This window comes from Arthrobacter rhizophilus, from assembly GCF_026241105.1.
Taxonomy (GTDB): domain Bacteria; phylum Actinomycetota; class Actinomycetes; order Actinomycetales; family Micrococcaceae; genus Arthrobacter.
In genome coordinates this window covers 1-57,323 of sequence record NZ_JAPFFT010000022.1, presented here as the reverse complement: position 1 = coordinate 57,323, position 57,323 = coordinate 1, and the positions used below count along the sequence as shown (strand labels likewise).

Sequence of the window (57,323 nt, the reverse complement as noted above, 5' to 3'; positions counted from 1 at the left end):
AAGCATTTCATCAACGGTGTTGAAACCGCCGGCGCCGGCGACCGCAGCCAGGCGGTCTACAACCCGGCCACCGGTGCCGTCTCGGCAACGCTGCGCCTGGCGAACCGCGCCGACCTGGACGCCACTGTTGCCGCCGCGAAGGCCGCCAGCGTAAAGTGGGGCGATTTCTCCCTGGCCAAGCGCACCGCGGTCCTGTTCAAGTTCCGCGAACTCGTCGCCTCCCACGTGGACGAACTCGCCGCCCTGATCACGGCCGAGCACGGCAAGGTCATCTCCGACGCGAAGGGCGAGATCGGCCGCGGCCTCGAGGTCATCGAATTCGCCTGCGGCATCCCGCAGCTCCTCAAGGGCGACTACTCGGACCAGGTCTCCACCGGCATCGACGTGTTCTCCTTCCGCGAGCCCCTCGGCGTCGTCGCCGGCATCACCCCGTTCAACTTCCCCGTCATGGTCCCGCTCTGGATGGCGCCCATGGCGATCGCCACGGGCAACGCGTTCATCCTCAAGCCCTCCGAACGGGACCCCTCCGCCTCCATGCTCCTCGCGAAGCTCTGGAAACAGGCGGGCCTGCCCGACGGCGTGTTCCAGGTCCTGCACGGCGACAAGGAAACCGTCGATGGGCTCCTGACCCACCCGGACGTGGACGGCATCTCCTTCGTCGGCTCCACCCCGATCGCGAAGTACGTCCACGAAACCGCCACCAAGCACGGCAAGCGGGTCCAAGCCCTCGGCGGGGCGAAGAACCACGCGATCATCATGCCCGACGCCGACCTGGACAACGCCGCCGACCACCTGGCCGCGGCCGCGTTCGGTTCCGCGGGCGAGCGGTGCATGGCAATCTCGGTCGCGGTCGCCGTCGGCGACGCCGCCGAACTGCTGGTCAAGAAAGTCGAAGAACGCGCCCTGGCCGTGAAGGTCAAGAACGGCACCGAGCCCGACGCCGAAATGGGCCCGGTCATCACCCCGGCCTCCAAGGAACGCATCGTACGGATCGTCACCGAAGCCGAAGCCGCCGGCGCGGCGATGGTCGTGGACGGCCGCGACCTCGTGGTTCCCGGCCACGAAGAAGGCTTCTGGGTCGGCCCCACCGTCATCGACCACGTCAAGACCGAAATGACCGCCTACACCGAGGAAATCTTCGGACCCGTCCTCGTCGTCGTCCGCGTGGAGGACCTGGACGAGGGCATCAAGCTCATCAACTCCAACCCCTACGGCAACGGCACCGCCATCTTCACCTCCTCCGGAGCCAACGCCCGCAAGTTCCAGCGCTCCGTCACCGTGGGCATGGTTGGCATCAACGTGCCCCTGCCGGTGCCCGTGGCCTACCACTCCTTCGGGGGCTGGAAGGCCTCCATGTTCGGCGACAAGCACATCTACGGACCCGAAGGCGTGTCCTTCTACACCCGCGGCAAGGTAGTCACCTCCCGCTGGCCCGAACCCACCCACGCCTCCGGCGCCTCCTACAACTTCCCCTCCAACTGAGGAGCCCGCAATGACAGAGAACAAACTCATCATCGGCACCGCACCCGACTCCTGGGGCGTCTGGTTCGCGGATGACCCCAGGCAGACCCCGTGGGAGCGCTTCCTGGACGAGGTGGCCGAGTCCGGCTACAAATGGATCGAGCTAGGCCCCTACGGCTACTTGCCGAACGATCCCGCCCGCCTCGCCGAGGAACTCAAGCAGCGCGACCTCAAGGTCACGGCGGGAACGGTCTTCACGGCCTTCCACCGCGGTGCCGCACAGTACGAGGAAGCCTGGGAGCCGGCACGCAAGGTTGCCGAGCTGACCGCAGCCATGGGCGGCGAGCACATCGTGGTCATTCCGGCGATGTGGCGCGACGACGTCACGGGCGAGGCTGTAGAAAGCGGCGAATTGTCGCAGGGTCAGTGGGACGATCTGTTCGCCGGCCACAACCGCATGGGCAAGGTGCTTCTGGAGGACTTCGGCCTGAAGCAGCAATTCCACTCCCACGCTGATTCCCATGTTGGTGCACAAGCCGACATCGAGCACCTGCTCGCCGAAACCGATCCCCAGTACTTGAACCTTTGCCTGGACACCGGACACGCCGAATACTGTGGAGCGTCCAGCCTTGAACTGATCAAGAACTACCCGGACCGCATCGGCTACCTGCACCTGAAGCAGATCAACCCGGACATCCTGAGACAAGTCAATGAGGAAAATATGACCTGGGCGGCAGCCAACCTCGCCGGCGTCATGACTGAACCGCCCAACGGCCTCCCGGACCTGCGCGCCGTCATCGAGGCCGTTGAAGGACTCAATCGCCCGATCTTTGGCATTGTGGAGCAGGACATGTACCCCGTGGCCTTCGACGTTCCCATGCCCATTGCCAAGCGCACCCGCAACTACCTGCTCTCGTGCGGCTCCCGCACGGCAGTCAACTAACTTAGCCTCGCAGGCACAGACACCTAAGGACAGAAACAATGACTGACATTCTCCGCGTGGCCGTCATCGGCGCAGGCCGCATGGGCGCCGACCACATCAAGCGGCTCAGCACCCGCATCCACGGCGCCGAAGTGGCCGCCGTCGTCGACGTCGACCTCTCCCGGGCGCAGGCCGCCATCGCAGGGATCGACGGCGCCGTGGCCCTCGCCAGTGCCGAAGAAGCACTCAACAACGGCGACGTCAACGCCGTGCTGATCGCCACCCCCGGTTTCCTGCACGAGGAAATCCTGTACAAGGCGCTTGAGAAGGACTTCCCCATCCTCTGCGAAAAGCCGCTCACCCCGGATGTCGAGAGTGCTTGGAAAGTTGTCCAGGCCGAAACGGCACTCGGCCACCAGCGCATCCAGGTGGGCTTCATGCGCCGCTTCGACGCCGAATACGCCGCCCTGGGCTCCGTGATCCGCGATCGTGAACTCGGCGAGCTGCTCATGCTGCACCACCAGCACCGCAACCCGACCACGCCGCAGGGCTTCACCAACGAGATGCTCATCAACGACTCCGTGGTCCACGAATTCGATGCCATCCGTTTCTTCACCGGTGAGGAAATCACCTCCGTGCAGGTCCGGCTGGGCAAGGCGACGCGCAACGCCCCGAACGGCCAGCACGATCCCCAGCACGTGCTGATCGAGACCGAGTCCGGCGTCCTGGCCGACGTCGAAATCTACGTCAACGCCAAGTTCGGCTATGAAGTCGCGACCCAGGCGTCCTTCGAGGACGGGATCGTGAGCATCGGCGGCGACGGCGGTCCTTACGTCCGCAGCGCCGGCCGCTGGGGCGGTAAGGTCACGCCCGGGTTCGAAGAGCGCTTCGGTGCCGCGTACGACGTCGAGGTCCAGGCTTGGGTGGACGCCGCACGCCGCGGCGAAATCGGAGGCCCCACCGCCTGGGATGGGTACGCCACCGCCGCTTGCTGCGAAGCCGGCGTCGAGGCCCAGAAGTCTGGCGAAAAGGTCGCGGTGCAGCTCAACACCAAGCCTGAACTGTACAAGTAGGAGTGACCGTGAAGATTGCCCTCGATCCCACCCCGTTCCACCACAGCCACAGCCTGCTGGAATTCCCGCGGCTCGCCGCCGATCTCGGCTACAAATACCTCCAGCTGACCCCGCACGCTGACTTCATCCCGTTCTTCAACCACCCCAAGGCCGACGACGAGCTCGTGGGCCAGTTGAAGAAGGCCTGCAAGGACGCCGACGTCGAGATCGCCTCGGTGCTTCCCGTGCTGCGCTGGTCCGGACCGGACGAGGACGCCCGCGAGGCCGCAGTTCGCTACTGGAAGCGTGCCATCCAGATCACCGTTGATCTTGGCGTGCACACCATGAACACCGAATTCAGCGGGCGGCCGGAAGAGGCCGAGGAGTCTGAAAGGGCCTTCTACCGCTCCATGGAAGAGCTCCTTCCGATCATCGAGCGCGAGGGCCTGGACGTCCTCATCGACCCGCACCCGGACGACTTCGTGGAGGATGGGCTCGCCGCGCTCCGCGTCATCCGTGGCGTGAACTCGCCCAACATCGGCATGGTCTACGTTGCCTCGCACAGCTTCCACATGGGCAACAAGCCGCTCGACATCATGCGTGCCGCGGGGGATAAGCTGCGCTTGGTCCATGTGTCCGACACGATGGACCACCACGCTTCCCACGGGCTGCGGTACATCACCAACCCGCCCGGCAACGCCGTGCGCGTGCACCAGCACCTCAAGATCGGCGACGGCGACGTCAACTGGGACGAATTCTTCGGCGGACTCAAGGAAATCGGCTTCCTGGACAGGGACAACTCCGTCATGGTGTCCAGCGTCTTCGCCGAGGACAACAACGCCAACGAGGTCTCCCGGTATCAGCTGGAGACTATGGGCAAGTACATCGCCAAGGTCCAGTAGGCGCTAAAAGGAAGGATACGGCGATTTCTCTAGGGAGGTCAGGCAGGTGTTGTATCCGGCCATAACCTCCTCGAAGCTGAGCAGTCGCGGCCTGCCGTGAACGGTGCTTGTCTTGGGAAATGCGGGGGGTTCTTCCGGGGAGCACAAAAGCGGTTCGCAGGTGTGCCCGGCGGTTTCCAGGGTGGCGATGCCCCAAGGGTGAACGGCCGGGGTGACAGTAATGTCGATGGCGTTCAGCGTGTCAGTGAGCAGGTTGCGGATGACTGACCTCCAGGTGGCAAGGAAGGATTCGCGGAGCATTTCGATCTTGTCGTTGTCATTAAGATCGTAGGTCCGGAGCAACTCTTCGGAGAGTGCGTCCCATTCCTCGGTGGACCGCACGAGCAGGTGGGCGGCCCGGATTTGGGCGCTGGTTTCGTTCAAGGAAGGCATTGGTCTTCTTTCAAGGTTGGCGTCTGTGGGGTCGCTTGCGGCTGGACAGGCTACGGGTTCTTGCCGGGGTTGTGGGCGGTGCGTGCGCTGGCGGCGCGGGCGACGTGGCTTCGGGCGTGTTCCACGGCGGGGGCTAGTTCGGTGAAGAGGTGTTTGTGGTGGCGAAGGGAGTCTAGGACCCCCACCTGGGTGACGAGCCGAAGGTGGCGCTCCTGGATCCCTTTGATCAGCACGGTGATTCCCCGGCGTTCTAGTGCCTGGACGATGTCTGTGATTGTTCTGGCCCCGGTTGCGTCCAGGATCTGCAGTTGTGACATGCGGATGATCACGACGTCGACGTTCCGGATGGCGCTGACCCGCTCCAGGACGCGCTCGGCGGCGGCGAAGAACAGGGCTCCGTCGAGCCGGAACACGGCGATGTGCTCGTCCCCTTCGTGGACCGGGCCGGGGATTTCCTCCCGGTGCACCCCGCTGGACCGGACCAAGGCACGCAGGGCGAAGAAGGCGGCGGCCGCGATCCCGATTTCCACGGCTTGGATCAGGTCGAAGGACACCGTGATCAGCGCGGTGACGAAGAACACGACTGTGTCGGCGCGGGTTGATCCGATCACGCTGCGCAGCGTCTTGAGGGAAACCATGCGTGTCGCCGTGACCATCAGCACCCCGGCCAGTGCGGCAAGGGGGATGCGGGAAACCGGGCCGGTGGCCAGGTACACCACGGCCAGCAGGACCAGCGCATGGGTGATGGCGGCGAGGCGTGTCCGGCCGCCCGAGCGAATGTTCACCGCGGTGCGGGCGATGGCACCTGTGGCGGGCATGCCGCCAAAGAATCCGGACGCGACGGATGCCAGGCCCTGACCCAGGAGTTCACGGTCCGCGTCGTAGGGGCCGGTATCGGAGATCGACGCCCCGACCCGTGCCGAGAGCAGCGACTCGATCGCGGCCAGGGCCGCAATCGTGGCCGCGGACCCGGCCAGTGCGGTGATCGTCGCCAGGTCCAGGGAAGGCATCATTGGGGCCGGCAGGGAATCGGGCAGGGCTCCGATCCGGGTCACCGGCAGGTCGAGGAACTGCGCGGCCACAGTGGCGATGATGATCGCGATGAGCGAGCCCGGGATCCGGGGGTGGATCCGCGGTGAGGCGACCATGATCACCGCCACCAGAGCTACCACGGCAACGGGGGCAAGAACCGAGGCTGGGGACACAGCGCCGATGGCCTGGATGGTCGAGATCACGGCGTTGCTGCTGGGCCCGGGCTTGGTGCCGAACGCGGCTGGGACCTGCTGCAGGAAGATGATTACCGCGATTCCGACGGTGAAGCCCTCGATCACCGGCCAGGGCAGGAGGGTCACGACCCGCCCGAGTTTGAGTAGTCCGGCGGCCACCACTATCACCCCGGCGAGGACCGAGACTGCGGCCAGTGCACCGAGCCCGTGGGCGGCGATGACCGGGCCCAGAACCACTACCATGGCGCCGGTGGGTCCGGAGACCTGGATATTGGAACCACCGAAGACGGCCGCGATCACACCGGCGATCACGGCGGTGATCAGTCCGCTTGCCGCGCCCGCGCCGGAGCTGACACCGAACGCCAGAGCCAGCGGCAGCGCGACGATGCCGACTGTGACCCCCGCAAGCAAGTCTCCTTTCCAGGTGCGCGGCAACTGCGCGTAATCCTGGCGCCCGGGCAGGAAGGCCCGGGCCGCGACCAGTGCCTTCACCGGGTGCTGGCCGCTGCGACTGACTCGGGTGCAGTCGCTTCTGAGGACTCAAGCTGCGCCCGGGTGGTGTGCAGCATGTCGTTGAGCAGCAGTCTCGCCACGGAGAGGAGCTCCGCGACCTGTGGGTACGCCAAGGTGTAGAACATCTGTAGCGCCCGTCGCTCTCCCTTGACGAGGTGGTATCGGCGCAGCACCGACAGATGCTGGGACAGGTGCGAAGCCTCCAGGCCCGTTGCGGCCAGAAGCTCTGTCACTGACACCTCGGGTGCCGCCGACAGCAGCTCCAGTACCCGGATCCTGACCGGGTGGGCCAGCCCCTTGAACAGATTGGCCTTCACCTCGTACAGCGGTGCCCGGAAATCCGCGAAGTCTTCCATGACTGCCTCCTTGCCCGTCAGCACAAGCCTTTGCTTGACTATTTTATGGATTCATCATCCAGCATACAAGGGCGGGAACGGAAAGCCTTGCGGGCCAGCGCCGAGGGCCTTATCCGACTTTTCGGATGAGGCCCTCCTCTGTGGTTCGGTGAACTGGCTAGGCCGTCACGTTCAGCGAGGCCTCCAGTGCAGTGTGGGCGTCGCGCAGGACCTTGGATGCCACCTCAAGCCCTTCGATCCGGCCGAGTGAGGTGTCTTCGTGCTCGATGTTGACCAGCATGCCGGGATCCACCTCGTGAAGCGCACGCAGGAACTCGGTCCAGTAGGCGGTGTCGTGCCCGCGGCCGAGGGCCACGAAGTCCCACGCGGAGTTCTTGGGCCACTCATTGGCCCATTCGTCGCCACCAAGGTTGGTCCGGCTTTCTTCCGGCGAGAGCCGGCGGAAGCTGTTGTCGAGGACGCCGTAGAGGGCGGCATTCGAGGTGTTCACGCGGACATCTTTCGCGGCGGCCTGGAAAACCAGGGGTCCGAGTTCGCGGACCACAGCCACCGGATCCATCTGCTGCCAGAACAAGTGCGAAGCGTCCAGTTCGACGCCGACGTGCGTGGCGCCGGTGAGCTCGATGAGTTTGTGCACGTCGGCTGTGTTGAACACGATGTTCTGCGGGTGCAGCTCGAGGGCTACCTTCACGCCATGGTCAGCGGCCAGGCGGTCAGTCTCGCGCCAGAACTTCGCCGCGATGTCCCACTGGTAATCCAACACATCCAAAGCCGCCGAATTCCACGCGTTGACAATCCAGTTGGTCACGGTCGCGCCTGGCTCACCGCCGGGCAAGCCGGACATGGTCACCACCCGGTTCTGACCGAGACGTTCCGCGAGCCGGATGGAGCGGCGGATGTCCTCGGCATGCTTCTCGCCGATCTCATGCTTCGGGTGCAGGGGGTTGCCGTTGCAGTTCAGACCTGCAATGGCGACGCCGGTGCCCTCGAAGATCCCGAGGTAGTCGTCTCGCGCGGCATCCGATACCAGGATGTCGTCGAAGGTGGGGACGTGCACCGCTGGCAGGAATCCGCCGGTGTTGACCTCGATTCCCGAGAGGCCCAGGTCAGCGATAACCTTGAGGGCCTCAGGAAGCGGCCGGTCGTGCAGGATTGCGTTGTAGACGCCGAGTTTCATAGCGTGATCGTCTTTCCGTTGTTGAGCGCGGATTCCGTGACTGCGCCGAGCAGTTCCATGTTGCGCACGCCCTCGTCGAACGTGGCGCAGCGGGGGAGTGACTCGGATTCCGGCAAACCGGCAACCTCTTCAAGGAACGCGCGGGCCTGGTAGCCGAAGGCGTCGTTCTGGCCGAAGCCAACCTCGGGGGCGTCCATGGCGAGGCCGCCGGCGATGTACGGGTGGCCCGGGCCGAGGACGACCTGGCGGTAGCCGTTCTCGTTCGCGGAGCCATCGTTAAGGAACAGCTGGATTTCGGAGGGACGGCGCTGGTCGAATTTGGCCGCACCGTTCTCGCAGAACACTTCGAAGTTGAGGCTGTTGGCATGGCCGGCTGCGACGCGGGAGACTTCAAAGCTGCCGGCGCCGTTTTCGAACTCTGCATTGAAGGCCGCGTAGTCGTCGTTCTCCACGGCCTCGAACGTGTCGCTCACCGCTGCGTGGTCGTGGCCCATGACGGCTGCGAGCGGCAGTGGGCGCTTGCCGATCACGGTGCTCAGGCGCCCGCCGCTGATGGATTTGATGTCGCCGCAGAGGAACTCGGAGACGTAGGCCAAGTGGCTTCCGACGTCGGCCAGAGCACCCGAGCCGGGGCCGCCCTTGTAGCGCCAGCTCATGGGAGCGGAAGGGCTGAAGCCGTAGTCGGTCCAGTAGCGGCCGCTGAAATGCAGCACCTTGCCGAGGACGCCGGTGCGGATCAAGTCGCGGATGTAGGCGATGCCGGGCGTGCGGCGGAACGTGAAGCCAATGCGCGCGATGCTGGAAGCGTTGCGGGCTGCATCCGCCATGGCGCGGGCGTCCTCGAGGGAGTCGCTCAGCGGCTTCTCGCACAGGACATGCTTGCCTGCGGCCAGGAGTCCCTCGACGACCTCGCGGTGGAGGGAATTCGCGATGACGACGCTCACGACGTCGATGTCGTCTGCTTCTGCGATCGCCTGCCACGAGGTGTCATTGCGTTCGTAGCCAAAACGTCGGGCAGCGAGGGACCCGAACTGTGCGTTCACGTCGCCGATCGATACGAGGCGCACCGGCGGAAGCACGGGGCTGTAAAGGGCGGACGCTGTGCGGTATGCCGACGCGTGCGCCTTGCCGGCCATTCCTGCGCCGATGACGGCGACTCCTAAGCTCTCAGCCATTGATTTCTCCTTCGAAATTAAGCCTGGGTGCCGAACACCTCTGGTGGCATTTTGGAGCGCTACAATTTAGCACCGGACTCAAAGCATAATCATGTGAGTATGTCCTGTCAATGTCCCGCGAATACCCTTGACAACAGAGTGGAAAGGTTCCCGAATCGTGAGTTCGACAAGTCCCAAAACCCGCCGCCCGACCATCTATGACGTTGCCAAACACGCCGGCGTCTCGCCGTCGTTGGTGTCATTGGTCCTCCAGTCGCCGGAGAAGGTCAGCAACAAGCGCCGTGAAGCCGTCCAGACGGCAATGTCGGAGCTCGGCTACCGCCCCAGCCGGGCCGCCACCACACTTGCGAGCAATCGGACCAAGAGCATTGGCCTGCTAATTGACGACTACAGGAACCTCTGGTTCGTCGATCTCCTCAGGGGCATGGAGTCGGTTCTCTCGGACCTCGGTTACCACGTCATGCTGGCCGACTCCCAGCCCGGCGAGAACCGCATCAAGGAAGCCGCCGACGGGCTTCTTGCCATGCATGTTGACGCGCTTGTCATCGCCGCGGAACCGAGTGAGTCCATGCTGGCCCGGACATGGGTCCCTACAGTGGTGGCCGGGTGGCGCAAGGGGGTGCCGGCCGGCGCCGATCTCATAACGAACGACGACGACGGCGGAGGCGGCATGGCTGCCAGCCACTTGCTGGGGCTGGGTCATACCCGCATCGGTCATCTCTCAGGGTCCGACGGCGCGTCAGCCCACCGGCGCGCGGGTTTCCGGCAGCAGATCCAGGCGGCCGGCGTCGAACTCTTGGTTGCCGAGTCCAAAGGCACCTCGGAGGAGGACGGTTACATCGCCGCCTCTTGGCTGCTCGAACACCACCCGGACACGACGGCGATCTTTGCCGCCAATGACACCATGGCCGTGGGCGCATTCGCTGCCCTCAAGGCGCGCGGGCTCGACGTGCCCAGCGACATCTCGGTGATCGGCTACGACAACTCTCCACTGGCCAAATCGAGGTACCTGGACATCACGTCCATCGACAACCGCAGCGATCTTGTGGGAGTTGAAGTCGCGCACAGGCTGCTCGTCAGGATTCAAGATCCTGCCATCAAACCCCAGCAGACCTTGATCGATCCCGTCCTGGTTGTCCGCAGCACCACAGCGAGACTGCCCCGCGCGACACGTTAGTCCCCACCGCCACCCTCGCCTCGCAGGCTCGGCCAGGGAACCCTGGCGGCGTGGGCCCAAACCGCCACCCCCCGCCTCGCAAGTCCCCGCCGGCTCCCAGCCTTCGCAAGCTCAGGCCGGGTCCCTCGCCGGCGGGGCCCCACGGCCAGGGAACCCTGGCGGCGTGGGCCCACGTCATCAAGTAGCTCCTTCACGTAAAAACATCCTAATGTCAGGACAAAGTATTGACATCTGTGAGGCTAGTCACCATGATCTGTGTAGAGGGCTTTGAGCTCCTGCAGAGTGGCAGGGCCACAACCCCAATCAAAGGAGATAAATCGTGAAGAAGTTTTCCTGGCGGAAGGCGGCACTTGTGGCGGCCGTCGTTCCGATGATGGCTCTCAGTGCTTGTTCCACCCAAGGCGGGAAGCCGGCTGACACCGGCAATGCCGCCGCCGGCGGGCAGGCCGTGAGTACTCCCCGCATGAAAGTCGCCCTCATCACCCACGCCGCAGCGGGCGATACGTTCTGGGATATCGTCCGCAAGGGCGCTGAGGAAGCGTCCGCGAAGGACAATGTTGACCTCCTCTACACAAGCGACCCCGAAGCTGGGCGCCAGGCGCAGCTGGTCCAGCAGGCCATCGACCAGAAGGTTGACGGCATTGCAGTCACCCTCGCCACCCCGGATGCTCTCAAGGACGTCCTCAAAAAGGCCACTGATGCCGGCATCCCGATAGTGAGCCTTAACGCAGGCGAGGGCGTCTCGGCGCAGCTCGGAGCTTTCACTCACTTCGGTTCGAATGAGAAACTCGCCGGCGAGGCCGTAGGCACCAGACTCGCTTCCCAAGGCTTCAAGCACCCGGTTTGCGTGATCCAGCAGCAGGGCCACGTTGGCCTCGAGGCACGGTGTGCTGGCGTCAAGGCGAAGGTACCCGGGACTGAGATCCTGTACGTCGACGGCAAGGACATGACCTCGGTCCAGTCCACCGCCACCGCGAAGCTTCAGGCAGCCAAGGATGCAGATGTCATCATCGGCTTGGGCGCGCCGATCACGCTCACCCTCCTCAAGTCGGTCACGGATGCCAGCAGCTCTGCAAAGGTTGCGAGCTTCGACCTGAACGCGGACCTCGCCCAGAAGATCGTCGACGGTGCTGTGATCTTCACCGTTGACCAGCAGCCGTGGCTCCAGGGCTACATGTCCGTTGACTCCCTGTGGCAGGCCAAGCGCGGAGGTTTCAAGCTCGGTGGCGGCCAGCCGGTCCTGACCGGTCCCACTATCGTGGACAAGTCCAACGCTTCCGACGTCCTCAAATTCGCCCAGCAGGGCGTCCGCTAGATCCAGGATTCTGGCCGCGCGGCGGGCGACCGCCGCGCGGCCTGACCAACAAGGAGTTCTTCCTATGGCAAACACAGCAACCCTGCCGCCGGCACCGGCTTCGGCCCCCGGCGATGAGCGGATCGGACGCCGTAGCCCGATCCAGAAGTTTTTGGGGAGGCCCGAAGTCGGCGCCCTTGTGGGGGCCGTTGTCCTCTTCATTTTCTTCGCTTCGGTGTCCCCGACGTTCACTCAGCCGAACGCTTTGGCTACGATCCTGTATGGGTCTTCCACGATCGGGATCATGGCGGTGGGGGTGTCGCTGTTGATGATCGGCGGCGAGTTCGACCTTTCCACCGGTGTGGCCGTGATCTCCTCGGCCCTGACTGCCTCGCTGTTCAGCTGGAACTTCTCACTGAACGCGTGGGTCGGCGTCGTGCTGGCGCTCGTCGTTTCTTTGGGGATCGGTTTCGTCAACGGCTGGATCCTTGTCAAGACGAAACTGCCCAGCTTCATCGTCACCCTGGCGACGTTCTTGATGCTCACGGGCCTGAACCTGGCCCTGACCCGCCTCATCGGCGGCAGCGTGTCCTCCCCGTCGATCTCCAAGCTGGACGGGTTCGACTCCGCCCATGCGGTGTTCGCCTCCTCCATCAGCATCGGCGGCGTCGAGGTCAAGATCACGGTGTTCTTCTGGATCATCCTCGTGGCCATTGCTTCGTGGGTGCTGCTTCGGACCAAGGTGGGCAACTGGATCTTCGCCGTGGGCGGTGACGCGAACGCTGCCCGTGCCGTGGGTGTTCCTGTGACGAAGACCAAGATCGGCCTGTTCATGGCGGTCGGCTTCTGCGGCTGGATCCTGGGCATGCACAACCTCTTCGCCTTCGACGCCGTGCAGTCCGGTGAGGGCGTGGGCAACGAGTTCCTCTACATCATCGCCGCGGTCATCGGCGGTTGCCTCCTGACCGGTGGTTACGGTTCGGCGGTGGGCGGTGCGATCGGTGCGTTCATCTTCGGCATGGCCAACAAGGGCATCGTGTACGCGCAGTGGAACCCGGATTGGTTCAAGTTCTTCCTGGGCCTGATGCTGCTCCTGGCCACCATCGTGAACCTCATCGTCAAACGCCGCGCAGAGCTCAAGTAGAAGGGGCGGACAGAACATGAATGCCAAACAGATCGACCAGCAGACCCTGCTCAAGGATGAAAAGGATCCGCTGACCCACACCCCCGTGCACCTGCTCTCCCTGGAGGGCGTGGGCAAGCACTACGGGAACATCATCGCCCTGCGCGATGTGACCATGGCCGTGGACAACGGCCGTGTCACCTGCGTCCTGGGCGACAACGGCGCGGGCAAGTCCACGCTGATCAAGATCATCGCCGGCCTGCACCAGCACGACGAAGGCGTGCTGCACGTCATGGGAGATGCGCGGAAATTCAACTCACCCCGGGACGCCCTGGACGCCGGCATCGCCACGGTGTACCAGGACCTGGCCGTGGTCCCGCTGATGCCGATCTGGCGGAACTTCTTCCTCGGTTCGGAACTGACCACGGGCTGGGGGCCGTTCAAGAGCATGGATGTCCAGAAGATGAAGGACATCACGCTCAAGGAACTGGCCCAGATGGGCATCGACCTGCGCGATGTGGAACAGCCCATCGGCCAGCTCTCCGGCGGTGAGCGTCAGTGCGTGGCGATCGCGAGGGCCGTGTATTTCGGGGCGAAGGTGTTGATCCTGGACGAACCGACGGCCGCGCTGGGTGTCAAGCAGTCCGGCGTCGTGCTCCGCTACATCCTGCAGGCCCGCGACCGCGGGCTGGGCGTCATCTTCATCACCCACAACCCGCACCACGCCTTCCCCGTGGGTGACCGGTTCCTGCTGCTCAAGCGCGGCAAGTCGATCGGCTACTACGACAAGAAGGACATCACCCTGGACGAGTTGACCGCCCAGATGGCCGGCGGCGCGGAACTGGCCGAACTCGCCCACGAGCTCGAACAACTCGGCGGCCACACAGAGGCCCTCAAGGAAGTCCAAGCCGAAGTCGCCGGGGTAGCCGAAGCTGCCGACGTCGCCGACGTCGCCGACGCCTCAAGGGAAAACAGCCCGCGGCACGCCTAGCGCGCAGGGACACAGCGCGGACGGAGTCGGGGGTCCGCCGGAAGACCGGACGGGCCCCCGCTCGCCATGCCACCGCGGAAATCTGAACGAAGTAGTAGACGGGAAGACAGCATGCCGATCCGGGTAGGCGTTATTGGCGCCGGTGTCATGGGCGCAGACCACATCAAGAACCTCTCCACCACCGTCAGCGGGGCCGAAGTCACCTTTGTGGCAGACCTCGACGCCGGACGTGCGGCGGCCGCCGCGCCGCCATCCGCACGCATCACCACCGATCCTTCCGAGCTGATCAACTCCAGTGAGGTTGACGCCGTCGTCGTCGCTTCCCATGACTCCACCCATGCCGGACTGGTGTTGGAATGCTTCGAAGCGATGACCCCGGTGCTGTGCGAAAAGCCGCTGGCTCCCACGCTCCTTGAAAGCCGCGAAGTTGTGGAGGCCGAAGCCGATATCGTCGCCGCCACCGGTGCCAGGCTGCTGTCGATGGGTTTCATGAGGCGCTTTGATCCGGGCTATGTCGCTTTGCGCGAATCCACCCGGGCGCGCACCCAAGGCGAACCCTTGCAGGTCCATTGCACCAGCCGGACGGCGTCCTCGGGTCCGGGTGCAAGCTCGGAATCCGCCATCACCAATTCCGCCATCCACGAGCTCGACATCATCCCCTGGCTGCTGGACGCACCCATCACGGAAGTGTCCTGGCAAGCGGGGCGCAGTTCCCGGCACAGCACGGGCGATCTGAGGGACCCCGCCTTCATGCTCCTGCGCGCGGCTGACGGCACCCTCGCCACCCTCGAGCTCTTCCTCAATGCGCAGTACGGCTACACCACCCAGTGCGAGGTCGTTTCAGAGTTTGGCACCGCCGCGTTGCCGGAACCGGCCGCCCTCGATGTCCGGCAGGAGGGGAAGCGCAGTTCCGAAATCCCTGCCGACTGGCGTCCACGCTTCGCCGACGCTTACCGCTTGCAACTTCAGGCCTGGATCTCAGCCCTCGAAAAGGGAGAGCCTGCGCCGCTCGCCACTGGTGAAGATGGACTGCGCGCGTCGCAGCTCGCCCAAGCAATGATCCGTTCGCTCCACAGCGACGGAGCCTACACGAAAGTGGTCTACTGATGGTGTCATCCGGGCTGCCGGGGTCCCGCGTGCCGGATTCCCGTGACGCTCCCGCCTTGCGCTGGGGGATCATGGGCCCGGGGTGGATTGCCGAACGTTTTACGGAATCGGTGCAGGCCCATTCAACACAAGTGATCGCCGCTGTCGGCTCCCGTTCGTTGGACCGGTCCAAAGCTTTCGCGGATGCCTTCGGCGTGCCCGCCGCGTATGGGAGCTACGAAGAGCTGGCCGCGGCTCCGGACATAGACATCGTCTACGTGTGCACGCCACACAACTTCCACCACGGGGCTGCCATGCTCGCCATCGGCGCCGGCAAACACGTCCTGATCGAAAAACCGATCGGCCTGAATGCTGCGCAAGCCCGGAATATCGCCGCGCGGGCCAAGGCAGCCGGCGTTTTCGCCGCCGAAGCCATATGGAGTTTCTTCCTTCCGAAGTTCGACGTGATCCGGCAAGTGCTCGACGCCGGGACGCTGGGTACCGTGACAACGGTCCTGGCGGAATACGGCGAGCACTTTGAGCGCAGCCACCGCATCTTCGATCCGGCATTGGCCGGTGGCCCGCTGCTGGATCTGGGCACCTACCCGCTGGCCCTCATCACCGAGGTCCTTGGTGCGCCGGAGCGGTTGAGCGCAATCGGCCAGCAACACGAATCCGGCGTCAACGCCCAGCTCTCCGCCATCATGCAATTCCCGGGCGGAAGCCAGGCCGTCATGAACACCCATCTGCATAATTTCACTCCCACTGCGGCAACGATCGTCGGATCCGAAGCCACGTTGACCATTGACGGCCCCTTCAACATGCCCGGCGGTTTCGAGATCCGGTTCCCGGAAGGCACGCGGCTTCGCTATAGCGAACCAGCCGGAGGGCACTTCGAAGGCCTGCACTACGAAGCGGCAGCAGTGGCTCGTGCCATCGCGGCCGGTGAGACAGAAACCCAGCAGCGGACCCTGGCCTCCTCCATCCGGACCATGGAAGTTGCCGATGAGATCCGCCGTCAGGTGGGCATTGAATTCCCGGGCGAAGGCAACCCGCCCGCCTGAGCAATTTGTAGTACTGACTATCGAAAGGACGGGCCCATGGCCTACATCGAACAGCACTCCGCCGGACTTCCCACCCCGGTTAGGCTTGGACTCATAGGCTCCGGCTGGATGGGGGCGTTCCACGGCGAAAGCATAGCCCGCAGGGTTCCCGGTGCGGTCCTGGCCGCCGTCGCCGATCCCAACGTGGACTCGGCAGCGTCCGTGGCTGCCCAGCTTGGCGCCCCGAAGGTCACCGCCGACGCCGCGGACATCATGACCGATCCGGACATCGACGCCGTGATCATTGCTAGTCCGGCACGGTTCCACGCTTCCTTGATTGCCCAGGCCGCCGCGGCCGGTAAGCACGTGTTTTGCGAGAAGCCTGCCGCGCAGAGCCTCGAAGAGCTCGACGCCGCGCTCCTCGCCGTCGAAACGGCAGGGGTACATTTCCAGATCGGCTTCAACCGCCGCTACGCCACCGATTTCCAAGCCGCCAAGAAGGATCTGGCCGAGGGAATTGTGGGAGTGCCCCAGCTCTTGCGCTCGCTGACCAGGGATCCCGGCACCGGGAGCATCGGCCACGCGGCGAGGATTCCGGCCTGGACGATTTTCCTGGAAACCCTCATCCACGATTTCGACACCCTGAACTGGTTCAACGAAGGCGCCGAGCCGGTGGAGGTCTACGCAGTTGCGGACGCGCTGGTGGAACCGAGCCTGCGTGATCAAGGATTCCTGGACACCGCCGTGGTCACCATCCGCTACAGCAATGGAGCCCTGGCGGTGGCCGAAGCGAATTTCAGCGCTCTCTACGGCTATGACGTCAGGGGCGAAGTCTTCGGCTCCAAGGGAATGGTGCAGGCAGGACGGCCCACTGAAACTGCTGCCGTGAGGTACACCGCCGAGGGCCTTTCCGCCAAGACCCCCAGGCTCAACGTGGAGCTGTTCCGCGAGGCCTACACCGATGAACTCGTGGATTTCTCGGCGGCAGTCCGCGCGCGCCGCGATGGCACGCAACCGCCGTCGGGCGCTTTCACCCTCACCCCGGGGGCCGCTGACGCACGACGCGCCCTGGCGATGGCGTTGGCATGCATCGAATCTGTGCAGCAACGCAGACCGGTGGCGGTCACCTCCGTTTCGAGCAACAGCAAGGCCGGTGTCTGATGCGCCTGGCCGTTTGTGCGGAAATGGTCTTTACGGATTTGCCGTTTACCGAACGGGTGCGGCGCATCCACGAAGCCGGATTCGACGTCGAACTCTGGGACTCGAGCAGCAAGGACATTGCGGCGCTCAAGTCGATCGGCGCGGTCTTTTCCTCCATGACCGGGTACACCTCCGGGAGTTTGGTTGACGCGGACACAGCCGATGACGTGGTGAGGACCGCCGAAACGCTGATTCCCACCGCCCTGGAGCTCGGCGTCAGCCGCATGGTGGTGCACTCGGCCGAGTTGATCGAGGGGAAGGCAGCCCGTCCCGTCTACCGCTCCAACGGCAGCATGTGGATCACCGGGGTTCGAACCCTGGAGCGGCTCGGTGCGCTCGGGGAGAAGCACGGCCTGACCTTCTGTCTCGAGAACCTCAACACCATGCGGGACCATCCTGGCATTCCGCTGGCCCGGGCCAAGGACACTTTGGCGCTGGTGGAAGCGGCCGGACACCCCAACGTGAAAATGATGCTGGACCTTTACCACGCACAGCTGGGGGAGGGGAACCTCATCGAGCTGGTCCGCACCGCCCTGCCACACATCGGCGAGATCCAGGTGGCGGACGTTCCAGGGCGCTGCGAACCCGGCACCGGCGAAATCAACTACTCGGCCGTGGCCCGGGCGCTCGCGGCTGCGGGCTATGAAGGAACCGTTGGCATGGAGGCATGGGCCAGCGGAGACGATAAGGAGGCGCTCGAGGCGTTCCGCCGGGCGTTCTCGGTTCAGGACGGCACTGGTCTGGACGGCCGGGTTCAGGAAACTACAGACTTTTCAACGGAGGTAGCACTATGAAGGACGTCGTTCTCGGACTGGTCGGAGTAGGGCGAATCGGCGTGATGCACGCCAACAACATCGCCGCACTCAACGCGGAATTGAATGCGCAGGGAATCGACGTGGAGTTGCGGCTCACGGACGTCGCCGAAGACCACGCCCGCAAGGTGGCGGCCGGGCTGGGCGCCGAGTTCCTGCCGTCGGTAGAGGCCTTGATCGCCTCAGGAGTGGATGGCCTGGTCATCGCTACTGGAACCGGCACGCATCCGGAATTGATCCGGGCGGGAGTGGACGCTGGTATTCCGGTCTTCTGCGAGAAGCCCGTAGCAATGAACGTGGCCGATTCTCTGCCCGTCCTCGAGCACATCCGTGCCAACCACGGCGTGGTGCAGATAGGCCACCAGCGCCGCTTCGATGCGGGCTACCTCGAGGCCAGGCGCGCCTACCAGGCTGGCGAGCTCGGCTGGATCCACTCGCTGCGCGCGGTGACCTGCGACATGGCTCCGCCGCCCGTGGAATTCCTGGCAACGTCCGGCGGCCTGTTCCGCGACTGCTCGGTCCACGATTTCGACATCCTGCGCTGGCTGACCGGCCGCGAAATCGTGGAGGTCTATGCCAAGGGGTCCAACAATGGCGATCCCGCCATCGGCGAAGTGGGTGACGTGGACACGGCGCTGGCGTTGATAACGTTCGACGACGGCACGGTGGGCACTGTGTCCGCCACCCGCTACAACGGGGCCGGTCACGATGTCCGCCTCGAGATCCAAGGCTCCAAGCGTTCCCTCATGGTTGGCCTGGACGACGAGACAGCCATGGAATCAGCCGAGACCGGGATTGCGTTCCCGTCCGGGGAGCCCCACAAGACCTTCGCTGAACGCTTCGACCAGGCTTACCGCTCGGAAATGGCAGCATTTGTGGAGCTTGTCCTGGGCCAGCGTGAGAACCCTTGCACCCCGGAGGACGCTGTTGCTGCTTCCCGCGTAGCCGATGCCGCGCAGGAGTCCCTGGCAAGCGGTGTTCCGGTCAAAGTGGCGCTGGTAACGGCCTAGGCCAGTTAGGCGATTACAGGCCCCAACTAGCTCGCAGTTGTTGTCGTTTTGAGCCCTCATGACGACAACAACTGCTAGCTAGTTGGGTGCACGAACTCCTCAGGCGCCGAACGGCAGGCGGGGGTCGATGTCCTGTCCATTCCAGCTCTGCCGCACCCACCCGTGGTGGGGGTCGTCGCTGATGAGCCATTCGCGCACAGGCCCCGGACCGGCCATGACGTTCAGGTAGTACATGTCGTAGCCAGGAGCAGCCATGGCGGGACCGTGCCAGCCGTAGGGGACCAGCACGACGTCGCCCGTGCGGACCTCTGCGGCCACATCGATAGGGCGGTCATCGGAGGCATAGACGCGCTGGTAGCCGATCGCATCGGCGTCGGCAGGGGCCTTGGAACCGTCAGCCACGCGGGTCTCGAAGTAGTAGATCTCCTCGAGTTGCGTCTCGCCGTCCTTTTCCTCATCGTGCTTGTGCGGGGGATAGGAGGACCAGTTGCCTGCGGGAGTGAGCACTTCGCAGACGATGAAACGGTCTGCCTCAAGCGCGGCTGGAGTGCCGAAGTTGTGGACCTGGCGGGAGCAATTGCCTGCCCCACGGAGCTCCACGGGGGTTTCCGCGGCGGTGACCAGCCGGGTGGGATACGACGCCTTCGCCGGGGCCGTGGCAACGGCGACGCGGCCGCCGTCGGACGAACGAATGGTGACGGCGGTATTCGTGCCGGAATACAGGACATCGCTGGGCCCATGGAAAACTGACGCCCGCCCCGTGAGGGGGTATTCGACGTCGTCGACCGTCACCGTGAAGGCGCCGTTGAGCGGCACAACGATCCGTTCTTCCGCCGCGGCGGGGAGTTCGACGGCGGTGCCCGCGGCGAGCGTGGCGACCTTGAGCCCGGTGTGGGCCCAACCATCCACGGCCAAGGCGGAATCGGAGGTTCCGAGCGAAATGTCCCAATCGCCGTCGTTGGCGGTTCCTAGTGGATAGACCCAGTTGGCCATGAAGTTAAGTCCTTGCGTTAGCGCTGTACGAGTGTCATTTCAAAGCTGTAGGAATCTGCCCGGTAGACGTGGTGGCCGGTTTCCACCATGCGTCCGGTGTCGTCGACGGCGGTGCGCTCCATGGTGACCAAAGCCGAGCCGACCTCAGCCTCCAAGAGCGGTGCCTGGTAGTCGTTGGCGATCATGGCGCCGATCCGCTGCGAGGCGAGGCGGAAGTTGACGCCGCCTCGGCGCAGGATGGCGTAGAGGCCCTCCGCGGCCAGCATCGCTTCGTCCATGGCAGCGATGTCGTCCCGGACCCAGTTCTCCATGAGTGCGAGCGGCTTGCCGCCCACTTTGCGGAGACGTGTGAAGTGGTAGACCTTCGAACCCGCCGGGAGCTGAAGTGCGGTCAGCGTGGCTGCGTCTGCTTCCATGTGGGAGAAGCTGAGGACCTGCGTTGTGGGCTTCTTGCCGTTGTTGGTCAGATCGTCGTAGAGGCTGGAGAGCTCCAGGGGCCGGCGAACCTGGCTCGAAACCACCTGTGTGCCTACGCCGCGCTTGCGGACCAACAGGCCGGAGCGGACCAGTTCATCCATGGCCTTGCGCATGGTGGGCCTGGACAGGTTGAGCTGGGCGGCGAAGTCGATTTCGTTGTCCAAACGGCTGCCGGGTTCCAGCACTCCGCTGTGGATGGCGGCCTCGATGCCTTGGACCACCTGGTGGTACAAAGGCACAGGGGAAGAACGGTCGATAATGAGGCCAAGTTGATTCGCCATTGCATGCTCCCTCGCGTTCCGGGACTGTCCCGGACGTAGCTGCATGTCCGCTCATGTTCGCTTGATAGGACATACTGCTTTATCGATGATAGCAGGAGCCCTGGCTTGGTCAAGGCTATTGGAGGCGGGTCTATTGCACCGTTTTGCGGGCGGTGCGGGGCGCATGTCCAGACATCAGAACCAGAGGGTCGTTGGCGCCCTCTCCGGGGACCGAGGCACCGTCGCCGGTCGGCCCGGTCGGCCCGGTCGGCCCGGTCGGCCCGGTCGGCGGGGTTGGCCGTTCAGCGACGGCGCCGACGGGCGTTGCCGCGCTGCCGAAGGAAGCCGACGCCGGCCAGGACGGCGCCTAGTCCCTCGGCGACGGCGCTGAGGGTCTTCTCGAAAAACCATACGGGCTCGTACATGGCCGGGATCGGGCCCAAGGCCGGTATGTCGACGTACCGGTAGAGGAGGACGGCGATGAAAGCGCTGCCAGCGACGACCAAGGCGGCCGCATAGGCTGGCCGGCTGCCGCGGACCAGGACGTACAGGCCAGCGAGAACCGCGGCGACCGCTTCAAGGCGGAACAGGTTGCCTTGCCCGATTCCGCCCGGGGCGCCCAGCTGATAGCCAGGGGCAAGCTGCCAATGCACCACTGCGTCGATGACCAAGGCTGCCAGGACAAGCAGCCGCAACAGGATGCCCGTGGGCTTGCGGCGGACCGGTTCACGGGCGCTCATTTCGCTGTGCTCATTTCAGCGTGCTCATTTCACTGTGCTCATTTCACGACCAGCGTTCCGTGCATATTGGAGTGGTAGGCGCAATGGTAGGGATAGCTGCCAGGTGCGGTGGGTGCAGTGAACTGGACTGTTCCGCCCCCGCCATCCACGGCGGCGTCGAAGGCCTTCCCATCGTCTGAAGTGACTGTGTGGGCCTGGGCGTCATCGTTCTTCACGGTGATTTTGGCGCCTGGGCTGACCGAGACGGGTCCTTGATAGCCGAAGTCCTTGATGGTGATGGTGAGCGATTGGGATGTCCCCGACGGCGGAGCGCCGGAGGACGCGGCGGAAGGTGGGCCCGATGACGCGCCCTGGTAGCCAGCTCCGGAGGACCCGCACCCGCTCAGGGCGATCAGGAGGGCCGCCGCGACGATGACCATCAAGGCCTTGGGGTTCTTTCCCATGATTGGTTCCCCGCTTCTCATGTCCGGTGGCCGGAATGTGCTTGCCACACTGATGAGACGAATTCCAAAGCGGTCAGGTTCACCGGAACGGGAAATTGCCTCCGGCGGGCGGAGACTGGCCGTCTCGGTCAGGCAACGGGGCGCAGTGTCCGGCAGACCTCGACGAAAGCCTTGAAGGGGGCGAGCCGTTCCTCGTCGGGCAGCTGCGATGCCTCGGGATGCCATTGCACGGATGCCACCCAGCGCTGCGGATCCTCGAGGGCCTCCACCGTGCCATCCTCTGCTACCGCAGTTACTACGAGGCCGTCGCCTACCCGGTCCACAGCCTGGTGATGTCCCGAGGCAATCCGCACCGAGTCCCGCGAGCCATAGAGCCCAGCCACTTTGGAACCCGGAGAAAGTGCGACGTCGTGCCACGCCCAAGTGCTTAGCCCACCCTCCGCCGGGGTCAGGCCGTTGTGCTCCACCGCCGACGGGTGCATGTCCTGGATGAGTGAGCCTCCGTACACCACGTTCAAGAGCTGGTGGCCGCGGCAGATGCCGAAGGTGGGCAAACCGGCGTCGAGCGATTCGCGGGCAACCGCCAAGTCCAGGCGGTCCTGGTCCGGGTTGACGTCGTAGCAGGCCTCAGTCGCTTCTTCGCCGTAGAGTCGCGGGTCCAGATCCCCTCCGCCGGGCAGCAAGACGCCGTTGAGGGAACGGAGCTCCGTGGCCAGCCGGCCGGCTTCATCGGTGAAGGAGGCATCCAGCAGCACTGGCTCCGCACCGGCGTCGCGCACTAGTTCGACGATGAAATCGAAGAGTTCATTCGCCTCTCCCACACGGGCGTCGGCGTCTTCGGAGCTGCTGAGGCGGACGGGGATGCCGATCCGGGGCCGGACGCTGCTCTGCTGTTCGGAAGTCTGCATGCTCCATGATGCACCGGCCGGACGACTCCTGCGCAACATCACCGCGGGCTTACGCTGATGCCATGAATCCGTCCCGCGCCCTGACTCCCAGTCCCCGCACGCTCGACATTGAGAGCGTGGCCCATTTCGACCGGCTGCTCAGCTCCGGCGCGGCAACCATGCACGGCTGGCACGCCCAGTCGCTGGACCTGCGGGGCCGGCGTGGCGACTTGGCGCGGCTGGATCCCCAGGGCGCCATCTTCCTGGGCTGCACCTTCGACGACGGTGTCGAGGACTCCCTGCGCAGCCGCGGTGCCCTCATCTTTCCGAAGCTGCGCGGTGTGCCATTCAACCCCTACCGGGGCAGCCTCTACAGCGCCGCCGAACTGTACGAGGACATTGACTCGACAGAGTACGAAGCCACCCTGGATGCCCAGGTCTACCACTGGAGCATCATGCCGGGGCAACGGACCAGCCTGGACGCCACCCTCGCCGCCGCGCTGCACGACCACGCTATCGGGGACGCCTTGGACGAGCTTCTGGGCAACGGGGATTTCGCGGGGAACAAGATCGTGGGCGTCATGGGCGGGCATGCCGCGCAACGCGGAACACAGGATTTCGACGACGCCGCGCGCCTAGGGCGGCTCCTGGCACGGTCCGGTTTCAGCGTGGCCACAGGTGGCGGGCCGGGGGCCATGGAAGCGGCCAATTTGGGCGCCTACTTGAGCGGCCTGCCCGACGTCGACTTCGCCGCAGCGCTCGAGGCGCTCGCGGCGGTGCCGGGTTTCCGTCCCTCGGTGACGGCTTGGGCGCGGGCGGCGGCCGCCGTCGTCGAGCACTATCCGCGCGGGACGACGTCGCTGGGCATCCCCACCTGGTTCTACGGGCACGAACCGCCCAATCTTTTTGCCACTCACATCGCCAAGTACTTCGCCAACTCGATGCGCGAAGCGATCCTGCTGGAGTTATGCAACGGCGGCATCGTGTTCCTCCCGGGCTCCGCCGGCACCGTGCAGGAAATCTTCCAGGACGCGTGCGAGAACTTCTACGGCGCCCCGGAAACCGTCACTCCTATGGTGCTCGTGGGTCGCGACCACTGGGAGCACAAGTATCCGGCGTGGCCCATGTTGCAGAGCCTCGCGGCGGGGAAAATGATGGAGGACTGGATCTTTCTGGTGGACACGGTGGAGGAGGCGCTCGCCGTCGTCGCGGATTGACTGCGTTCAGGGTTCCCGGGCCCGCCCGGCCGTAAGGGACATGTCCAGCCTTGGCTCGGAACAGTGGACATATTGCGAATATGCCCATCCCTGGATTCCAAGGCTGGGCATGTCCCTTCGGGCGAGAGCGTTATGTCCGTTGCTGAGCCTCGGGGCTGGGCATGTCCCGTGGATGACGAGTGAGCATGTCCATCTCTGGAGTCCAGAGCTGGGCATGTCCGGTGGGGGTGACCGTGATGTCGGCTTAGTGAGCTGCGCGGCCGCCCAAGCGCGTGGTGATCTTGCGGGCTGCATCTTGGCAGGCCTCGCCGAGGCTGGCGAGAGTGTCCTGGGAGACACGGAACTTGGGGGCGGGGATCAGTACGGAGGCCACGATGTCGCCGCGGTGGTCATAGACAGGTGAAGCCACGCCCACTTCTTCGATGGATGTTTCGCCGAAGTTGACGGCCCATCCTCGCTTCACCGACTCCTGGAGCCGGAGCAGGTAGGCCTCAAGGGCTTCTTCGTCGAGGCCGGGCAGTGTGATCGAGCCGCTGCGCAGGAGCGTGCGCACCCGATCTGCGTCTTCGGCGGCCAGGAAGACCTGCACCGAGGAGCTGAGCGCCTCGTTATATCGGGCACCCAGCGGGGCAAGATGCTTGACCTGGTGGCGGCTGGCGATTTGTTCCACGCACATGGATTCGTTCCCGTTCCACACCATGAGCGCGCTCGTCTCGCCAGTCCGCTCGCTGAGTTCGCGCAGCACGGGATAGGCCACCCGACGCTCTTCCAGTTCAGCGAGGAGCGGACCCGCCAAGGCAATCATGCCCAAGCCCAGCCGGAAGCGGCGGGAGTCGGAGTCGCGCTCCACCAAGTGTTCCTGTTCGAACGTCGCGAGGATCCGGGACACGGTGCTTTTGTGGAGGCCGATCCTGCCGGCGATCTCGGTGACACCCAGCAGCGGTTCCTCGGCGGTGAAGCTGCGGAGCACGGCAATGGCGTTCTCGAGGACCGAAGCGCCTTTGGAATCTCCGTTGGCCGGGGTTTCGCTGGTGTTTACTGAGGTCATGATGGTCACTATATGGCTCTTTTAATCGGGACATGCCCAGCCTTGGCCAAGAGCAATGAGCATATGCAGCATATGTCCATCGCTCCGACTCAAGGCTGGGCATGTCCAGTGGAGGGTGGGTCCTAGGCGCCGATGATGTTGTACTCCGGGCCGAACGGGAACTTGGTGATGTTCTCGGCGCCGTCGTCACCAACCACCAGGATGTCGTGTTCCCGGTATCCGCCCGCACCCGGCCGACCGTCGAGGACCGTGATCATCGGTTCCATGGAGACCACCATGCCGGACTCCAGCACGGTGTCGATGTCCTCGCGCAGCTCCAGTCCAGCTTCGCGCCCGTAGTAGTGCGAGAGGACGCCGAACGAGTGGCCGTAGCCAAACGTGCGGTTGGCGAGCAGCCCATGCGAAACGTAGATCTCGTTCAGTTCCGCGGCGATGTCTTTGCAGACGGCGCCGGGTTTGATGAGTTCCAGGCCGCGCTTGTGGACCTCCACGTTGATGTTCCACAGTTCCAAGGAGCGGGCGTCGGGTTCGCCGTAGAACAGGGTGCGCTCCAGGGCGGTGTAGTAGCCGCTGGTCATAGGGAAGCAGTTCAGTGACAGGATGTCGTGTTCCTGGATCTTGCGGGTTGTTGCCCAGTTGTGGGCTCCGTCCGTGTTGATGCCGGACTGGAACCACACCCAGGTGTCGCGGATTTCGGAGTCCGGGAACGTGCGGGCGATCTCGTGGACCATGGCTTCGGTGCCGATCAGGGCGACTTCGTACTCGGTGATCCCGGCGGTGATGGCATTGCGGATGGCCTCTCCGCCAAGGTCGCCGATCCGCGCGCCGTGCTTGATGACTTCGATCTCTTCGGAAGACTTGATCATGCGCTGGCGCATGGCGGCTTGGGCCACATCCACAAGCGTCGCGCCGGAGAAGGCGGCCTGGATCTTGTTGCGGTTGTCCAGCGGGAGGGAGTCGTCCTCAACACCCAGGCGCCGGACGTTGATCCCGCGGGTCCGCAGCACTTCCTGGATGCCAAAGATGTAGTTGTCCCGCCGCCAGTCCGTGTAGACCAGGTTGTCTCCGTAGCTGCGGCGCCAGGGCATTCCGGCGTCGATATTGGCGGTGACGGTGACTGTGTCCTCGGCCGTGACAACCATGGCGTAGGAGCGGCCGAAGTAGGTGAACAGGAAGTCGGAGTAGTACTTGATGGAGTGGTAGCTGGTCAGGACAACGGCGTCCAGTTCCTTCTCGGCCATGATCCGGCGAAGACCCGCAAGGCGTCGCTCAAACTCTGCGTCGGAGAAAGTCAGGGAGACCTTCTCTCCGTTGTTGAGGACCTTGAGGCGCTCAAGCTTGGCGACGTCGCTTACGGCTTCATTCTCGGTGATGGTCATGCGTGGTGTTCCTTTCAATGGGTGGGTTGTTTCAGTCCTGCTGCAGGGGCTTCTTGGAAGTCTCCACAGCGAAGAGGACCGCGATGAGTGAGATGACGGAGGCGGCCACGAGGTACCAGCCGGGGGCCAGCTGGTTGTGGGTCAGGCCGATGAGAAGGGTTGCCATGAACGGGGCTGTGCCGCCGAACAGGGCGTTTGAGAGATTGAAGCTGACGGCGAAGCCGCTGTAGCGGACCTTCGTGGGGAAGAGCTCGGCCAGGAAACTGGGCAAGGTGCCGTCGTTGAGCGTGAGCATGCCGCCCAGCAGGATCTGCATCAGGACAATGACCAGGAAGTTGCCGGTATCCAGGAGCATGAACGCCGGAACGGTCAGCACCACAAAGAGCACGGACGCTGTGATGAGCATGCGCTTGCGGCCGAACCTGTCCGAGGCGATCCCCGTCAAAAAGATGAATCCGATGTAGCTGACCAGCGCGATGGTGGTGGCCAGGAACGATTCTGCCGCACCGAAATGGAGTTCCTCGGAAAGGTAGGTGGGCATGTAGCTGAGGATTACGTAGAAGCCGACGGCGTTCAGGAGCACCGCGCCCGTCGCGATGATGAGCTGCTTGCGGTACGTCTTGAACATAGCGAAGGCGGGGGCTTTGACTGCAGTATCCTTCGCAGCCATTTCGCGGAATGCCGGGGTGTCCTCGAGCTTGGTTCGGATGTAGCGGCCAATCAGGCCCATCGGGGCGGCCAGAAGGAACGGGAGGCGCCAGCCCCATTCGCTGAGTTGCTCCGCGCTCAGGACCGAGCTGAGCAATGCTGCCAGCAGGGAACCGAGCAGCAAGCCTGCCGCCGTGCTGGCGGGTACGACGGCGGCATAGAGTCCGCGCCGATTGGCCGGTGCGTATTCCACCAGGAACGCCGAGGCACCTGCGTATTCGCCTGCTGCCGAGAAGCCCTGGACAACGCGGACGAGCAGCAGGAGGACTGGAGCCATGACGCCGATGGTGTTGTAACCGGGGATAAGGGCGATGCAGAAGGTGGCCACGGACATGAGGACGATCGACAGGGACAATGCTTGTTTGCGTCCAAGCCGGTCACCGATGTGGCCCCAGATGAATCCGCCCAATGGACGGACGAAGAAGGAGACGGCAAAGACGCCGAACGTGGCGAGCAGTGCGGTCTGCCGGTCCGACGCAGGGAAGAAGACGGTAGAGATGATCCCCGCGAGGTATCCGTAGACGGCGTAGTCGAACCATTCGACGAAATTGCCGATGAAGCTGGCGGTGATGACGCGGCGCCGGGTGTCCTTGCTGACGATCTGGTTGTCGGCTGGCATTGAGGGGACGCCCGGGGTGGCTGCTTCGGGAAGGGCGAGGGATCCGCCTTTGGATCCGGTGCTCGAGCTTCCCGGGATTGCTGCCACGGAAGATGTTTCGTTTTTCATGAATCCACCAAGAATTTTGGGGTTGCATTCAACGCAACGCTGTTGCACCAGAATAGATGTGTTGTGCGTCACCGTCAAGGGTCCTCGGTTGCCACCCAACTAGCTAGCAGTGGATGTCGTATTGAGCCCTCTAAGCGACAACAAGTGCGAGCTAGTTGAGGGAGGTGGCGCATCGTCTGCAACACAGTTGCGTGGAGTGAGTGGAGTCCCGCTCTGGAACGCGAAGAAGCTCCCCGGATCCATGGATCCGGGGAGCTTCAGAGCGAGATGGGTTCAGGGACTACTTGAGCCAGGCAGCGACCACATCCGGGTGGGCATCGACCCATTTCTTGGCCGCGGCGTCGGGCTTCATGCCGCCCTGGATATCCGTTGCGACGGAGTTCTGGTCCGCGTTGGTCCACGAAAAAGCTTTGGCCAGTTTGGCGGCGGGAGAGCCGCTGTCCGCGAACTTCTTGGAGATCACCTTGTTCAGTTTGTAATCGGGGTAGTCACAGGCCACCTTCTCGGCGTTGGAATCGCAGCCCGGCGTGTAGGCTGGCAGGCTGACCTTCTTGAGGGAGACCTCGGAAAGGAACCATTGCGGTTCGTAGAAGTACCCCAGTAGGGGAGTCTTGTTCTTCTCGGCCGAGCGGAATGACTGGATGAGAGCGGCTTCCGAGCCGGAGAAGACTACTTTGTAGTCCAGGCCAAGGTTCTTGACGAGGGCCTCGTCGTTGGTCACGAACGCTGGGTCGCCGTCCAGGACCTGGCCCTTGCCGCCGGATTCGGAGGTGGCAAAGAGGGAAGCGTATTTGTTCAGGTTCTTGCTGTCCGTGATGTCCGGGTACTTGGCGGCCATCCATGGTGGTACGTACCAGCCGATGTGACCTTCATTGCCGGTGGGGCCGGCGTCGACCGCTACTTTCTGATCGGTGATGTATTGCTTCGCGAGGTCCTCGTGGCCCCAGTTCTCAATAACGACGTCGACTTCACCGGATGCGAAGCCCTGCCAGGAAATCTGTTCCGACAGGTCCTTCTGGACCACTGTGCAGCCGAGCTTGTTTTGGGCGATATAGCTATAAACGGCCGCATTCGCCGTGTAGCCTACCCAGGCGTTGAGGGCCACGTTGACGCTTCCGCAGGGGGTGCTCGAGGCACCGGCCGCGGCCGCCTGATTGACTGTTGCACCGCCGCAGCCGGCAAGCAACAGGGCAGCGGCCGCGGTTCCGGCGAGCGTGGGAATTGTTCGTTTCAACAGCAGTCCAGCTTTACTCATGGTTGGGTCTCCTTGTTGGGCAGTGTGCGAGCGTCAGGGCCGTTAGTGGGTGGTTGATTTTGCTGAAGGGACTTTTCGAACGGGGTTGGCCGCGGCAGCCTGTGTCATGCGGTCCAACAGGATCCCGAGGAAGACGATGGCCAGGCCGGCGGCCAGGCCCTTGCCGAACAGTGAACTTTGGACAAAGCCGGCAACGACGTCGTACCCCAGGCCACCTGCTCCGACCAGCGCGCCGACTACCACCATGGCCAGGACGTAGATCAGGCCCTGGTTGGCGGCCAAAGCCAGGGATTGGCGTGCCATCGGGAGTTGGACCTTGGTGATGACCTGCCAAGGGGTTGAGCCGCTGGACACTGCGGCTTCCATGACGGTGGGCGATATCGCGGCGATGCCGTCGGCCGTGATCTTGATGGCTACGGGTGCGGCGTAGATGATACCGGCGATGATGGCGGTGAACCGTGTGGCGCCGAAGAGGCCCAGGAACGGAACCAAATAGACGAAAGCGGGCATGGTCTGTCCCGCGTCAAGCATGGGCCGCATGATCTGGTCCACTTTGTTGGACCTGCCCATGGCCACGCCGAAGATGACGCCCAGGACGATGACCACTGCGGTGGCAACGAGGGTGCCGGCCAAGGTGACCATCGCATCGCTCCACAGGCCAAGGTAGATGATCAAGGCCAGGCATGATGCCGTGACTGCCGACAGCTTCCAGCCGCCGAGGGCAAAAGCCGCGATGACAATGACCGCGACCAGGAGGTAGAACGGTGTTTCCGTCAGAAGGGACTGGAACGGGTTGAGAATCCCGGTGGTGACTGCCTCGCGGAAGGACACCGTGAACAGGAAGAGGTTGGTCTGCAGCCATTCGCTGGCCGAGCTCACGCCACTGACGATGGCTGGGCCGATGTTGAGATCCTTCGGGAAGGCCGCGGCCCAGAGCATCGTGCGGGACAACTGGACCATGACGAGCGCCACCAGCAGGGTCGCTGCCAGCAGGATGTACCGGGTTCGCCGCGATATCCGGCGTTTGCGGCTCGCCCCGGGCTCGGCACGGCGGCTGGCGGCCGTTGTGACGCGGTCCAGCACGATGGCGAGCAGGACGATCGACAGTCCAGCGTTGACTGCCGTGCCGACGTCGAGCGATTGCAGGGCGCGGACAACCACTTGTCCCAGCCCCGGTGCGGCGATGAGTGCCGCGATGGTGACCATGGACAGCGCGGCCATGGTGCTCTGGTTGATCCCCATCACGATGGTGCGCCGTGCCAGGGGGAGTTGAAGGGTGAGGAGTCGCTGCAAGCCCGTGGTTCCCAGAGAGTCGGACGCTTCCCGGGTGTTCTCCGGGATGCATCGGATTCCATGCGCCGTCAGTCGGATGACCGGAGGTGCCGCGTAGATCACAGTGGCGATCACGGCGGAGGCGGGGCCGATCAGGAAGATGAGGGCCAGCGGAGCCAGGTACACGAAAGTGGGAAGGGTCTGCATGAAGTCGAGGACCGGAGTGATCACCTTGGCAACCCGGCCATAGACCCCGGCCAGGACTCCGAGGGGGATGCCGATAGCCAAGGTGAACAGGACGGCCGTGAGGACAAGGGCGAAGGTGTAAGAGGCCTCCACAAACAGCCCTTGAAGACCGAAGAACACGAAGGCCGCCGCGGTCAGCAGAGCCACCCGGGCATTGCCCACAGCGAAGGCGATCCAGCTGAGCAGCGCGACGGTTCCCAGCCAGCCGATCTCCGGCAAGCGAAGCCCGGTGGAGCTCGCCGCGAAAATGCCGATGAACAGGTTTGCGACGGCGTCGACGGCGGCCCGGAGGGGAGTGAAGACGTACTGGAAGACTGGATTGTCCGCACGGTTCGCTGCCACCCAGGCATTGAATTGGTTGAGGGAGCGGTGCAGGTCAGTAAGTTCCGACGCCGGCAGCGTGAGGGTCGCGGTGCCGTGGAGGAACAGGAATCCAACGAGCCAGACGACGCCGGCCCCGCCCAGGAGCAGCGCGCGGCGGCTTAGCCGCTTGCGCGGCGCACGGGCGGCGACGGGGCTGGTATGAATCGGGGCCCGGTCACGAACGAGGGTGGACATCACGCCGCTACTTCCGCGCCGCGGATGACCGACAGGATGCTGTCTCGGTCGATCTGGCCTGTGATCTTGCCGGAGTCTTCCACCAGGACAGGACACGATGAGTTCATGACCGTTGGGATGGCGTCGCGGATGATCGTGCCGGCGCTCAGGACGGGAGCGTCCCCGGGAGTGCCGGATCCTACGGGATCGGTGATCCACTTGAGCGTCAGGACATCCGCCCGGGGTACTTCGGAGACGAAATCGGCGATGTACTTGTCCGCCGGTGATCCGACGAGGTCATCGCCGGTGCCGCACTGGACTGTCTCGCCGTTCCGCATGATCAGGATGCGGTCCCCGAGTTTGAGCGCTTCGGACAGGTCGTGGGTGACGAACACCATCGTCTTGCCCATCTCTTTGTGGAGCCGGATGACCTCTGCCTGCATATCGCGCCGGATAAGCGGGTCCAGGGCAGAGAACGGTTCGTCAAAGAGGATGGTGTCCGGGTCGCCGGCCAAGGCGCGGCCCAGCCCGACCCGTTGCTGCATTCCACCGGAGAGCTGATCAGGGAAGTGCTGCTCGTAACCTTTGAGCCCGACGAGGTCGATGATTTCGCGGGACCTGGCGTAACGCTCGTTCTTGGCGGCGCCGCGGATCTGCAACCCGTAGGACACGTTGTCCAGCACGGTACGGTGCGGTAGGAGGCCGAAATGCTGGAAGACCATGGACATTTTCCGCCGACGAAGCTCCCGAAGCTCGCCCGTTCCCGCCTGCATCACGTCCTTGCCGTCCACCAGGACACTCCCCGAGGTCGGCTCGATCAGCCGGGTGAGGCACCGGATCAGGGTGGACTTTCCCGACCCGGACAGGCCCATGACCACGAACACCTCGCCTTTGGCGACATCGAAGTTCATATCCCGCACGGCAGCATTGCATCCGGTGCGTTCAAGCAATTCGGCGGAGCTCAAACTCGACAGCTCGGGATCCTTGGGGATCTTTTCACCTCCGGGTCCGAAGACCTTCCAGAGGTTGCGCACGGATATGTCAGGACTGCTCATTGCTGTACTCCTGCCTGTGGCGGCTCGAACCAATGGCTGGGCCCGGGGCTGATGTTTTGCCAGATGTGCTTTGTTTCTCGATATTCGGCCAAACCCGCGAGCCCCAACTCGCGGCCGTTGCCGGACTGTCCGAAGCCGCCCCATTCGGCCTGCGGAACGTAGGGGTGGTAGTCGTTGATCCAGACCGTCCCATGGCGCAGCGCCCCGGACACGCGCTGGGCCTTCGAGGCGTCTGCCGTCCACACGGCGCCGGCCAGTCCGTAAACAGTGTCGTTGGCCAGCCGAATGGCCTCTTCTTCGGTAGAGAACGTTTCCACCGTCATGACAGGTCCGAAAGACTCCTCCTGGACCACGCGCATCGAGGTGGTGCAACCGCCCAACACAGTGGGCGGGTAGAAGCTGCCACCGGCCAGCTCCGGGCTGTCCGGAATGAAGCCGCCGCACAGCAGCCGGGCGCCTTCTGCAACCCCGGCCTGTACGTAGGCGTGAACCTTGTCCCGGTGGGCCGTGGAGATCAGCGGACCGGTCTGGGCTTCCTGGTCGAAGGGGCCGCCCAACCGGATTTGGCGCGCACGGCGGACCACCTCGGCCACGAATTCCTCGTGAATGGACTCTTCGACAATGAGCCGGGCCCCGGCCGAACAAACCTGGCCGGAATTCAGGAAGACGGCAGTCAAGGCGTTGTCGATCGCGGCCTCCCGGTCGGCGTCGGCGAAGACCACGTTCGGGTTCTTGCCACCCAGCTCGAGGGCCACGCGCTTGACCGTTTCCGCCGCAGCCACCATGATCCGCTTGCCGGTTTCCAGCCCGCCCGTGAAGGAGACCAGATCGACCCGCGGATCCGAACTGAGCACCGCCCCCACTTCCGGTCCCGTTCCCGTCACGAGGTTCGCGACGCCGTCGGGCACGCCTGCTTCCCGCAGGGTGTCCATCAGCAGGATGGATGTGGAGGGTGTCAGCTCACTGGGCTTGAGGACAAAAGTGTTGCCGGCCAAGAGTGCGGGCGCAACCTTCCACGAAGCCTGCAGGAGCGGGTAGTTCCACGGCGTGATGAGGCCGCAGACGCCTACGGGCGCGTGGATGACCCGGCTGATGGCGCCGGGCCGGCCGGTATCGATCACGCGGCCCGCGTCAGTACCAGCCACGCTGCCGTAGTAGCGGAAGCAGGCTATGACGTCGTCGATGTCGTACTCGGCTTCGACCAGCCGTTTGCCGGTGTCCAAGGCTTCGGCTGCGGCGTAGGCGGCCTTGTCCCGCTGCAGCAGCCCGGCCACGCGGAGCAGGATCGCGCCGCGTTCCAGCTCCGGCGTGTTTGGCCAGCGGCCGTCGTCGAACGCCTTCCGGGCGCTCGCCACCGCTGCCTCGGCGTCCGCAGAGGCGCACTCGGCGACGTCGGCAACATGCGTGCCGTCCGCCGGGCAGCTGATGCTGCGGATTCCTCCGGTGGACTGCCGCCAGCCGCCGTCGACGTAGCTGCCGCGAACGGTGTGGGCCTGGGTGAGTTGTGGACTGTTCATGCCGCTCCCTAGTTCCGTGCCGAGCTGGCTTCGGGCCGGCTCTCCGCGCTGTCCAGGCGGCCCGTGCTGTCCGGAACCGCGCTGTCCGGAATTGGGCTGGTGCCGTGGCGGTAGAACTCCGCGGCGATCGGGGCAAGGGGTTCGCGGCCCTGAATCAAGTCGGCAGCCTTCTCAGCCAGCATCATGACCGGTGCGTAGATGTTGCCGTTGGTCACGTACGGCATTGCCGAGGCGTCCGCCACACGCAGGCCCGAGGTGCCGTGCACCCTCATGCTGAGGGGGTCCACTACGGCCATGGGATCCGTGGCCGGACCCATCTTGGCTGTGCAGGACGGGTGCAGGGCGGTCTCGGCGTCGCGGGCTACCCAATCGAGGATTTCCTCGTCGGTTTGGACCGCTGGGCCGGGCGAGAGTTCACCGCCATTGAAAGGCGCCATGGCCGACTGCTCCAGGATGTGCCGGGAAATCCGGATGGCTTCGACCCACTCGCGCCGGTCCTGGTCCGTGGAAAGGTAGTTGAACTTCATGGACGGGTGGGCGGTTGGATCCGTGGAGGTGATCTTCAGGCTCCCACGGGCGTCGGAGTACATAGGGCCGATGTGCACTTGGTAACCATGTTTGGCATCGGCTTTTTGGCCGTCGTACCGGACGGCAACGGGCAGGAAGTGGAACATGAGGTTGGGGTAGGCCACCTCTTCGTTGGAGCGTACAAAGCCGCCCCCTTCGAAGTGGTTGGTGGCCGCCGGTCCCTTGCGCCCGAACAGCCACTGCAGGCCGATCCACGGATAGCGCCAAAGGCTGAGGCTCGGCTGCATGGACACCGGCTGGGTGCAGGCGTGCTGGATGTAGACCTCCAGGTGGTCCTGCAGGTTTTCGCCGACGCCCGGGAGATCAACCACCGGTTGGATGGCGAGGGACTTGAGGTGCGCAGAGTCCCCGACGCCGGACAATTGCAGCAGCTGCGGAGTATTGATGGCTCCTCCGCACAGGATGACTTCCTGGGCATCCACGCTATGCTTCTTGCCGTTCCGGCGGTAGCTGACGCCGGTGGCAGTGACATCGGAAGTACCAGTGCCGGTGAAGTTGATTTTCGATACAAGGGCCCGGGTCCTTACCGTGAGGTTGGGCCGGTCGAGGTGCGGCCGCAAGTAAGCCCGGGAGGCAGAGAGCCGCTGGCCCTTGTGCACGTTGCGGTCGAAGGGGCCGAAGCCCTCCTGCCGGTACCCGTTGACATCGTTGGTCCGGGCAAAACCGGCTTCTTGGGCGGCGCGGAAGAAGGCTTGGAAAAGGGGATTGCGGGCGGGACCGCGCTCAAGGACCAGAGGTCCGTTGTGTCCTCGCAGTTCATCCTCGGGTTCCGCGGCGAGGGCGGTTTCCATCCGGTTGAAGTACGGGAGGCAGTGCGCGAAGTCCCAGGTCTCCATGCCGGCGTCGGCCCCCCATCGTTCGTAGTCCAAGGGGTTGCCGCGCTGGAAGATCATCCCGTTGATGGAACTGGAGCCGCCCAGGACCTTGCCACGGGTGTGGGCGATCCGGCGTCCGTGCATGTGCGGCTCGGGGTCGGATTGGTAGCGCCAGTCGTAGAACCGGTTTCCGCTGGGAAAGGTGAGCGCGGCGGGCATCTGGATGAACAGGTCCCAGGGGTAGTCGCTGCGGCCCGCCTCCAGGACCAGGACGGTCTTGGTGCGGTCTGCGCTGAGCCTGTCCGCCAGCACCGATCCGGCGCTGCCCCCACCCACAATGACGTAGTCAAACTTTTCGTTGGCCATTAGTTGAACTCCTTTGAAGTGATCCCCGTTGCTGTGTCCGGTACCCAGGAAGGGCGTTAGCCTCGCAGCCTTTCCATGTTTGGATCCACGAGGGGATCGGCGGAGATGGTAGCGGGGATCCGCTTGCCGAAGTATTCGATTTCGACGGCGTCACCCTCGCCCGCTTCGGCGGGCAACCACGCGTAGGCGATCGGCTTGCGGACCGTATAGCCGTAGGCGGCGCTCGTGACGTAGCCGGAAGGCTCTCCCCGGAAATAGACAGGTTCCTTGCCCAACACCACTGACGTGCCGTCGTCGACCGTCAGGCAACGCAGGCGGCGGTTGACGGGCAGTTCGCGGCGGGATTTGAGGGCCTCGGCGCCGACGTACCCTTCCTTGTCCTTGCTGACCGAGAAGCCCAGGCCGGACTGGAACGGCTCGTGCTCAGGAGTCACGTCGGTACCCCACAGCCGGTAGCCCTTCTCCAGGCGTAGGCTGTTAAACGCTCCGCGGCCGGCCGCGATGATCCCCTGCTCCTGGCCGGCCTCGAAAAGCAAGTCCCAGAGCCTTTGGCCGTTTTCCGCCGTCGTGTACAGCTCCCAGCCCAGCTCGCCCACGTAGGAGAGCCGCATCGCCGTGACCGGGATCCCGCCGATCCGCACCTTTTTGGTCCGGAAGTACTTCAAACCGTCGTTGCTGAAATCGTCGTCGCTGACCTTCGCGATCACCTCGCGGGCCAACGGTCCCCAGAGCCCGACACAGCACGTGGAACCGGTGATGTCGCGGACCTGGACCCACTGGCTGACGTCGTCCGCGGTTTGCTTGCGGGCTTCGGTAGTGAAGTAGTCGAAATCGATGTTGCCATTGGCGCCTACCTGGAAGGTGGTCTCGTCCAGCCGGGCCACCGTGATGTCGCTGCGGATGCCGCCGTCGCCGTTGAGGAGCAGGCAGTAAGTGACGGCACCCGGCTTCTTGTCGACCTTCCCGGCGCTGAGGCGCTGCAGGAGCGTCACGGCTCCCGGGCCGGAAACCTCCAGCCGCTTGAGCGGCGTCATGTCATAGAGCGCGACGGCGGTGCGCGTCTTCCATGCTTCGGCGGCGGAAATAGGGGAGTGGAACATGGCTGCCCAGGGCTCGCGCTCCGGGGCCTGCCATTCTTCCGGGAGCTCTTCGAGCAAACCGCGGTTGGCCTCGAACCAGTGCGGGCGCTCCCAGCCGTGGGCTTCGAGGAAGAACGCCCCGAGCTCCTTCTGGCGGGCATTGAACGGGCTCGCGCGCAGCTCACGCGGGGAAATCCTCGGCTGCAGCGGGTGCAGGACGTCGTAGATCTCCACGAAGTTCTGTTGCGACGTTTCGCTGACGTAGCTCTCCGCGGTCTGGATTTCTTCGAAGCGGGAGACCTCGCATTCGTGGAGCGGAATGCGGGACTGGCCCTCGATGAGGCGCTCCGCCAGGGCACGGGCCACGCCGGCGGAGTGCGTCACCCACACGGCCTCGGCCACGAAGAAACCCTCAACGTCCTTGGACTCGCCGACGAGGGGACCGCCGTCGGGAGTGAACGAGAAGATCCCGTTGAAGCCATCGGCAATCCTGGCGCCGGCGAGTGCCGGAAGGAGTTCCTTGGAGTCTTCCCAGCACGGCAGGAAGTCTTCTTCCGTGAACGCCAGGCGGGACGGCATCCGGTGCTCGGACATGTCCGCCGCAGCAACCTCGGGCAGCTCCCGGAGATCCACGGGCATGGGCTTGTGGGCGTAGGAGCCGATGCCCATCCGGTCCCCGTGCTCGCGGTAGTAGAGGTCCTTGTCCTGATGGCGGAGGATCGGCATCCAGGCGCCGTTTGCCGGATCAAGCAGCCGCGAAGCATCGTTCCTGCCCACGAGGTCCGGCACAGAGGTGGTCTTGACATACTGGTGCGCCAGGGGAAGGAGCGGCACGGACATGCCCACCATTGCGCCGATCTTGGGTCCCCAGAACCCGGCGCAGGAGACAACGATGTCTGCCGGGATCACGCCGTCGGGCGTTTCGACGCCGGTGACCTTGCCGCCGGACTGTTCGATGCCGGTGACGGTGGTGGAACCGCGGAACGTGACTCCTGCGGCGCTCGCCTTGGCAATGAGCAGTCCGACGGCCCGGGCGGCGGAGGCCAAGCCGTCGGAGGGAACGTAGAGCCCGCCGAGCACCTTTTCCTGGTTTAGCAGCGGGTAGTGCTTGACGCACTCGTCCGGATCGATGAGCCGGCCTTCCACACCCCACGACCCCGCGTAGCCCAGCTTGCGCTTGAGATCCTCCATGCGTTCCGGAGTGGTTGCCACTTCGAGGCCGCCCACTTGGTTGAAGCAGGAGACGCCGGATTCGCTGAGCGAGAGCAGCTTGTCCACGGTGTAGGACGCGAATTGGGTCATGGTCTTTGAAGCGTTGGTCTGGAACACCAGGCCGGGGGCGTGGGAGGTAGAGCCGCCCGCCAGCTTCAGCGGGCCCTGCTCGACCACGGTGATGTTGGTCCAGCCGCGGGTGGACAGCTCATCCGCGAGATTGGCGCCGACGATGCCGGCTCCGATGATGACGACGCGGGGTGTTGTGGACATGCGGGAGCTCCTGAAGTAGAAGGGCGGGGCTGGAAGTTGTGGGGAAGCTAGACGTGGCCATCGACGGTCAGTCCGGGCGGCAGGTTGGGGGCGTCCTCGGATTCCTTGACCATGATGTGGCCGTCCACCACCAGGACTTCGTGAACCCTGATGGGCAGTTTGGCTGGAGGCGCGTCGGCTGCTCCGGTGCGGAGGTTGAACTTCGAAGCGTGGAGGGGGCACTCGACCCAGCAGTCCTCCACCCAGCCGTCGGCGAGGGAGGCGTCTTGGTGGGTGCAGGTGTCGTCAAGGGCGAAGAGCTCGCCCTCTTCGGTGTGAAATACGGCAATGGGTGGGGACGTCTCAAGACGAATCGCGTCCCCCGGGGCCAACGAGCTGAGCGGGCAAGCACTGTGCATCTCAAGAACCTCTTTCACCGGATTGGTCAAAACCTGGGGCGGTTGTCTCATGATCAACGCTGATCACAATACGCAACAGAGTGATTGACCTCACAGTGGCTTGTCAAGAGGTTGAAGTTACTTCGCAGTTTCCTTGACACGCGATGTGAAGTCCGTCACGCTGTTTCGCATAATGAAGTTTGTTGCGTAATGCGCAATAAACTTTCGAACGGCTCGGCGAGGAGGAAGCCATGGAGACATTGGCGATCGTGGGGGCATCATTGGCGGGTCTTTCCGCCGCCCGCGCTGCCCGGGCGCAGGGCTTTTGTGGCCGGCTACTCATCATTGGAGATGAGCAGCACCGGCCCTATGACCGTCCGCCCCTGTCCAAGGAGTTCCTGGCAGGAAAAATCGGCATCAAGCACTTGCTCTTGGAAGCCGAGGAGAAGGGTTCGGATGACCCCCTTCAGGCTGAATGGCTGCTAGGCACGCCTGCGAGGAGCTTTGACGCAGCTAGCAAGACCATCACCCTCGGTGACGGGCGCACGGTGGTGGCCGACGGCGTCGTCATTGCCACCGGAGCCTCAGCCCGCACGCTGCCCGAACTTGCGGGCCTATCCAATGTCTTTACCCTGCGGACGCTCGAGGATGCGCAGGATCTGGCTCCGGAACTCGTTCCGGGCAGCCGCCTGCTGGTGGTTGGCGCTGGATTCATCGGCGCGGAGGTGGCATCAACGGCCAAGGGCCTGGGAATGGATGTAACAATCATCTGCAAAAGCCCGGTGCCGCTGACCGCTCCGCTCGGTCCGGAGATGGCTGCCGTCATGGCCACGCTCCACGGGATCAACGGAGTGGAGCTGATTTGTGACACAGGAATCGACTCGTATTACAGCTACGAAGGAAATGTGACCGGTGTCCGGCTCAGCGACGGACAGTTCCGTTCCGCCGACGTCGTCCTCCTCGGAATCGGGGCAGTCCCCAATGTCGGGTGGCTGGCCGGTTCGGGCCTGGCGATCGACGACGGCGTCACGTGCGATTCGATGGGACGGACGAACGTCCCGGGCGTGGTTGCCGTGGGGGACTGTGCGGCCTGGTTCGACGACCGCAGCGGGCGGCACCACCGCGTGGAGCATTGGACTGGCGCGCAGGAACGTTCCGCCCTGGCCGTCGCCGGAGTCCTGGATCACTCGGCCCCTCCCCAGCAGCTCAACCTGCCGTACTTCTGGTCCGACCAGTACGGAGTGACGGTCCAGTTTGCCGGCCACGCCCGGGACGCAGAGCGTGTCGAGATCGAAGCAGGGCAGCCCGATACCCACAGCTTCCTCGCGGTGTACTACCGGGGCGAGGATCCGGTAGCCGTCCTAGGAGTGAACCAGCCGCGTCTTTTCACCCGTTGGCGCCGGCAACTCAACGCCCGCAATTCCCAGCCCGTCCTGGCAACCCCGTAAACATTCCCAAGTCTCAACCACGTTCATCACTGAATAGGAGTCAGCATGACCACTGAAGTTGTTTCCCCCAGCCTGATCCCCACTCTCCCCGGCCACACTTATGTCAGTGAAGACATCTTCCGCGCCGAGCAGGAGCACATCTTCGAACAAATGTGGTTCTGCGCAGTGCGGACCGCGGACCTGGAAAAGGCCGGATCGTTCAAAACCGTGCAGATCGGCCGCGAGAGCGTGCTTATCAACCGCACCCGCAAGGGAGAAATCCGCGCGTTCTACAACATCTGCCGGCACCGCGGCGTGAAGCTGTGCATGGAGGAATCAGGCGAGGCCAACCGCTCGTTCCAGTGCCCTTACCACGCCTGGACTTACGACCTCGAGGGAAAGCTCATCGCCGCCCCCAACCTCACTAAGATGCCGGATATCGACCGCAACGAATACGGTCTGGTCAAGGTCCACGCCCGCGAATACATGGGCTACGTCTGGGTCTGCCTGGCGGATGAGCCGCCGTCGTTCGAGGAGGACGTCATGGGGGCCATCGAGGAGCGACTCGGGGACCTGCGCGCCGTTGACGACTACGACATCGCCAACCTGAGCCTCGGCCGGCGCATCAAGTACGACGTCAAAGCCAATTGGAAGCTCATCATTGAAAACTTCATGGAGTGCTACCACTGTGCCACGATCCACCCCGAGCTGACCGAAGTCCTGCCCGAGTTCGCCGACGGCCTGGCCGCCCAGTACTTTGTGGGCCATGGCGCCGAGTTCGGTGAGGATATCAAGGGCTTCACGATTGACGGTTCAGAAGGCCTGGATCGCATTCCAGGAGTGGGCGATGACCAGGACCGCCGCTACTACGCAGTGACCATCAAGCCGAATGTCTTCGTCAACCTGGTCCCGGACCATGTCATCATCCACCGCATGTTCCCGCTGGCAGCGGACCACACGATCGTCGAATGCGATTGGCTGTACTTGCCCAGTGTGGTGGAATCCGGCAAGGACGTCTCGGCATCGGTGGAGCTGTTCCACCGGGTCAACGAGCAGGACTTCGACGCCTGCGAACGTTGCCAGCCAGCCATGGGCTCCAAGATCTATGCCAAGGGCGGTGTCCTGGTCCCAAGCGAGCACCACATCGAGGCATTCCACAGCTGGGTCACCAGCAAGATCGCCGATGTCCCCGTGGAGGGCTAACCGCCCCTGGTTGCGGTATAGCCCATCTTGACGCTGATTGAATGCCCGGCCTGCTTGAGCGCATCAAGGAGGCCGGGTATTTTTTCGGGTTCGAAACGGAAGGCGGGGCCGGACAAGCTGATGGCCCCGATCACCGTGCCGCTGTGGTTGCGGATCGGAACCGCGACGGCGTTGAGTCCGCGTTCGAGTTCCTCATACGTGGCGGCGTAACCCGCCTCCGCAATCACCGGCATTTGCTGCTCCAGCTCGTCGCGGTCAGTGATGGTGCGTGGCGTGTACTGCGCCTGGCCCGCTTCCCTGAGGACACGGTCGCGCGTCGCGGGCGGCAGGGCGGCAAGCATGACCTTGCCGCTTGATGTGGCGTGGAGCGGCGTGAGGCCGCCGATCCAGTCCTGGGTGCCGAGCGTGTTGGGGCCGATGGCCTGGTCCACGTTGACCGCGAAGTTTGACCGCAGCACGGCCAGGTTGGCGGTCTCAGCGAACTTCTCGGCCAAGGCCTCGAGGTCTTCCCGTGCTTCCCTGACCAAGCTGAGCCGGGCCGGGATGGCACTAGCCAAGCGCAGGATGTTGAAACCCAGTTGGTATTTTCCGCGCTCGTGATTCTGTTGGACCATGCCGCGGGCATCCAAGGCGCTCAGCAGTCGCGACGCCGTTGATTTGTGGACGCCCATTTCCTCCGCGATTTCGCTCACGCCGGCGTCGCCGTTGCGCGCCAGGATTTCGAGCACGGTGATGGCCCTGTCCACGGACTGCACGCCGGCATGGTGCGCACCGGCGGGATCGGTATCGGGGTCGTTGGCAGGGCTTGCGTCAGCGTCCATGTGGTTCATCGTCTCAAACGCGGTCAAATGGGCCGTCACACTGGGCTGCGTGTCTTGGGAAGACTGGGCAGGGGATGAGAGCGTGCCTCCCACCTGGGGTTTTACCTGGTCATAGGATCGGGCCGTATCCGGAATTCGTTCGCACACCAGCCGTCAATGCCGTGTGCGGCCGTGTCCATCTCGACCTGAGGCCGTACCCGGGCGATGACCAAGCAGCAGAAGTGGCCCGGCTGCGTCCTCACCCCGGGCTGACGCGGAGCGCCGCTTCTCATTGCGTATCCAGATCCGTACGACGGCGGCCCACACCTTTTGGTGCGGTCGCGCCATTCCTTCTCACGCGCCGTCGTGCCACACTTGGTGGACTATCGAATGACTGGGGGATTCAAGTCAGGAGATTGGTATGTGTGTTCTGCTGGAACCCCGCGCCTCGGGCCGCCGACCGGTGGTGAGCGAGCCATGATCATCGGTTGGGCTTACTTCATGGCAGGAATTATCTCAATTGATGGGCTCTTGCTGGGATTGCTGCTGCTGAACGTGAAGTGGCCCAAACACTGGAAGAGAAACGGCTAGGTTCGGCGCATGTGCCGAACCTAGAGCACCTTGCGGATCGTCTCTTCGAAACTCACCACGTGGTGCAGGGCGAGTGCGGCCGCGCGGTCCTCATCGCCGTCGGCGATTGCGGTGAGCAGTTCAGCGTGCTCCGCTACGTGGCCTGTCACTGAAGGCATTTTGTCCAGCATGTGGCACCAGATGCGTGTCGCCAGGTTGTCGTAGCGGATCAGCACGTCCTCGAGGTGCGGATTAGCCGCGGCTTTGTAGATGAGCCGGTGCACCTGGATGTCGTAGCGCATGAGTTCCTGCTGCCCGGCATCGTGCCCTTCCAAGCCGCTGATGGCCGCAGCGACCTCGCGCAGTTCTTCCCGCAGCTTCGGGCTGGCCATGCGGGCTGCCCGCCGGGATGCCAGGGGCTCAAGCAGTTCCCGGATTTCGGACACGTCCGCCAGTTGGGTGATGTCGACGCCGGTGGCAAAGGTCCCGCGCCGGGGATAGGACACCACCAGGTGGTCGCTTTCGAGCCGCTTGATGGCCTCGCGTACAGGTGTCCGCCCGATACCGAGTTCCGCGGCAATCTGCCCATCATTGATGGGGTCGCCGGGTTTGATCTCCAGCATGATGAGCCGGTCGCGCAGGAGCAGGTAGGCGTTTTCCGCCAAGGACGTTCCCTGGGTGCCTGTGTCAAGTGCTTCCAATGCAGTGCTCATGTGCTCTCTCCCGTTTGCCGCAATTCCAAGTCTGGCGGATCAGTTGCTGCCGGGCTGTTGACGGTTGTGTGATCTTCAACATACTATGGCAACAGTTCTAATATATCAGTTACTTATTAGTCGGTAAACATAAGTATTTCAAAAGGAGAACATGATGGTTGAACCGCTGATCCGCCCGCTCGCCCAGGCGGACCCGGAGGTTGAACAGGCGATCGCCCAGGAACTCATCCGGCAGCAGTCCACGCTGGAAATGATCGCCTCCGAAAACTTCGCCCCTGCCGCCGTCATGGAGGCCCAGGGCTCGGTCCTTACCAACAAGTACGCCGAGGGCTACCCAGGCAAGCGGTACTACGGTGGCTGCGAGCATGTGGACGTCATCGAGCAGTTGGCAATCGACCGCGTGAAGGCCCTCTTCGGCGCTGAGGCCGCAAATGTCCAGCCGCACTCCGGCGCCCAGGCCAATGCCGCGGCCATGTTCGCGCTCCTTGAGCCGGGGGACACCATCATGGGCCTCGACCTCGCGCACGGCGGGCACCTGACCCACGGCATGAGGATCAACTTCTCGGGCAAGCTCTACAACGTCATCCCGTACCACGTCCGCGAATCCGACCTCCGGGTGGACATGGCGGAGGTCGAAGCACTGGCCTTGGAACACCGCCCGAAGCTGATCGTTGCAGGCTGGTCGGCGTATTCGCGGCACCTTGATTTCGCCGAATTCCGCCGCATCGCCGACCTCGTGGGCGCCTACCTCATGGTGGACATGGCCCACTTCGCCGGCCTCGTCGCGGCCGGACTGCACCCCAACCCGGTCCCGTATGCCGACGTTGTGACCACCACGACCCATAAGACCCTCGGCGGTCCGCGCGGCGGGGTGATCCTGTCGAAGGAACAATATGCCCGCAAGATCAACAGCGCGGTCTTCCCCGGCCAGCAAGGCGGTCCGCTGGAGCACGTGATCGCGGCCAAGGCTGTCGCGTTCAAGATGGCGGCAGAGCCCGAATTCCAGGAACGCCAGGTGCGGGTGCTGGAAGGCGCCAAGCTCCTTGCCGAACGACTCCTGAAAGAAGACGTCGCGGCAGCAGGAATTTCCGTGGTCAACGGCGGCACCGACGTCCACCTCGTCCTCGTTGACCTGCGCCACTCGGAACTGGACGGCCAGCAGGCCGAGGACATGCTTCACCGCATCGGCATCACCGTCAACCGTAACGCCGTCCCCTTCGACCCCCGGCCGCCGATGATCTCCTCCGGACTCCGTATCGGAACCCCGGCACTCGCCGCCCGCGGCTTCGGGGCCAAAGAATTCGTGGAGGTCGCGGACATCATTGCGACGGCGCTGATCGCCGCAGCCAGTACGGGCACAACAAGCGACGGCACCGTTGGCGACCACACCGCCGTCGAACTCCGTGCGAGGGTGACCGCCCTGGCAGAAAAGTTTCCCCTTTACCCCCATCTTTCCCAGGAGGGCAGTGGCAACGACGCCGCGGCCACCGAACGTGAGGCAGAAATGATTGGAGCAGCCCAGTGAGCGCAGACCAACTCCCCGAACACCCGGATTTCCTGTGGCGGAACCCGGAGCCGAAAGCTTCCTACGACGCCGTGATCGTGGGCGGTGGTGGCCACGGCTTGGCCACCGCGTACTTCCTGGCCAAGAACCATGGAATGACCAACATCGCCGTGCTCGAAAAGGGCTGGCTGGCTGGTGGCAACATGGCCCGCAACACCACCATCATCCGTTCCAACTACCTTTGGGACGAGAGCGCCGCCATCTACGAGCACGCACTGAAGCTCTGGGAGATCCTGCCCGAGGAGCTTGAATACGATTTCCTCTTCAGCCAGCGGGGCGTCATGAACCTCGCCCACACGCTGGGTGACGTCCGCGAAAGCGTCCGCCGCGTCGGGGCGAACAAGCTCAACGGAGTCGACGCCGAATGGCTGGACCCGCAGCAGGTCAAGGAACTCTGCCCCATCCTGAACATCAGTGACAACATCCGCTACCCGGTCATGGGTGCCACCTACCAGCCCCGGGCCGGCATCGCCAAGCACGACCACGTTGCCTGGGCCTTCGCCCGCAAATGCGACGAACTCGGCGTCGACATCATCCAGAACTGCGAAGTGACGGGCTTCCTCAAGGACGGCAACCGCGTGGTGGGCGTCAAGACCAACCAAGGCACCATCCACACCGAAAAGGTCGGCCTCGCAGCGGCGGGCCACAGCTCGGTCCTCGCCGAAATGGCCGGCTTCCGCCTCCCGATCCAGTCCCACCCCCTCCAGGCGTTGGTGTCTGAACTCCATGAGCCCGTCCACCCCACAGTGGTCATGTCCAATCACGTGCACGTCTACGTTTCGCAGGCCCACAAAGGCGAACTGGTCATGGGCGCCGGCGTCGACTCCTACAACGGCTATGGCCAGCGCGGTTCCTTCCATGTGATCGAGCACCAGATGGCAGCCGCCGTCGAGCTCTTCCCGATTTTTGCCCGGGCGCACGTGCTGCGGACCTGGGGCGGAATTGTGGACACCACCATGGATGCCTCACCGATCGTCGGACTCTCGCCGGTGGAGAACATGTTCGTCAACTGTGGCTGGGGAACGGGCGGCTTCAAGGGCACGCCCGCTGCCGGCCTGACCTTCGCCCACACCATCGCCACCGGCACTCCGCACGAGCTCAACAAGCCTTTTTCGCTCGAACGCTTCGAGACCGGTGCCCTGATCGATGAACACGGCGCCGCCGCCGTCGCCCACTAGCCGCAGCCATTTAGGAGACAAACAATGCTGCTCATCAGCTGCCCCAATTGCGGGCCACGAGACGAAACAGAATTCCACTACGGCGGCCAGGCCCACGTGGCGTATCCGGAAAACCCGGACGCACTGACGGACCGCCAATGGGCCGAGTACTTGTTCTACCGCGACAACACGAAGGGCGCCTTCGCCGAACGCTGGGTCCACAGCACCGGTTGCCGCCAATGGTTCAACATGCTCCGCGACACGGTCAGCTACGACATCCAGGCCATCTACAAAATGGGCGAACCGCGCCCTGACATGGAACGCGCCGTTGTGAACACCACCGCAGCCACCACTCCGGAAGGAGCAACGAAGTGACCCCGCAAAACGCGCGCCTCGCCACCGGCGGCCGCATCGACCGCAGCATCTCCTGGCGGTTCACAGTTGACGGCCAGGAATACACCGGACACCCGGGCGACACCGTTTCCTCGGCACTCCTTGCCAACGGCCGCATCAGCGTCGGCAACTCCCTCTACGAGGATCGGCCACGCGGCATCATGTCCGCCGGGGTGGAAGAATCCAACGCCCTGATCAAGGTGGCTGCCCGCTTCCCCGGCCATGTTGCCGAGTCGATGCTTCCCGCGACCACCGTGTCCCTCGTGGACGGGCTCAGTGTTGAGCTCCTGAACGGTCTCGGCAGGCTGGATCCTGCCGAGGACCGTGCCGAGTACGACAAGAAATACGTCCACACCGACGTCCTGGTGGTTGGCGGTGGCGTTTCCGGCCTCGCAGCAGCCCGCGAAGCGGTCCGCACTGGGGCCCGCGTCATCCTGATCGATGACCAGCCCGAACTCGGCGGCTCGCTTCTCTCCAGCTCCACGGCCCCGGAACTCGCCGATGTCATCGAGGGCAAAGCGGCGTCGGAGTGGATTGCGGACGTGGAGGCCGAGCTTGTTTCCGCCTCCGAATGCACTGTCCTCAACCGCACCACGGCCTTCGGCTCCTATGACGCGAACTATGTGATCGCAGCACAGAACCGTACGGACCACCTCGGCAGCCCGGCCGCGGAGGGAGTCTCCCGCCAGCGTATTTGGCACATCCGTGCTAAGCAGGTGGTCCTGGCACCGGGCGCGCATGAGCGTCCGCTCGTCTTCGAGAACAACGACCGGCCCGGCATCATGCTGGCCTCGGCGGTCCGTAGCTATCTCAACCGCTACGCCGTCGCTGCAGGACGGCGTGTTGTCATCGGCACCACCAACGATTCGGCTTACCTGCTGGCCGCGGACCTGTTGGCGGCTGGTGTCAAGGTCGCCGCCGTCGTCGACGCCCGTCCGAAGCTCAGCGACAAGGCGGCTGCCGCCGTCGAAAGCGGTATCCGTGTGCTCGTTGGCAGCGCTGTCGCCGATACCTCCGGTCAGGGGGAAAACGGCAGGATCGACGGCGTCACCATCCGCAGCCTCAACGACGACGGCGAAGTCACCTCCGGCGTCGAACGGCTCGCTTGCGATCTGCTTGCGGTTTCCGGTGGCTGGAGCCCTGTGGTTCACCTCCACAGCCAGCGCCAGGGCAAGCTGCGTTGGGACGATGACCTGGCCGGCTTTGTGCCGAGCAGCGTGGTCAAGGACCAGCAGGTTGTCGGCTCCGGCCGCGGAAGCTACGAACTCGGAGATTGCCTCGACGAAGGCATCTCTGCCGGTGCCGCGGCCGCCATCGCCGCGGGGTTCAGCACCCAGACGGTGCCCGCCGAGACGAAAGGGCCCGTCGCCTCCGCCCCCACCCGCCAGTTGTGGCTGGTACCAGGCCAGACCGGAAACGCGGGGGACTGGCACCACCACTTCGTCGACTTCCAGCGCGACCAGTCCGTGGCCGACGTGCTCCGTTCCACCGGGGCAGGCATGCGCTCGGTGGAACACATCAAGCGTTACACCTCCATCAGCACCGCCAACGACCAAGGCAAGACGTCCGGCGTCAACGCCATCGGCGTCATCGCCGCGGCCCTCAAGCAGGCCGGCGAGGCATCCCGTGGTATCGGCGACATCGGGACCACTACCTACCGTGCCCCGTTCACGCCGGTGGCCTTCGCAGCGTTGGCCGGACGCCAGCGGGGCGAGCTGTTCGACCCCGCCCGAGTGACATCTATCCACCCCTGGCATGTTGCCCAGGGAGCGCTCTTCGAGGACGTCGGCCAATGGAAGCGCCCGTGGTACTACCCGCAAGCGGGCGAGGACATGGACGCCGCCGTGCTCCGTGAATGCGCCGCAGTTCGGGAGTCCGTGGGCTTCATGGACGCCACCACGCTGGGCAAGATCGAGATCCGTGGCAAGGATGCCGGCGAATTCCTGAACCGCATCTACACCAATGCGTTCAAGAAGCTAGCGCCCGGCTCTGCCCGCTACGGCGTGATGTGCACCCCGGACGGCATGATCTTCGACGACGGCGTGACCCTGCGCCTCGACGAAGGCCGCTACTTCATGACCACCACCACCGGCGGCGCCGCCAAGGTCCTCGACTGGCTCGAGGAATGGCATCAGACCGAGTGGCCGGAACTCGACGTTGTGTGCACGTCGGTGACTGAACAGTGGACCACGATTGCCGTCGTCGGGCCCAAATCCCGCGCTGTGATCGCCAAAGTCGCGCCGCAACTGGCGGCCGACGGCGGGCTGGACGCCGAAGCGTTCCCGTTCATGACGTTCCGCGAGACCATGCTGGCCTCCGGGGTGCAGGCACGCGTTTGCCGGATTTCGTTCTCGGGCGAGCTTGCCTACGAAATCAACGTTCCGTCCTGGTACGGGCTCAACACCTGGGAAGCCGTTGCTGCCGCAGGGACCGAGTTCAACATCACTCCGTACGGCACGGAGACCATGCACGTACTGCGTGCCGAGAAGGGCTACCCGATCGTCGGGCAGGACACGGACGGCACCGTCACCCCGCAGGACGCCGGAATGGAGTGGATCGTTTCCAAGGCGAAGGACTTCATCGGCAAGCGTTCGTACAGCCGCGAGGACGCAGTCCGCACTGACCGTAAGCACCTGGTCAGCGTCCTGCCGGTGGACGGCTCGTTCCGTCTTCCGGAAGGTACCCAGCTCGTGGAAAAGGGAATTCCGGTCAACCCGGCATACGGCCCCGTGCCGATGCAGGGCTTCGTGACCTCGAGCTACCACAGTGCCGCCTTGGGCCGGTCTTTCGGCCTGGCACTGATCACCAACGGCCGCAACCGGATCGGCGAGACCTTGGTGGCCTCCGTCGGCGACCAGTTGCTGGACGTTGTTGTGGGAGAAACCGTACTTTTCGACGCTGAAGGGACCCGTAAAGATGGCTGAAACAGCAACACCAGCAGAAACCGCAAAGCGCGCAAACCCCGAGACGCTCCGTGCGGCACGCCGCAGCCCGGCGTCGCACCTGGCACCGACCTTCGAGTCCGGCTCCGTGGCCGGAACCGTGACACTGAAGGAGATCCCGTTCCAGACCATGGTGGGGATCCGGGTTGAGAGGGATTCCGACGCCGGAGCCCGCCTCGCGTCCGTGACCGACGGCCTGCCGGCCGCATGCGGCGAGGTCAGCGGGAGTGGAAGGGCTACCACCCTGTGGCTCGGCCCGGAAGAATTCCTGGTGATCGCACCGGAATCGGCCCACGATTCATTGGGTGGAGACCTTATCCGGGCACTGGTTGAGGCCCTGGGCGACGACCCCGGCCAGGTTGTGGACTTGTCCGCCAACCGCACCACCTTCGAGCTTTCCGGCATCCGCGCCCGGGACGTCCTTGAAAAGGGTTGTTCGCTGGACCTGCACCCCCGCGCATTCCGCGCTGGAACGGCCCTGGCCACGGAAATCGGCAACATCCCGGCGATGCTGCTGAAGACCGGCGAGGAGAGCTTCCGGATCTTCCCGCGGGCCTCGTTCGCCGACTTCCTGGGCCGCTGGCTGCTCGACGGCATGAGGGAATTCGCCTCTCCTGAGGTCCCCTGATGGCACTGAGCGTGCTTGACCTGTTTTCCATTGGCATCGGGCCGTCGTCTTCGCACACGGTCGGCCCGATGCGGGCGGCAAAGCAGTTCACCGACGGCCTGGAATCCTCCGGGCAACTCGCGGCAACGGTGCGCGTCCAGGCAGAGCTTTTCGGCTCGCTGGGCGCCACCGGCCGCGGCCACGGCTCGGACAAGGCCGTGGTTTTGGGACTCCAGGGCCAGGCGCCGGAGACGGTGGACACAACCACTGCCGACGACCAGGTAGCGGCCGCCGCCCTTGATGCTGAATTGAGGATCGGCGGACACCACCGCGTGGACTTCAACTGGGACGAAGACGTGGTCCTGCACCGACGCAAGTCCCTGCCGGCCCACCCCAACGGCATGACCTTCAGGGCCTTCGACTACACCGGGGAAGTGCTGCGCGAACGCAGTTACTACTCGATCGGCGGCGGTTTCGTGGTGGACGGTGATGCGTCCGGAAACGACAAAGTAGTCGCTGACAGCACCGTGCTGCCTCATTCCTTCACGACGGCGGACGAACTGCTCGCCATCTGTGCACGGGAGGACATGTCCATTTCCGATGTCATGCTCGCCAACGAGCTCGTATGGCGCAGCGAGGCGGAACTTCGCGAGCGCCTGCTGCAGATCTGGGCGGTCATGCGCGAATGCGTGGTCAACGGCTGCGCTGCGGAAGGAATCCTGCCGGGAGGCTTGAACGTCAGGCGACGGGCGCCGTCGTTGTTCAAGACGCTTGCCGCCACGGACGCCGGATTGCAAGGTTCAAGCTCGGCAGATCCGCTGCTTGCCATGGAATGGGTGAACCTGTTCGCGCTGGCCGTGAACGAGGAAAACGCTGCAGGCGGCCGCATTGTCACGGCGCCCACCAACGGAGCGGCCGGCATTGTGCCGGCGGTGCTGCACTACTACGCGAAGTTCGTGCACGGAGCCGACGACGACGGCGTGGTCCGCTTCCTGCTCGCGGCGGCCGCCGTCGGGATACTGTTCAAAATCAACGCGTCCATTTCCGGAGCCGAAGTCGGATGCCAGGGCGAGGTGGGCTCTGCCTGTTCGATGGCAGCCGCAGGCCTGTGCGAAGTGCTCGGGGGTACCCCCGAGCAAGTGGAGAATGCCGCAGAAGTGGGTATTGAACACAATCTCGGCCTCACGTGCGATCCCGTAGGCGGGCTGGTGCAGATTCCGTGCATCGAACGCAATGCCATCGCCAGCGTGAAGGCCATCAACGCCGCCCGCCTTGCCCTGCACGGCGACGGCAGCCACAAAGTATCCCTTGATAAAGCCATCAAAACCATGCGAGAGACAGGAGCGGACATGAAAAGCAAGTACAAGGAGACCTCCCGCGGAGGCCTCGCCGTCAACGTAGTGGAGTGCTAGCCATGACTGTCACACAGAATGAACCCACCCCGCAACGTGAAGCGGCGCTGCCGGCTACCACCGTTGAGCATGTCCTGACGCTCGATTGCCCGGAAACGCGGGGGATCGTGCACGCTGTCTCGGGCTTCCTCCTGGAACACGGCTGCGACATCATCGACAACAAGCAATTCGACTCCCAGCTGGATCACCACTTCTTCATGCGGATCCACTTCGCATCGGACGGGGACCAGTCAACGATTGACTCGCTGAGGGAATCCTTCGCGCCTGTTGCCGAAAAGTTCGGCATGCGCTGGGAGCTGCAACGCCACGGGGCCAAACGGCGCGTGCTGATCATGGTCTCCAAGTTCGAGCACTGCCTCAACGACCTCCTGTTCCGGGCGCGCATCGGGGAACTGCCCATCGACATTGTCGGGGTGGTCTCCAACCACCCGGACCACAGGCGGACCGTCGAATGGCATGGCATTCCGTTCTTCCACGTACCCGTCACCGCGGACACCAAGGCGGCGGCCGAGGGACAACTCCTCGATCTGATCGATCGCCTGGACGTCGAACTGGTGGTCCTCGCGCGCTACATGCAGGTCCTCAGCGACGATCTTGCCCGCAGGCTCGACGGCCGAGCCATCAACATCCACCATTCGTTCCTGCCCAGCTTCAAAGGCGCGAAGCCCTACCACCAGGCGTACGCGCGAGGCGTCAAGACCGTGGGTGCCACCGCGCACTACGTCAACGGTGAGTTGGACGAGGGGCCGATCATCGCCCAGCAAGTGGTGGAAGTGGACCACACCTTTGGTCCGGATGACCTGGTCGCGGCAGGTCGCGACACCGAGTGCAAAGCACTCAGCAACGCTGTGCGCTGGCACTGCGAAGGCCGGGTGATCCTGCAAGGCAGCAGGACCGTGGTGCTCAAGTAGGGATTGAACGGCCCAAGTAGGTTTGAACGGCCCACCAACGGGTGGGCCGTTCAGGCGCCGCCGCGGCCGCCCCGTCGTAGGGGCGGCCGCCGGTTTTCGGTGCGCTGCGGGCTTTAGTGGTCAGTGCCGGCCGCAGCCGCCTTCTTGGCGTCCTTCTTGGCGTCCTTCTCTGCACGCAGGGCCTCCGCCTCGTGCAGTTCCTCGGCCTTTTCCTGGTGGATGACCTCCGCGAGGAGCTTCTCCATCTCCTTGGCCACGCCGGCCGCGGAGGCCGGGTTCTGGCCGGTCACCAACCGTTCGGCGACCGCGACCTTCTCCGCGAAGACGTCAGCGAAGACGTGGATCGCGCCCTGTTCCTTAAGCCGGTCTGCCAAGAAGAACGGGATGACCTTGTCCATCCCTGCGGCAACCTCCTCGTCGTTGGTGAAGGCGGCCACCTCCCGGCCCCCGACCAGCCGGAACCCGTCGGCCAGGTCCACGTTCACCAAGCCCGCCGGTCCGTGGCAGACCGCGCCGACCACACCGCCGGCGTCGTAGACGCTGGCCACCAGGTTCTGCAAGCCTTCGCTGTCCGGGAAGTCCCACATGGCGCCGTGGCCTCCCACGAGGAAGACGGCGTCGTACTGGCCGGGATCAACGACGTCGACGCGGGCAGTGTTGTAGAGACCGGCGCGTGTGGCCTCGTCCTCGGTGAAGGCAACCTGAATGGGATCTTTCGAGTCCACCTCGTCGTGCGGGGGCTGGCCGCCCTGGATGGACGCGAAGTCGACAAAGTGCCCGGAATCCTTGAAGACCTTCCAAGGATGTGCAGCCTCGGCTACGTTGTAGCCGGTCTTCTTTCCCGTATCGCCGATCTCGGAAACGCTGGTCAATACCATGAGGATTTTCTTCATGTAATGCTCCTATCGTCCAAATTCCACCCTACTCCTAGCCTAAATTCAGGCCATCCCGCCTTGAGATCGTGGAACGATTTCGACGCCTAAAGCCGGGCCAAACGGGCTGCCAGATGAAGGGCCGCCAGCCGTCCCGTGCCACGCGGGTCTCCGCCGCACAACTCGAAAATCCGCTGGAGCCTGTGGTGCATCGACTGCCGTTCCAGGTGCAGTTCCCGTGCCGCCTGTGCCGTATTACATCCGGTATCAAGCCACACCGCCAATGTCCGCATCAGGTCCGAGCGCCGCTGCGCATCATGCTCGACGACGGCGCCAAGCTGCCGCTGCACGAATCTTTCCCGGGTGGCCCGGTCCAGGCTTCCTTCCGCCAAGCGCTCGACGGCGAAGTCTTCGGCATCAAGCACACCGTTCCCGCCTCCCAACCCGGTTCCCGCGCGTGGGGTGAACTCGAGCGTCAGCCGTGCCTCCGCCAGCGACCACGGAGCCTCTCCGATTCCCTGTGCCAACGGACCCACCGCTATGGCTGAGCCGTCCGGGACCTCCAGGGCCTGAAGGGCCTGCATGAGCGTCATCCGCGAAGCCATCGCCGCGCCTGGGGGGAAGGCTGCCAGCGCGATCAACTCGGCGTTGTCCGCATAACTGGCACTTTGCGGAAACGAGGCCTGCAGGATGTTGTCCAGCTGTGTCCGGAGCTGTCCCGCCGCTGGGGAACGCACCGCGACGGCGACTACCGGACTGCTGGAGGGAAACCCTGAGGCTGGTCCCAGCTGCTGGAGGCGCCAAGACTGGGTACCCGAACTGACGGCCCGCATGAGTTCTATGCCGGCGAGCTCCTTGAGTCCGGGCGGCATGCGTTGCAGCAACGCCAATCCGAGGATATCGACGCACCGCTCGCCGGCCACCCGGGCGAGGTTGGTGTCGCCGTCGTCGGGCACTTCCAATTCCAGGCGGGCGGCCAGCACGCCCCGGACAGGCACATCGACAGTGGTGACATTGCCGGGACCGGTCTCGGCAGCGGCCGTTGCGCTTCCCAAAGTGATGCCCGACGGCGAAACGAGCCTGGCGCTGGCACCCGTCCGGCTCGCCAGCACGTAGAGGAGCTGGTCCAGCCCGCCTCCGTGCGCCAGTTCGGCCGCCATGGCATGGCTCGTTTCGTCTCCGAATTGCAATTGCGCAACGGATTCGCTGACGAGAAGCGAGTTGATGGCTTGCATAATGCCCACGAACGGGACCACTTTGCGCAACTCGATGACCGGCAGTCCGGCGTCTTGGCCGGCGTCGAGCATGGACGCCGGTATGGCGGGCAGGAGCGGACCCGTTTCGATGGCTAATGCCGTGACGCCGCGGGCCGCCAGCTGGCGGACGTAGTCCACGCGCCGCTCGTCCGAGGCGGTGGCGAGAGCCTGTCCGCCGGTCAGAAGTAGCTCTCCACCCCGCAGTAGGGGAGCGATGTCCAGCACTTCGCTCGAGTGGACCCAGCGGAGTTGCCGTGACAGGGCCTCAGGCACGTCGGTCCGCTGGATCGGTTCGGCGGCTTTGAGGCTGTGGTGCTCAAAAGCATCGGCAAGGAGTAGTGACATGACACTCCGTAACTAATTGTGGAGAACTATCATACACATCGTATCTTGTTGCTGTGATGTGGGGCACATACATTGAAGAAGTCCCATTCACACACGGAGGCTCCCCCAATGCATGAGAACTTATCCACTGCGACGCCAGGGGCTGCAACGGCGCAGACCGACGTAGAGCAGAACCTACAGTCCATTCCCGAATCAGCGCGTACCCGCAGCGTGGCGGGCCAATTCTGGATCTGGGCAGGCGCAAACCTTGCCCCCATCAACTGGGTCCTTGGGGCCCTCGGCGTCCAGCTCGGACTGGGGTTTGCCGACACCGTCATTGTCCTGGTGTTGGGAAACCTGATCGGCATGGCGCTCTTCGGCCTGTTTGTCCTTTTGGGGCAACGAACCGGCGCCACCGGCATGGTCCTTGCCAGGGCAGTCTTCGGCCGCCGCGGCAACTACCTCCCGAGCGCCATCCAGGCTCTCCTCGGAATCGGTTGGTGCGCAGTCAACACCTGGATCATCCTGGATCTGGTGATGGCGCTACTCGGCAAGCTCGGCCTGGTCGACCCGGAGCAGCCGAATGTGGGCCCCAAGATCCTGGTGGCCTTCCTGATCATGGCCGCCCAGGTCATCATCGCTTGGTTCGGCTACAAGGCCATTGCGGCCTTCGAAAAGTGGACCGTCCCGCCCACCATCGTGGTGCTGATCGCCATGTCCGCCGTGGCGTGGTTCGGCATGAACATCGATTGGGGCTACGCGGGTCCGCCCGGGGCCGTCCTAGAAGGCGGCGAGCGGATCGCGGCCATGACCACCGTGATGACAGTCATCGGCATCGGCTGGGGCATCACCTGGTTCACCTACGCAGCCGACTATTCACGATTCGTCAGCACGTCTGTTCCGAAGCGGAAGGTGTACCTGGCCTCGGTATTCGGCCAATTCCTGCCGGTGGTGTGGTTAGGGATCCTTGGCGCCAGCCTGGCAACGAAGAGCGGTACGGCGGACCCCGGCCACCTCATTGTCGACAACTTCGGCGTCCTTGCCATCCCGGTGCTCTTCCTGGTGCTGCATGGTCCCATCGCAACGAACATCCTGAACATCTACACCTTCTCGGTGGCCGCCCAAGCCTTGGACATCAAAGCCAAACGACGTTCCTTGAACATCTTCGTCGGGTTCCTGGCCTTGGTAGGCGTCGTGTTCTTCATCCTCCAGGAGGACTTCGCCTCAACGCTGAGCACCTGGCTCGGTGGGCTTGTGGCGTGGGTGGCCGCGTGGGGAGGCATCATGCTGGTGCACTACTTCTGGGTGGACAAGCGCAATCCGGCGGGTGTCGGCCGGCTCTTCGACCCCGTGGGCACCCGTCGGCTACCGGCTTTCAACTGGGCCGGCATCACCGCACTCTTGGTGGGCATCTTTGCCACCTGGCTGTTCATGTACGGTGTGCTGCCGATCATGCAAGGCCCCATCGCCACAGCCATGGGCGGGATTGACCTGTCCTGGTTGGCAGGAGGACTTGTTGCCGCGGCTGTCTACGGCGCACTGGGCCCACGGGTGCATGCCCGCTATCTTCCGCTGCCTTCCTCCGCGGCTTCGACGTCGCAGCCGCTTGCGGAAGACGCCGTCGCCGATCTGGTCAACGACTGAAAGGAAACCCGATGACCGCCAATTCTTTTCCTGACGAGGCACACCCGATCGCTTGGCCCGAAGGTTTCAAGGCCGCAGCGTCCTTTACGTTCGACGTAGATGCCGAATCCTGCACCATCGCCCACGATTCATCGAGCACGCGGCGCATGTCCCTCATGAGCCACCAGTCCTACGGGCCGAGGATCGCCGTTCCGCGGCTCCTGAAGATCCTCGAGCGCCAGGAGATCCAGGGAACCTTCTTTATCCCAGGATTCACGGCGGAGAGCTACCCGGACGTGGTCCGCCGGATCGTCGACGGTGGGCATGAGGTAGCCCACCACGGCTACCTGCACGAACCCATGCAGGGAATCGACTCCGCCACCGAGGCCAGCTACCTGGACCGTGGGCTCGAAGCCCTCGCGAAGGTGGCCGGGGTCAGGCCGGTCGGATACAGGGCACCTTGGTGGGAGCTCAACTGGAATTCGCCGGCCCTGCTCGCGGACCGCGGCTTCCTTTACGATTCAAGCCTGCTCGACGGCGATGCCCCCTACCGCATGGCAGTCGCCCAGGATGATGCGCGGGACATCGTGGAGATTCCCGTGGATTGGGCGCTGGATGATTGGGAACAGTACGCGTTCTACCCGGGAGTGACAGGTAGCGGTGTCATCGAGAGTCCGGCCAAGGTCCTGGAGATGTGGACGCTGGAGGCCGAGGCCCACCACGCCCAGGGCAGTTGCTTCGTTTTGACCAATCACCCGTTCATCTCGGGCCGCCCGTCCAAGGCAGTTGCGTTGGAACAACTGATCGAACGGGTCAAAGCGATGGACGGGATGTGGGTGACAACCATGGAACGGATTGCCGAACACACGAAGGCCACCGTCAACGAGATCCACAGCCACGCCCGGATCGAGGTACCGTCCTTTCCTGGCGCGGGAGCCAGCTTCAAGCCTGCCCGGGTGCGGGAAACTGCCCTGAACTAGCCCGGAATCCAACCAAACACCCAGGAGCATGTCCAGCCTTGGCCACGAGCAGTGGACATGATGCCTAGACCGAAGTTACGTCCGTCGTGACGTGCGAGATCCCCGCCGTGGCGGGGATCTCGCTGTTTTCGGGTCGGGTTGTTCTG

General features: G+C 64.2%; 49 protein-coding genes (1 of these 49 running past the window's edge). 25 read left to right on the top strand and 24 right to left on the bottom strand.

Annotated elements, in window-relative coordinates:
* The 4 genes in view from OOZ51_RS17000 to OOZ51_RS16985 are tightly spaced (at most 38 nt apart) and all read left to right on the top strand, a layout consistent with a single transcriptional unit that may run on beyond the window.
* Nucleotides 1–1,482, top strand: partial view of a CoA-acylating methylmalonate-semialdehyde dehydrogenase gene (locus OOZ51_RS17000; protein ID WP_265980954.1) — the 3' portion only. Its footprint begins 30 nt before the window's first position; the window shows 1,482 of its 1,512 coding nt (coding positions 31–1,512); its start codon lies off the left edge, out of view; the stop codon is at nt 1,480–1,482.
* Nucleotides 1,483–1,492: 10 nt separating this feature from the next.
* A complete protein-coding gene (locus OOZ51_RS16995) occupies nt 1,493–2,404 on the top strand; it encodes a sugar phosphate isomerase/epimerase family protein (RefSeq protein ID WP_265980953.1) in 912 nt (303 codons plus the stop codon).
* Between the two features lie 38 nt (nt 2,405–2,442).
* A complete protein-coding gene (locus OOZ51_RS16990; protein ID WP_265980952.1) occupies nt 2,443–3,456 on the top strand; it encodes a Gfo/Idh/MocA family protein in 1,014 nt (337 codons plus the stop codon).
* Nucleotides 3,457–3,464: 8 nt separating this feature from the next.
* Complete coding sequence (locus OOZ51_RS16985; protein ID WP_265980951.1) at nt 3,465–4,337, top strand: sugar phosphate isomerase/epimerase family protein; 873 nt, start codon at nt 3,465–3,467, stop codon at nt 4,335–4,337.
* Nucleotides 4,338–4,340: 3 nt separating this feature from the next.
* Here OOZ51_RS16985 and OOZ51_RS16980 read toward each other — a convergent pair whose 3' ends face one another.
* The 5 genes from OOZ51_RS16980 to OOZ51_RS16960 all read right to left on the bottom strand — a co-directional run bounded on the left by OOZ51_RS16980 (nt 4,341) and on the right by OOZ51_RS16960 (nt 9,216).
* Entirely contained in the window at nt 4,341–4,769 is a 429-nt protein-coding gene (locus OOZ51_RS16980) for a hypothetical protein (RefSeq protein WP_265980950.1), read from the bottom strand.
* 50 nt (nt 4,770–4,819) lie between these two features.
* Entirely contained in the window at nt 4,820–6,487 is a 1,668-nt protein-coding gene (locus OOZ51_RS16975; RefSeq protein ID WP_265980949.1) for a SulP family inorganic anion transporter, read from the bottom strand.
* Nucleotides 6,484–6,864, bottom strand: a complete 381-nt coding sequence (locus OOZ51_RS16970) for an ArsR/SmtB family transcription factor (protein ID WP_265980948.1) — start codon at nt 6,862–6,864, stop codon at nt 6,484–6,486. The genes OOZ51_RS16975 and OOZ51_RS16970 overlap by 4 nt, the downstream gene beginning before the upstream one ends.
* A 157-nt stretch (nt 6,865–7,021) precedes the next feature.
* Nucleotides 7,022–8,041, bottom strand: a complete 1,020-nt coding sequence (locus OOZ51_RS16965) for a sugar phosphate isomerase/epimerase family protein (protein WP_265980947.1) — start codon at nt 8,039–8,041, stop codon at nt 7,022–7,024.
* Entirely contained in the window at nt 8,038–9,216 is a 1,179-nt protein-coding gene (locus OOZ51_RS16960) for a Gfo/Idh/MocA family protein (RefSeq protein ID WP_265980946.1), read from the bottom strand. The genes OOZ51_RS16965 and OOZ51_RS16960 overlap by 4 nt, the downstream gene beginning before the upstream one ends.
* Before the next feature lie 157 nt (nt 9,217–9,373).
* Here OOZ51_RS16960 and OOZ51_RS16955 point away from each other — a divergent pair, with 157 nt between their 5' ends.
* The 9 genes from OOZ51_RS16955 to OOZ51_RS16915 all read left to right on the top strand — a co-directional run bounded on the left by OOZ51_RS16955 (nt 9,374) and on the right by OOZ51_RS16915 (nt 18,952).
* Nucleotides 9,374–10,393 carry a LacI family DNA-binding transcriptional regulator gene (locus OOZ51_RS16955; RefSeq protein ID WP_265980945.1) on the top strand — a complete coding sequence of 340 codons (1,020 nt, stop codon included), beginning with the start codon at nt 9,374–9,376 and terminating at the stop codon, nt 10,391–10,393.
* A 319-nt stretch (nt 10,394–10,712) separates the two neighbouring features.
* A complete protein-coding gene (locus OOZ51_RS16950; protein ID WP_265980944.1) occupies nt 10,713–11,708 on the top strand; it encodes a substrate-binding domain-containing protein in 996 nt (331 codons plus the stop codon).
* Between the two features lie 64 nt (nt 11,709–11,772).
* Nucleotides 11,773–12,831 (top strand): ABC transporter permease, encoded by a 1,059-nt coding sequence (locus OOZ51_RS16945; protein ID WP_265980943.1) that lies wholly within the window; start codon nt 11,773–11,775, stop codon nt 12,829–12,831.
* A gap of 16 nt (nt 12,832–12,847) precedes the next feature.
* Entirely contained in the window at nt 12,848–13,801 is a 954-nt protein-coding gene (locus OOZ51_RS16940) for an ATP-binding cassette domain-containing protein (protein WP_265980942.1), read from the top strand.
* Between the two features lie 111 nt (nt 13,802–13,912).
* Nucleotides 13,913–14,908 carry a Gfo/Idh/MocA family oxidoreductase gene (locus OOZ51_RS16935; RefSeq protein ID WP_265980941.1) on the top strand — a complete coding sequence of 332 codons (996 nt, stop codon included), beginning with the start codon at nt 13,913–13,915 and terminating at the stop codon, nt 14,906–14,908.
* Nucleotides 14,909–14,937: 29 nt separating this feature from the next.
* Nucleotides 14,938–15,951, top strand: a complete 1,014-nt coding sequence (locus OOZ51_RS16930; protein WP_265980940.1) for a Gfo/Idh/MocA family protein — start codon at nt 14,938–14,940, stop codon at nt 15,949–15,951.
* A 36-nt stretch (nt 15,952–15,987) separates the two neighbouring features.
* Nucleotides 15,988–17,091 carry a Gfo/Idh/MocA family oxidoreductase gene (locus OOZ51_RS16925; protein ID WP_265980939.1) on the top strand — a complete coding sequence of 368 codons (1,104 nt, stop codon included), beginning with the start codon at nt 15,988–15,990 and terminating at the stop codon, nt 17,089–17,091.
* Complete coding sequence (locus OOZ51_RS16920) at nt 17,091–17,924, top strand: TIM barrel protein (protein ID WP_265980938.1); 834 nt, start codon at nt 17,091–17,093, stop codon at nt 17,922–17,924. Before OOZ51_RS16925 ends, OOZ51_RS16920 begins: the two co-directional genes overlap by 1 nt.
* Entirely contained in the window at nt 17,921–18,952 is a 1,032-nt protein-coding gene (locus OOZ51_RS16915) for a Gfo/Idh/MocA family oxidoreductase (protein WP_265980937.1), read from the top strand. The genes OOZ51_RS16920 and OOZ51_RS16915 overlap by 4 nt, the downstream gene beginning before the upstream one ends.
* A 99-nt stretch (nt 18,953–19,051) precedes the next feature.
* On the opposite strand, the gene iolB is transcribed toward OOZ51_RS16915, so the two are convergent.
* The 5 genes from iolB to OOZ51_RS16890 all read right to left on the bottom strand — a co-directional run bounded on the left by iolB (nt 19,052) and on the right by OOZ51_RS16890 (nt 22,773).
* Complete coding sequence (gene iolB, locus OOZ51_RS16910; protein ID WP_265980936.1) at nt 19,052–19,945, bottom strand: 5-deoxy-glucuronate isomerase; 894 nt, start codon at nt 19,943–19,945, stop codon at nt 19,052–19,054.
* 17 nt (nt 19,946–19,962) lie between these two features.
* Nucleotides 19,963–20,703, bottom strand: a complete 741-nt coding sequence (locus OOZ51_RS16905; RefSeq protein WP_265980935.1) for a GntR family transcriptional regulator — start codon at nt 20,701–20,703, stop codon at nt 19,963–19,965.
* A gap of 281 nt (nt 20,704–20,984) precedes the next feature.
* Entirely contained in the window at nt 20,985–21,422 is a 438-nt protein-coding gene (locus OOZ51_RS16900) for a hypothetical protein (RefSeq protein ID WP_265980934.1), read from the bottom strand.
* A 38-nt stretch (nt 21,423–21,460) separates the two neighbouring features.
* The gene (locus OOZ51_RS16895; RefSeq protein ID WP_265980933.1) at nt 21,461–21,865 is read right to left on the bottom strand and encodes a cupredoxin domain-containing protein; all 405 of its coding nucleotides are present in this window, start codon (nt 21,863–21,865) and stop codon (nt 21,461–21,463) included.
* Nucleotides 21,866–21,993: 128 nt separating this feature from the next.
* Complete coding sequence (locus OOZ51_RS16890) at nt 21,994–22,773, bottom strand: gamma-glutamyl-gamma-aminobutyrate hydrolase family protein (protein ID WP_265980932.1); 780 nt, start codon at nt 22,771–22,773, stop codon at nt 21,994–21,996.
* 62 nt (nt 22,774–22,835) lie between these two features.
* On the opposite strand from OOZ51_RS16890, the gene OOZ51_RS16885 reads away from it, so the two are divergent.
* Nucleotides 22,836–23,969, top strand: coding sequence for an LOG family protein (locus OOZ51_RS16885; protein ID WP_265980931.1), 1,134 nt, complete (start codon nt 22,836–22,838; stop codon nt 23,967–23,969).
* Between the two features lie 244 nt (nt 23,970–24,213).
* Here OOZ51_RS16885 and OOZ51_RS16880 read toward each other — a convergent pair whose 3' ends face one another.
* From OOZ51_RS16880 to OOZ51_RS16835, 10 genes are all read right to left on the bottom strand, one after another.
* On the bottom strand, nt 24,214–25,017 hold the full coding sequence (locus OOZ51_RS16880) for an IclR family transcriptional regulator (protein WP_265980961.1): 804 nt from the start codon (nt 25,015–25,017) through the stop codon (nt 24,214–24,216).
* A gap of 122 nt (nt 25,018–25,139) precedes the next feature.
* Nucleotides 25,140–26,396 (bottom strand): aminopeptidase P family protein, encoded by a 1,257-nt coding sequence (locus tag OOZ51_RS16875; protein ID WP_265980930.1) that lies wholly within the window; start codon nt 26,394–26,396, stop codon nt 25,140–25,142.
* Between the two features lie 31 nt (nt 26,397–26,427).
* Entirely contained in the window at nt 26,428–27,723 is a 1,296-nt protein-coding gene (locus OOZ51_RS16870; RefSeq protein WP_416346403.1) for an MFS transporter, read from the bottom strand.
* A gap of 388 nt (nt 27,724–28,111) precedes the next feature.
* Entirely contained in the window at nt 28,112–29,086 is a 975-nt protein-coding gene (locus tag OOZ51_RS16865; protein ID WP_265980928.1) for an ABC transporter substrate-binding protein, read from the bottom strand.
* Nucleotides 29,087–29,128: 42 nt separating this feature from the next.
* Complete coding sequence (locus OOZ51_RS16860; RefSeq protein ID WP_265980927.1) at nt 29,129–31,162, bottom strand: ABC transporter permease; 2,034 nt, start codon at nt 31,160–31,162, stop codon at nt 29,129–29,131.
* Entirely contained in the window at nt 31,162–32,196 is a 1,035-nt protein-coding gene (locus tag OOZ51_RS16855) for a quaternary amine ABC transporter ATP-binding protein (RefSeq protein WP_265980926.1), read from the bottom strand. The genes OOZ51_RS16860 and OOZ51_RS16855 overlap by 1 nt, the downstream gene beginning before the upstream one ends.
* Nucleotides 32,193–33,713: an aldehyde dehydrogenase family protein gene (locus OOZ51_RS16850; protein WP_265980925.1), complete on the bottom strand. Its 1,521-nt coding sequence runs from the start codon at nt 33,711–33,713 to the stop codon at nt 32,193–32,195. Before OOZ51_RS16850 ends, OOZ51_RS16855 begins: the two co-directional genes overlap by 4 nt.
* A gap of 8 nt (nt 33,714–33,721) precedes the next feature.
* Nucleotides 33,722–35,482, bottom strand: coding sequence for a choline dehydrogenase (betA, locus tag OOZ51_RS16845; protein ID WP_265980924.1), 1,761 nt, complete (start codon nt 35,480–35,482; stop codon nt 33,722–33,724).
* Nucleotides 35,483–35,538: 56 nt separating this feature from the next.
* Complete coding sequence (locus tag OOZ51_RS16840) at nt 35,539–38,046, bottom strand: GcvT family protein (protein WP_265980923.1); 2,508 nt, start codon at nt 38,044–38,046, stop codon at nt 35,539–35,541.
* 47 nt (nt 38,047–38,093) lie between these two features.
* On the bottom strand, nt 38,094–38,444 hold the full coding sequence (locus OOZ51_RS16835) for a bifunctional 3-phenylpropionate/cinnamic acid dioxygenase ferredoxin subunit (protein WP_265980922.1): 351 nt from the start codon (nt 38,442–38,444) through the stop codon (nt 38,094–38,096).
* A 230-nt stretch (nt 38,445–38,674) separates the two neighbouring features.
* Between OOZ51_RS16835 and OOZ51_RS16830 the strand changes: the two genes are divergently transcribed.
* Both OOZ51_RS16830 and OOZ51_RS16825 read left to right on the top strand, forming a co-directional pair.
* Complete coding sequence (locus OOZ51_RS16830) at nt 38,675–39,871, top strand: NAD(P)/FAD-dependent oxidoreductase (protein ID WP_265980921.1); 1,197 nt, start codon at nt 38,675–38,677, stop codon at nt 39,869–39,871.
* Between the two features lie 45 nt (nt 39,872–39,916).
* On the top strand, nt 39,917–41,053 hold the full coding sequence (locus OOZ51_RS16825; RefSeq protein WP_184737712.1) for an aromatic ring-hydroxylating oxygenase subunit alpha: 1,137 nt from the start codon (nt 39,917–39,919) through the stop codon (nt 41,051–41,053).
* Here OOZ51_RS16825 and OOZ51_RS16820 read toward each other — a convergent pair.
* A complete protein-coding gene (locus OOZ51_RS16820; protein WP_265980920.1) occupies nt 41,050–41,874 on the bottom strand; it encodes an IclR family transcriptional regulator in 825 nt (274 codons plus the stop codon). The two genes, OOZ51_RS16825 and OOZ51_RS16820, sit on opposite strands and share 4 nt — an antisense overlap.
* A gap of 590 nt (nt 41,875–42,464) precedes the next feature.
* Nucleotides 42,465–43,136 (bottom strand): GntR family transcriptional regulator, encoded by a 672-nt coding sequence (locus OOZ51_RS16815; protein ID WP_265980919.1) that lies wholly within the window; start codon nt 43,134–43,136, stop codon nt 42,465–42,467.
* 154 nt (nt 43,137–43,290) lie between these two features.
* Between OOZ51_RS16815 and glyA the strand changes: the two genes are divergently transcribed.
* The 7 genes from glyA to purU are packed head-to-tail and all read left to right on the top strand — an operon-like array spanning nt 43,291 to nt 52,122.
* Nucleotides 43,291–44,661 (top strand): serine hydroxymethyltransferase, encoded by a 1,371-nt coding sequence (gene glyA / locus OOZ51_RS16810; RefSeq protein ID WP_265980918.1) that lies wholly within the window; start codon nt 43,291–43,293, stop codon nt 44,659–44,661.
* Nucleotides 44,658–45,878: a sarcosine oxidase subunit beta family protein gene (locus OOZ51_RS16805; protein WP_078106196.1), complete on the top strand. Its 1,221-nt coding sequence runs from the start codon at nt 44,658–44,660 to the stop codon at nt 45,876–45,878. The genes glyA and OOZ51_RS16805 overlap by 4 nt, the downstream gene beginning before the upstream one ends.
* 24 nt (nt 45,879–45,902) lie before the next feature.
* The gene (locus OOZ51_RS16800) at nt 45,903–46,232 is read left to right on the top strand and encodes a sarcosine oxidase subunit delta (RefSeq protein WP_265980917.1); all 330 of its coding nucleotides are present in this window, start codon (nt 45,903–45,905) and stop codon (nt 46,230–46,232) included.
* Nucleotides 46,229–49,174, top strand: coding sequence for an FAD-dependent oxidoreductase (locus OOZ51_RS16795; protein WP_265980916.1), 2,946 nt, complete (start codon nt 46,229–46,231; stop codon nt 49,172–49,174). The genes OOZ51_RS16800 and OOZ51_RS16795 overlap by 4 nt, the downstream gene beginning before the upstream one ends.
* Complete coding sequence (locus OOZ51_RS16790; RefSeq protein WP_265980915.1) at nt 49,167–49,820, top strand: sarcosine oxidase subunit gamma; 654 nt, start codon at nt 49,167–49,169, stop codon at nt 49,818–49,820. Before OOZ51_RS16795 ends, OOZ51_RS16790 begins: the two co-directional genes overlap by 8 nt.
* Nucleotides 49,820–51,211, top strand: a complete 1,392-nt coding sequence (locus OOZ51_RS16785) for an L-serine ammonia-lyase (RefSeq protein ID WP_265980914.1) — start codon at nt 49,820–49,822, stop codon at nt 51,209–51,211. The genes OOZ51_RS16790 and OOZ51_RS16785 overlap by 1 nt, the downstream gene beginning before the upstream one ends.
* Before the next feature lie 2 nt (nt 51,212–51,213).
* On the top strand, nt 51,214–52,122 hold the full coding sequence (purU, locus tag OOZ51_RS16780; RefSeq protein ID WP_265980913.1) for a formyltetrahydrofolate deformylase: 909 nt from the start codon (nt 51,214–51,216) through the stop codon (nt 52,120–52,122).
* A 113-nt stretch (nt 52,123–52,235) separates the two neighbouring features.
* On the opposite strand, the gene OOZ51_RS16775 is transcribed toward purU, so the two are convergent.
* Nucleotides 52,236–53,015, bottom strand: coding sequence for a type 1 glutamine amidotransferase domain-containing protein (locus tag OOZ51_RS16775; RefSeq protein ID WP_265980912.1), 780 nt, complete (start codon nt 53,013–53,015; stop codon nt 52,236–52,238).
* A gap of 86 nt (nt 53,016–53,101) precedes the next feature.
* The gene (locus tag OOZ51_RS16770) at nt 53,102–54,595 is read right to left on the bottom strand and encodes a PucR family transcriptional regulator (RefSeq protein ID WP_265980911.1); all 1,494 of its coding nucleotides are present in this window, start codon (nt 54,593–54,595) and stop codon (nt 53,102–53,104) included.
* 108 nt (nt 54,596–54,703) lie between these two features.
* On the opposite strand from OOZ51_RS16770, the gene OOZ51_RS16765 reads away from it, so the two are divergent.
* Nucleotides 54,704–56,218 (top strand): purine-cytosine permease family protein, encoded by a 1,515-nt coding sequence (locus OOZ51_RS16765; RefSeq protein ID WP_265980910.1) that lies wholly within the window; start codon nt 54,704–54,706, stop codon nt 56,216–56,218.
* 11 nt (nt 56,219–56,229) lie between these two features.
* Nucleotides 56,230–57,177, top strand: a complete 948-nt coding sequence (locus OOZ51_RS16760) for a polysaccharide deacetylase family protein (RefSeq protein ID WP_265980909.1) — start codon at nt 56,230–56,232, stop codon at nt 57,175–57,177.
* Nucleotides 57,178–57,323: the final 146 nt, after the last annotated feature.

What these genes read in the sequence shown, in the direction of transcription:
- OOZ51_RS16995 (WP_265980953.1), top strand. Translation starts at nt 1,493, where the DNA reads ATGACAGAGAACAAACTCATCATCGGCACCGCACCCGACTCCTGGGGC.
- OOZ51_RS16990 (WP_265980952.1), top strand. Translation starts at nt 2,443, where the DNA reads ATGACTGACATTCTCCGCGTGGCCGTCATCGGCGCAGGCCGCATGGGC.
- OOZ51_RS16980 (WP_265980950.1), bottom strand. Translation starts at nt 4,769, where the DNA reads ATGCCTTCCTTGAACGAAACCAGCGCCCAAATCCGGGCCGCCCACCTG.
- OOZ51_RS16970 (WP_265980948.1), bottom strand. Translation starts at nt 6,864, where the DNA reads ATGGAAGACTTCGCGGATTTCCGGGCACCGCTGTACGAGGTGAAGGCC.
- OOZ51_RS16965 (WP_265980947.1), bottom strand. Translation starts at nt 8,041, where the DNA reads ATGAAACTCGGCGTCTACAACGCAATCCTGCACGACCGGCCGCTTCCT.
- OOZ51_RS16960 (WP_265980946.1), bottom strand. Translation starts at nt 9,216, where the DNA reads ATGGCTGAGAGCTTAGGAGTCGCCGTCATCGGCGCAGGAATGGCCGGC.
- OOZ51_RS16945 (WP_265980943.1), top strand. Translation starts at nt 11,773, where the DNA reads ATGGCAAACACAGCAACCCTGCCGCCGGCACCGGCTTCGGCCCCCGGC.
- OOZ51_RS16940 (WP_265980942.1), top strand. Translation starts at nt 12,848, where the DNA reads ATGAATGCCAAACAGATCGACCAGCAGACCCTGCTCAAGGATGAAAAG.
- OOZ51_RS16935 (WP_265980941.1), top strand. Translation starts at nt 13,913, where the DNA reads ATGCCGATCCGGGTAGGCGTTATTGGCGCCGGTGTCATGGGCGCAGAC.
- OOZ51_RS16925 (WP_265980939.1), top strand. Translation starts at nt 15,988, where the DNA reads ATGGCCTACATCGAACAGCACTCCGCCGGACTTCCCACCCCGGTTAGG.
- OOZ51_RS16920 (WP_265980938.1), top strand. Translation starts at nt 17,091, where the DNA reads ATGCGCCTGGCCGTTTGTGCGGAAATGGTCTTTACGGATTTGCCGTTT.
- OOZ51_RS16915 (WP_265980937.1), top strand. Translation starts at nt 17,921, where the DNA reads ATGAAGGACGTCGTTCTCGGACTGGTCGGAGTAGGGCGAATCGGCGTG.
- iolB (WP_265980936.1), bottom strand. Translation starts at nt 19,945, where the DNA reads ATGGCCAACTGGGTCTATCCACTAGGAACCGCCAACGACGGCGATTGG.
- OOZ51_RS16905 (WP_265980935.1), bottom strand. Translation starts at nt 20,703, where the DNA reads ATGGCGAATCAACTTGGCCTCATTATCGACCGTTCTTCCCCTGTGCCT.
- OOZ51_RS16900 (WP_265980934.1), bottom strand. Translation starts at nt 21,422, where the DNA reads ATGAGCGCCCGTGAACCGGTCCGCCGCAAGCCCACGGGCATCCTGTTG.
- OOZ51_RS16895 (WP_265980933.1), bottom strand. Translation starts at nt 21,865, where the DNA reads ATGGGAAAGAACCCCAAGGCCTTGATGGTCATCGTCGCGGCGGCCCTC.
- OOZ51_RS16890 (WP_265980932.1), bottom strand. Translation starts at nt 22,773, where the DNA reads ATGCAGACTTCCGAACAGCAGAGCAGCGTCCGGCCCCGGATCGGCATC.
- OOZ51_RS16885 (WP_265980931.1), top strand. Translation starts at nt 22,836, where the DNA reads ATGAATCCGTCCCGCGCCCTGACTCCCAGTCCCCGCACGCTCGACATT.
- OOZ51_RS16880 (WP_265980961.1), bottom strand. Translation starts at nt 25,017, where the DNA reads ATGACCTCAGTAAACACCAGCGAAACCCCGGCCAACGGAGATTCCAAA.
- OOZ51_RS16875 (WP_265980930.1), bottom strand. Translation starts at nt 26,396, where the DNA reads ATGACCATCACCGAGAATGAAGCCGTAAGCGACGTCGCCAAGCTTGAG.
- OOZ51_RS16870 (WP_416346403.1), bottom strand. Translation starts at nt 27,723, where the DNA reads ATGCCAGCCGACAACCAGATCGTCAGCAAGGACACCCGGCGCCGCGTC.
- OOZ51_RS16865 (WP_265980928.1), bottom strand. Translation starts at nt 29,086, where the DNA reads ATGAGTAAAGCTGGACTGCTGTTGAAACGAACAATTCCCACGCTCGCC.
- OOZ51_RS16860 (WP_265980927.1), bottom strand. Translation starts at nt 31,162, where the DNA reads ATGTCCACCCTCGTTCGTGACCGGGCCCCGATTCATACCAGCCCCGTC.
- OOZ51_RS16855 (WP_265980926.1), bottom strand. Translation starts at nt 32,196, where the DNA reads ATGAGCAGTCCTGACATATCCGTGCGCAACCTCTGGAAGGTCTTCGGA.
- OOZ51_RS16850 (WP_265980925.1), bottom strand. Translation starts at nt 33,713, where the DNA reads ATGAACAGTCCACAACTCACCCAGGCCCACACCGTTCGCGGCAGCTAC.
- betA (WP_265980924.1), bottom strand. Translation starts at nt 35,482, where the DNA reads ATGGCCAACGAAAAGTTTGACTACGTCATTGTGGGTGGGGGCAGCGCC.
- OOZ51_RS16840 (WP_265980923.1), bottom strand. Translation starts at nt 38,046, where the DNA reads ATGTCCACAACACCCCGCGTCGTCATCATCGGAGCCGGCATCGTCGGC.
- OOZ51_RS16835 (WP_265980922.1), bottom strand. Translation starts at nt 38,444, where the DNA reads ATGCACAGTGCTTGCCCGCTCAGCTCGTTGGCCCCGGGGGACGCGATT.
- OOZ51_RS16830 (WP_265980921.1), top strand. Translation starts at nt 38,675, where the DNA reads ATGGAGACATTGGCGATCGTGGGGGCATCATTGGCGGGTCTTTCCGCC.
- OOZ51_RS16825 (WP_184737712.1), top strand. Translation starts at nt 39,917, where the DNA reads ATGACCACTGAAGTTGTTTCCCCCAGCCTGATCCCCACTCTCCCCGGC.
- OOZ51_RS16820 (WP_265980920.1), bottom strand. Translation starts at nt 41,874, where the DNA reads ATGGACGCTGACGCAAGCCCTGCCAACGACCCCGATACCGATCCCGCC.
- OOZ51_RS16815 (WP_265980919.1), bottom strand. Translation starts at nt 43,136, where the DNA reads ATGAGCACTGCATTGGAAGCACTTGACACAGGCACCCAGGGAACGTCC.
- glyA (WP_265980918.1), top strand. Translation starts at nt 43,291, where the DNA reads ATGGTTGAACCGCTGATCCGCCCGCTCGCCCAGGCGGACCCGGAGGTT.
- OOZ51_RS16800 (WP_265980917.1), top strand. Translation starts at nt 45,903, where the DNA reads ATGCTGCTCATCAGCTGCCCCAATTGCGGGCCACGAGACGAAACAGAA.
- OOZ51_RS16790 (WP_265980915.1), top strand. Translation starts at nt 49,167, where the DNA reads ATGGCTGAAACAGCAACACCAGCAGAAACCGCAAAGCGCGCAAACCCC.
- OOZ51_RS16785 (WP_265980914.1), top strand. Translation starts at nt 49,820, where the DNA reads ATGGCACTGAGCGTGCTTGACCTGTTTTCCATTGGCATCGGGCCGTCG.
- purU (WP_265980913.1), top strand. Translation starts at nt 51,214, where the DNA reads ATGACTGTCACACAGAATGAACCCACCCCGCAACGTGAAGCGGCGCTG.
- OOZ51_RS16775 (WP_265980912.1), bottom strand. Translation starts at nt 53,015, where the DNA reads ATGAAGAAAATCCTCATGGTATTGACCAGCGTTTCCGAGATCGGCGAT.
- OOZ51_RS16770 (WP_265980911.1), bottom strand. Translation starts at nt 54,595, where the DNA reads ATGTCACTACTCCTTGCCGATGCTTTTGAGCACCACAGCCTCAAAGCC.
- OOZ51_RS16765 (WP_265980910.1), top strand. Translation starts at nt 54,704, where the DNA reads ATGCATGAGAACTTATCCACTGCGACGCCAGGGGCTGCAACGGCGCAG.
- OOZ51_RS16760 (WP_265980909.1), top strand. Translation starts at nt 56,230, where the DNA reads ATGACCGCCAATTCTTTTCCTGACGAGGCACACCCGATCGCTTGGCCC.